This window comes from Paenarthrobacter sp. NPDC057355, assembly GCF_042667405.1.
GTDB lineage: Bacteria > Actinomycetota > Actinomycetes > Actinomycetales > Micrococcaceae > Arthrobacter.
In genome coordinates this window covers 1-56825 of sequence record NZ_JBHVAL010000001.1, presented here as the reverse complement: position 1 = coordinate 56825, position 56825 = coordinate 1, and the positions used below count along the sequence as shown (strand labels likewise).

The 56825-nt window shown below is 63.3% G+C and carries 53 protein-coding genes, 1 tRNA gene and 1 rRNA gene (1 of these 55 running past the window's edge); 18 read left to right on the top strand and 37 right to left on the bottom strand.

The window, feature by feature from the left end:
- The 5 genes from ACFUOZ_RS00275 to dinB form a co-directional block, all read right to left on the bottom strand.
- Positions 1-70: the 5' portion of a hypothetical protein gene (locus ACFUOZ_RS00275; RefSeq protein WP_377543492.1), read on the bottom strand. It extends 584 nt beyond the left edge of the window; only the first 70 of its 654 coding nucleotides appear in the window; its start codon is at positions 68-70; the stop codon falls past the left edge of the window.
- Entirely contained in the window at positions 67-1095 is a 1029-nt protein-coding gene (rsmH, locus tag ACFUOZ_RS00270) for a 16S rRNA (cytosine(1402)-N(4))-methyltransferase RsmH (protein ID WP_377543490.1), read from the bottom strand. The genes ACFUOZ_RS00275 and rsmH overlap by 4 nt, the downstream gene beginning before the upstream one ends.
- A gap of 134 nt (positions 1096-1229) precedes the next feature.
- Positions 1230-1661 carry a division/cell wall cluster transcriptional repressor MraZ gene (gene mraZ / locus ACFUOZ_RS00265; protein ID WP_026542500.1) on the bottom strand — a complete coding sequence of 144 codons (432 nt, stop codon included), beginning with the start codon at positions 1659-1661 and terminating at the stop codon, positions 1230-1232.
- Positions 1662-2154: 493 nt separating this feature from the next.
- Positions 2155-2523, bottom strand: coding sequence for a DUF3040 domain-containing protein (locus ACFUOZ_RS00260; protein ID WP_377543486.1), 369 nt, complete (start codon positions 2521-2523; stop codon positions 2155-2157).
- 239 nt (positions 2524-2762) lie between these two features.
- Positions 2763-4025, bottom strand: a complete 1263-nt coding sequence (gene dinB / locus ACFUOZ_RS00255) for a DNA polymerase IV (RefSeq protein WP_377543484.1) — start codon at positions 4023-4025, stop codon at positions 2763-2765.
- 72 nt (positions 4026-4097) lie between these two features.
- Here dinB and ACFUOZ_RS00250 point away from each other — a divergent pair, with 72 nt between their 5' ends.
- Together ACFUOZ_RS00250 and ACFUOZ_RS00245 are read left to right on the top strand one after the other, a co-directional pair.
- Positions 4098-4688, top strand: a complete 591-nt coding sequence (locus ACFUOZ_RS00250; protein ID WP_377543482.1) for a hypothetical protein — start codon at positions 4098-4100, stop codon at positions 4686-4688.
- On the top strand, positions 4685-5779 hold the full coding sequence (locus ACFUOZ_RS00245; protein WP_377543480.1) for a polyprenyl synthetase family protein: 1095 nt from the start codon (positions 4685-4687) through the stop codon (positions 5777-5779). Before ACFUOZ_RS00250 ends, ACFUOZ_RS00245 begins: the two co-directional genes overlap by 4 nt.
- Before the next feature lie 123 nt (positions 5780-5902).
- Here ACFUOZ_RS00245 and ACFUOZ_RS00240 read toward each other — a convergent pair whose 3' ends face one another.
- Positions 5903-6256, bottom strand: coding sequence for an Rv2175c family DNA-binding protein (locus tag ACFUOZ_RS00240; RefSeq protein WP_377543477.1), 354 nt, complete (start codon positions 6254-6256; stop codon positions 5903-5905).
- 258 nt (positions 6257-6514) lie between these two features.
- Between ACFUOZ_RS00240 and ACFUOZ_RS00235 the strand changes: the two genes are divergently transcribed.
- Positions 6515-7852, top strand: a complete 1338-nt coding sequence (locus ACFUOZ_RS00235) for a LysM peptidoglycan-binding domain-containing protein (RefSeq protein WP_377543475.1) — start codon at positions 6515-6517, stop codon at positions 7850-7852.
- Between the two features lie 89 nt (positions 7853-7941).
- Positions 7942-9981 carry a Stk1 family PASTA domain-containing Ser/Thr kinase gene (gene pknB / locus ACFUOZ_RS00230; protein WP_377544938.1) on the top strand — a complete coding sequence of 680 codons (2040 nt, stop codon included), beginning with the start codon at positions 7942-7944 and terminating at the stop codon, positions 9979-9981.
- Between the two features lie 82 nt (positions 9982-10063).
- Here pknB and ACFUOZ_RS00225 read toward each other — a convergent pair whose 3' ends face one another.
- Positions 10064-11467 (bottom strand): class II 3-deoxy-7-phosphoheptulonate synthase, encoded by a 1404-nt coding sequence (locus tag ACFUOZ_RS00225; protein ID WP_377543472.1) that lies wholly within the window; start codon positions 11465-11467, stop codon positions 10064-10066.
- Between the two features lie 83 nt (positions 11468-11550).
- Positions 11551-12324 carry a lysophospholipid acyltransferase family protein gene (locus tag ACFUOZ_RS00220; RefSeq protein ID WP_377543469.1) on the bottom strand — a complete coding sequence of 258 codons (774 nt, stop codon included), beginning with the start codon at positions 12322-12324 and terminating at the stop codon, positions 11551-11553.
- Positions 12325-12433: 109 nt separating this feature from the next.
- On the opposite strand from ACFUOZ_RS00220, the gene ACFUOZ_RS00215 reads away from it, so the two are divergent.
- The 3 genes from ACFUOZ_RS00215 to ACFUOZ_RS00205 are packed head-to-tail and all read left to right on the top strand — an operon-like array spanning position 12434 to position 14524.
- The gene (locus tag ACFUOZ_RS00215; RefSeq protein ID WP_377543466.1) at positions 12434-13219 is read left to right on the top strand and encodes an alpha/beta hydrolase; all 786 of its coding nucleotides are present in this window, start codon (positions 12434-12436) and stop codon (positions 13217-13219) included.
- Positions 13216-14019, top strand: coding sequence for an alpha/beta hydrolase (locus ACFUOZ_RS00210; protein ID WP_377543464.1), 804 nt, complete (start codon positions 13216-13218; stop codon positions 14017-14019). Before ACFUOZ_RS00215 ends, ACFUOZ_RS00210 begins: the two co-directional genes overlap by 4 nt.
- On the top strand, positions 14006-14524 hold the full coding sequence (locus ACFUOZ_RS00205) for a hypothetical protein (protein WP_377543461.1): 519 nt from the start codon (positions 14006-14008) through the stop codon (positions 14522-14524). Before ACFUOZ_RS00210 ends, ACFUOZ_RS00205 begins: the two co-directional genes overlap by 14 nt.
- Positions 14525-14554: 30 nt before the next feature.
- On the opposite strand, the gene ACFUOZ_RS00200 is transcribed toward ACFUOZ_RS00205, so the two are convergent.
- Positions 14555-15613 (bottom strand): ROK family protein, encoded by a 1059-nt coding sequence (locus ACFUOZ_RS00200; RefSeq protein WP_377543458.1) that lies wholly within the window; start codon positions 15611-15613, stop codon positions 14555-14557.
- A gap of 186 nt (positions 15614-15799) precedes the next feature.
- Between ACFUOZ_RS00200 and ACFUOZ_RS00195 the strand changes: the two genes are divergently transcribed.
- Positions 15800-17614, top strand: a complete 1815-nt coding sequence (locus ACFUOZ_RS00195; RefSeq protein ID WP_377543456.1) for an AMP-dependent synthetase/ligase — start codon at positions 15800-15802, stop codon at positions 17612-17614.
- An 87-nt stretch (positions 17615-17701) separates the two neighbouring features.
- Here ACFUOZ_RS00195 and ACFUOZ_RS00190 read toward each other — a convergent pair whose 3' ends face one another.
- On the bottom strand, positions 17702-21097 hold the full coding sequence (locus tag ACFUOZ_RS00190) for a pyruvate carboxylase (protein WP_377543454.1): 3396 nt from the start codon (positions 21095-21097) through the stop codon (positions 17702-17704).
- 301 nt (positions 21098-21398) lie between these two features.
- Here ACFUOZ_RS00190 and ACFUOZ_RS00185 point away from each other — a divergent pair, with 301 nt between their 5' ends.
- Positions 21399-22208, top strand: a complete 810-nt coding sequence (locus tag ACFUOZ_RS00185) for a ParA family protein (protein ID WP_377543452.1) — start codon at positions 21399-21401, stop codon at positions 22206-22208.
- Positions 22209-22293: 85 nt separating this feature from the next.
- Here ACFUOZ_RS00185 and ACFUOZ_RS00180 read toward each other — a convergent pair whose 3' ends face one another.
- The 5 genes from ACFUOZ_RS00180 to gcvH form a co-directional block, all read right to left on the bottom strand.
- On the bottom strand, positions 22294-22887 hold the full coding sequence (locus ACFUOZ_RS00180) for a MerR family transcriptional regulator (protein WP_011774391.1): 594 nt from the start codon (positions 22885-22887) through the stop codon (positions 22294-22296).
- A 234-nt stretch (positions 22888-23121) separates the two neighbouring features.
- Positions 23122-23625: a bifunctional nuclease family protein gene (locus ACFUOZ_RS00175; RefSeq protein WP_377543448.1), complete on the bottom strand. Its 504-nt coding sequence runs from the start codon at positions 23623-23625 to the stop codon at positions 23122-23124.
- Positions 23625-24341, bottom strand: a complete 717-nt coding sequence (locus ACFUOZ_RS00170; RefSeq protein WP_306844982.1) for a MerR family transcriptional regulator — start codon at positions 24339-24341, stop codon at positions 23625-23627. Before ACFUOZ_RS00170 ends, ACFUOZ_RS00175 begins: the two co-directional genes overlap by 1 nt.
- Positions 24342-24361: 20 nt before the next feature.
- On the bottom strand, positions 24362-24838 hold the full coding sequence (locus ACFUOZ_RS00165; protein WP_144662597.1) for an FHA domain-containing protein: 477 nt from the start codon (positions 24836-24838) through the stop codon (positions 24362-24364).
- A 138-nt stretch (positions 24839-24976) separates the two neighbouring features.
- Positions 24977-25363 carry a glycine cleavage system protein GcvH gene (gene gcvH, locus ACFUOZ_RS00160; RefSeq protein ID WP_144662598.1) on the bottom strand — a complete coding sequence of 129 codons (387 nt, stop codon included), beginning with the start codon at positions 25361-25363 and terminating at the stop codon, positions 24977-24979.
- 117 nt (positions 25364-25480) lie between these two features.
- On the opposite strand from gcvH, the gene ACFUOZ_RS00155 reads away from it, so the two are divergent.
- On the top strand, positions 25481-26062 hold the full coding sequence (locus ACFUOZ_RS00155) for a hypothetical protein (RefSeq protein WP_377543446.1): 582 nt from the start codon (positions 25481-25483) through the stop codon (positions 26060-26062).
- Positions 26063-26123: 61 nt separating this feature from the next.
- Here ACFUOZ_RS00155 and ACFUOZ_RS00150 read toward each other — a convergent pair whose 3' ends face one another.
- Entirely contained in the window at positions 26124-27332 is a 1209-nt protein-coding gene (locus ACFUOZ_RS00150) for an MFS transporter (RefSeq protein ID WP_377543444.1), read from the bottom strand.
- Between the two features lie 171 nt (positions 27333-27503).
- Between ACFUOZ_RS00150 and ACFUOZ_RS00145 the strand changes: the two genes are divergently transcribed.
- On the top strand, positions 27504-27950 hold the full coding sequence (locus ACFUOZ_RS00145; RefSeq protein ID WP_377543442.1) for a MarR family winged helix-turn-helix transcriptional regulator: 447 nt from the start codon (positions 27504-27506) through the stop codon (positions 27948-27950).
- A gap of 117 nt (positions 27951-28067) precedes the next feature.
- On the opposite strand, the gene ACFUOZ_RS00140 is transcribed toward ACFUOZ_RS00145, so the two are convergent.
- From ACFUOZ_RS00140 to ACFUOZ_RS00095, 10 genes are all read right to left on the bottom strand, one after another.
- A tRNA-Pro gene (locus tag ACFUOZ_RS00140) sits at positions 28068-28144 on the bottom strand.
- A 141-nt stretch (positions 28145-28285) separates the two neighbouring features.
- Positions 28286-29836, bottom strand: a complete 1551-nt coding sequence (der, locus tag ACFUOZ_RS00135) for a ribosome biogenesis GTPase Der (protein ID WP_144662600.1) — start codon at positions 29834-29836, stop codon at positions 28286-28288.
- A gap of 10 nt (positions 29837-29846) precedes the next feature.
- On the bottom strand, positions 29847-30581 hold the full coding sequence (locus ACFUOZ_RS00130) for a lysophospholipid acyltransferase family protein (RefSeq protein WP_377543440.1): 735 nt from the start codon (positions 30579-30581) through the stop codon (positions 29847-29849).
- Positions 30571-31284 (bottom strand): (d)CMP kinase, encoded by a 714-nt coding sequence (gene cmk, locus ACFUOZ_RS00125; RefSeq protein WP_144662601.1) that lies wholly within the window; start codon positions 31282-31284, stop codon positions 30571-30573. Before cmk ends, ACFUOZ_RS00130 begins: the two co-directional genes overlap by 11 nt.
- Complete coding sequence (locus tag ACFUOZ_RS00120) at positions 31284-32390, bottom strand: prephenate dehydrogenase (protein WP_377543438.1); 1107 nt, start codon at positions 32388-32390, stop codon at positions 31284-31286. The genes cmk and ACFUOZ_RS00120 overlap by 1 nt, the downstream gene beginning before the upstream one ends.
- Before the next feature lie 3 nt (positions 32391-32393).
- Positions 32394-33599: a pseudouridine synthase gene (locus ACFUOZ_RS00115; protein ID WP_377543437.1), complete on the bottom strand. Its 1206-nt coding sequence runs from the start codon at positions 33597-33599 to the stop codon at positions 32394-32396.
- A 152-nt stretch (positions 33600-33751) separates the two neighbouring features.
- Positions 33752-34408 (bottom strand): SMC-Scp complex subunit ScpB, encoded by a 657-nt coding sequence (locus ACFUOZ_RS00110; RefSeq protein ID WP_377543435.1) that lies wholly within the window; start codon positions 34406-34408, stop codon positions 33752-33754.
- Positions 34401-35285: a segregation and condensation protein A gene (locus ACFUOZ_RS00105; protein ID WP_377543433.1), complete on the bottom strand. Its 885-nt coding sequence runs from the start codon at positions 35283-35285 to the stop codon at positions 34401-34403. Before ACFUOZ_RS00105 ends, ACFUOZ_RS00110 begins: the two co-directional genes overlap by 8 nt.
- A 6-nt stretch (positions 35286-35291) precedes the next feature.
- A complete protein-coding gene (locus ACFUOZ_RS00100; RefSeq protein ID WP_144662635.1) occupies positions 35292-36191 on the bottom strand; it encodes a ParA family protein in 900 nt (299 codons plus the stop codon).
- Between the two features lie 254 nt (positions 36192-36445).
- The gene (locus ACFUOZ_RS00095) at positions 36446-37792 is read right to left on the bottom strand and encodes a cation:dicarboxylate symporter family transporter (RefSeq protein WP_377543431.1); all 1347 of its coding nucleotides are present in this window, start codon (positions 37790-37792) and stop codon (positions 36446-36448) included.
- A 138-nt stretch (positions 37793-37930) separates the two neighbouring features.
- Here ACFUOZ_RS00095 and ACFUOZ_RS00090 point away from each other — a divergent pair, with 138 nt between their 5' ends.
- From ACFUOZ_RS00090 to ACFUOZ_RS00065, 6 genes are all read left to right on the top strand, one after another.
- Complete coding sequence (locus ACFUOZ_RS00090) at positions 37931-39577, top strand: ATP-binding protein (protein ID WP_377544936.1); 1647 nt, start codon at positions 37931-37933, stop codon at positions 39575-39577.
- The gene (locus ACFUOZ_RS00085) at positions 39574-40287 is read left to right on the top strand and encodes a response regulator (protein WP_144662607.1); all 714 of its coding nucleotides are present in this window, start codon (positions 39574-39576) and stop codon (positions 40285-40287) included. The genes ACFUOZ_RS00090 and ACFUOZ_RS00085 overlap by 4 nt, the downstream gene beginning before the upstream one ends.
- A 78-nt stretch (positions 40288-40365) precedes the next feature.
- Entirely contained in the window at positions 40366-41004 is a 639-nt protein-coding gene (locus ACFUOZ_RS00080) for a GntR family transcriptional regulator (protein ID WP_377543429.1), read from the top strand.
- 10 nt (positions 41005-41014) lie between these two features.
- Positions 41015-42535: an MmgE/PrpD family protein gene (locus tag ACFUOZ_RS00075; RefSeq protein ID WP_377543427.1), complete on the top strand. Its 1521-nt coding sequence runs from the start codon at positions 41015-41017 to the stop codon at positions 42533-42535.
- Positions 42536-43441, top strand: coding sequence for a methylisocitrate lyase (gene prpB, locus ACFUOZ_RS00070; RefSeq protein WP_377543425.1), 906 nt, complete (start codon positions 42536-42538; stop codon positions 43439-43441).
- Between the two features lie 77 nt (positions 43442-43518).
- On the top strand, positions 43519-44658 hold the full coding sequence (locus tag ACFUOZ_RS00065) for a bifunctional 2-methylcitrate synthase/citrate synthase (protein ID WP_377543423.1): 1140 nt from the start codon (positions 43519-43521) through the stop codon (positions 44656-44658).
- A gap of 73 nt (positions 44659-44731) precedes the next feature.
- Here ACFUOZ_RS00065 and ACFUOZ_RS00060 read toward each other — a convergent pair whose 3' ends face one another.
- Entirely contained in the window at positions 44732-45229 is a 498-nt protein-coding gene (locus ACFUOZ_RS00060) for an 8-oxo-dGTP diphosphatase (protein WP_377543421.1), read from the bottom strand.
- A 56-nt stretch (positions 45230-45285) separates the two neighbouring features.
- Here ACFUOZ_RS00060 and ACFUOZ_RS00055 point away from each other — a divergent pair, with 56 nt between their 5' ends.
- Complete coding sequence (locus ACFUOZ_RS00055) at positions 45286-45990, top strand: hypothetical protein (protein ID WP_377543418.1); 705 nt, start codon at positions 45286-45288, stop codon at positions 45988-45990.
- A gap of 17 nt (positions 45991-46007) precedes the next feature.
- Here the strand turns inward: ACFUOZ_RS00055 and xerD are convergent, their stop codons facing one another.
- The 10 genes from xerD to rrf form a co-directional block, all read right to left on the bottom strand.
- On the bottom strand, positions 46008-46967 hold the full coding sequence (xerD, locus tag ACFUOZ_RS00050; RefSeq protein ID WP_377544934.1) for a site-specific tyrosine recombinase XerD: 960 nt from the start codon (positions 46965-46967) through the stop codon (positions 46008-46010).
- A gap of 2 nt (positions 46968-46969) precedes the next feature.
- On the bottom strand, positions 46970-47632 hold the full coding sequence (locus ACFUOZ_RS00045) for an NUDIX hydrolase (RefSeq protein ID WP_262278110.1): 663 nt from the start codon (positions 47630-47632) through the stop codon (positions 46970-46972).
- 29 nt (positions 47633-47661) lie between these two features.
- The gene (locus ACFUOZ_RS00040) at positions 47662-49407 is read right to left on the bottom strand and encodes a CTP synthase (RefSeq protein ID WP_377543415.1); all 1746 of its coding nucleotides are present in this window, start codon (positions 49405-49407) and stop codon (positions 47662-47664) included.
- Positions 49408-49551: 144 nt separating this feature from the next.
- Positions 49552-51291 carry a DNA repair protein RecN gene (gene recN / locus ACFUOZ_RS00035; protein ID WP_377543412.1) on the bottom strand — a complete coding sequence of 580 codons (1740 nt, stop codon included), beginning with the start codon at positions 51289-51291 and terminating at the stop codon, positions 49552-49554.
- A gap of 3 nt (positions 51292-51294) precedes the next feature.
- Positions 51295-52326, bottom strand: coding sequence for an NAD kinase (locus ACFUOZ_RS00030; RefSeq protein ID WP_377543410.1), 1032 nt, complete (start codon positions 52324-52326; stop codon positions 51295-51297).
- 13 nt (positions 52327-52339) lie between these two features.
- Positions 52340-53152, bottom strand: coding sequence for a TlyA family RNA methyltransferase (locus ACFUOZ_RS00025; RefSeq protein ID WP_377543408.1), 813 nt, complete (start codon positions 53150-53152; stop codon positions 52340-52342).
- A 3-nt stretch (positions 53153-53155) separates the two neighbouring features.
- Positions 53156-53410 carry a hypothetical protein gene (locus ACFUOZ_RS00020; RefSeq protein WP_377543405.1) on the bottom strand — a complete coding sequence of 85 codons (255 nt, stop codon included), beginning with the start codon at positions 53408-53410 and terminating at the stop codon, positions 53156-53158.
- A gap of 9 nt (positions 53411-53419) precedes the next feature.
- Positions 53420-54406: an HAD-IIA family hydrolase gene (locus ACFUOZ_RS00015; protein ID WP_377543403.1), complete on the bottom strand. Its 987-nt coding sequence runs from the start codon at positions 54404-54406 to the stop codon at positions 53420-53422.
- Entirely contained in the window at positions 54399-56255 is a 1857-nt protein-coding gene (locus ACFUOZ_RS00010; protein ID WP_377543400.1) for a hypothetical protein, read from the bottom strand. Before ACFUOZ_RS00010 ends, ACFUOZ_RS00015 begins: the two co-directional genes overlap by 8 nt.
- Before the next feature lie 276 nt (positions 56256-56531).
- Positions 56532-56648 (bottom strand): 5S ribosomal RNA (gene rrf / locus ACFUOZ_RS00005).
- Positions 56649-56825: the final 177 nt, after the last annotated feature.

The window sequence follows — 56825 nt, the reverse complement described above, 5'->3', positions numbered from 1 at the left end:
GGGACGCCGGGAGGGTACGCGCGGTGTTGCCCACCACGGAGGGCAAAGTCCTCGCTGTGGCGTTGCTCATGCGTCTCTCCTCGGTTTGATGCGTTCGACGGCCCTCAGTCGTGCAGAGGCCGCCCGGGGGTTCTCTGCGATTTCAGCCGCTGTGGGCACTTCCGTGCCTTTGGTAATGGTCTTCAATTCGGGTTTGTGCTCTTCGAGCTCCACGGGGAAGCCCAGTGGAGCTGACGATTTGGAACCCTTTTGGAATACGGATTTCACGATCTTGTCCTCCAGTGAGTGGTAGGACATGACTACGACGCGTCCGCCCACGGCCGTGGAGGCGACCGCAGCCGGAACTGCGCGCTCCAGGACATCGAGTTCTTCGTTGACCTCGATGCGCAGGGCCTGGAACGTACGCTTGGCCGGGTGTCCCCCGCTCTTTGCCGCAGCCGCCGGCACCACTTTGCGGATCTGCTCCACCAGCTCACCGGTTGTCGCAAAGGGCTTCTCAACCCTGGCGTTGACGATCCTGTTGGCGATCCTTCCCGCAAACTTTTCCTCGCCCCACTTGCGGATGATACGGACCAGGTCTTCCTCGCTGTAGTTGTTCACTACGTCGGCGGCGGTCTGGCCACGGCTCGTGTCCATACGCATATCCAGTGGTGCGTCGTAGGAGTAGGCGAAACCGCGTTCGCGTTCGTCCAGCTGCAACGAAGAAACGCCAAGGTCCATCAGGATTCCATGGACTTCCTGGATGCCGAGGTCAGCCAGCACGTCCTCGATTTCGTCGTACACGGCGTGAACCAGGTCCGTGCGCTGGGAAAAGGGCTCCAGACGGGCGCCGGCCAGCGACAACGCTTCCTCATCCCGGTCGATGCCGACCAGGTGAAGATCGGGGAAACGCTGCAGCATCGCTTCGGAGTGCCCACCCATGCCGAGGGTCGCATCAATGGCAACGGGAGTCTCTCCACGACTCCTTGCAGCTTCGAACCCGGGAGCGAGCAGGTTGATGCAGCGGTCTTTCAGGACGGGCACGTGACGCTCAGATGTGGGCTTTGCCGCGTCCTGCTCTTCCACGCTGCCTCCTCTTTCCTCAGTTACGTGCATGGTGATTCTTGAATCGGATCCCCATCCGCGCCTATCGTCCGGCCGGCCTGGCTCAGGGGAAGTTGAGCCAGGAAGACTGTTCGATGGGCGGCTGGAGATCCCATTCAAGAAGCGGTACTGCTTCCTCTGACCGGTTAGATGAACCCGGGCAGATTATCGTCATCCGTTTCCGAGAAGGCTGCTTCCTTCTCGTTGAGGTACTCATTCCAAGCTTCGGCATCCCAGATTTCGGCCCGGGTTCCGGCACCAATCACCGCCAGTTCCCGCCCCAAGCCTGCATATGCGCGGAGCGCCGGCGGAATCGTCACGCGCCCCTGCTTGTCAGGTACTTCATCCGAGGCCCCGGACAGAAAGACCCGGATGTAGTCACGTGCCTGCTTGGAGGACAATGGCGCCTCCCGCATCGACTCGTGGATACGTTCGAATTCCTTCTGGCTGAAGACGTAGATGCAGCGTTCCTGGCCCCTTGTGAGAACCAAGCCCTCTGCCAGCTCCTCCCGGAACTTGGCGGGAAGTATGATCCGGCCCTTTTCATCCAGACGAGGCGAGTGAGTGCCCAGAAACACTGGCCCCACCGCCCCTCAGTCAAGGTGCCCGCACATACCTAACACTGCCACTACCCTCTTATGCGCTCCACTTTACTCCACAACGCCCCACAGTCAACGCAGACATGGGCGTTTCTCCACCACATTGACATTCCGCTGGGCCGGATCGGCGCGGATTTGCAGGGGTGGAGCGAAATGGTGGTCTTCGAGGCCCGGCGGCCGGATCGGCGTCGGGTCTTGGTGCGCAAGGCGCTCCGGGCGCGGCCCTGGGACACAATCGCCCACCTATCGGGGAGGAAAGTGGAGCAGGTGGTGGGAAATGGAGGGACGGGCGGCATGCCCGTTAACAGCAAAAGGACCCGCTGAACGGGTCCTTTAACAGAAACGGGGTCCTTTGATGGAGGAGGTCAGTAGTCAGGTGTTCAGGAGAAACGGGGAAACTCAGGCATGCCAGATTGAGGCTGACAATACACACCGCATCCCGCGGCCCTTTGGTCAGGGACCGTCCCCTCCGTCAATGGTCGTCGCGGCGCCGTTCGTCCCAGCGCTCTTCGAGGCTGCTCATGAAAGTGCTCTTGGGCTTGGACTTCCCAGGTTTTCCCTTGCCGGCTTTTCCGAACGCGGATCCACGCAACGTAGCGAAGTACACACCAGCACCCATGACAACAAAGCCGAGGACACCCACTGGAATCGCCTGCAGCGAAACGCCAACAAGCAGGAGAAGAATGCCGGCAATCGCGCCAAGGACGCCGATGATGACATGGCGGGTTGACCAGCTGCGGATGGGATCCGAACCCATGGTGTTGGCAAACTTCGGATCGTCCTCGTGAAGTTGCTTTTCAAGTTGCTCAAGCAGCTTCTGTTCGTGCTCCGAGAGGGGCATCGCGACCTCCTTTAGTCAGCCAGCGTCTGGACACAACGCGTCCTGTGCGTCTGCTTACCCCAACGATCGGACCAAGAATTTCGTTCCCAAAATGCCCTCTTGGTTCAGCGGGCATCCCAGGGCCGACTGTTCAGGAAACAGTTTGTCCAGACGATCTAAATCTCTGTAATAAACAGGATAGTTTGTCCCGGGCCGTTCTGAAAGACGCCCGGGGCCATGCGGGACCAAGGTCACAGGAATCAAGGACCAGAGGCAGGCTTGCCCGGCTCCAGGAGTCGTGCGGGAAGCAGTGTCCTGGACCCAAAACGCTGCGAAACCCTGTCCAGGGCCTGCTCCGCGGCACGCCAGTTGTCATCACGGCGGTCCAGGCTTAGTTGCATCGATGTCTGACCGGCTGGTTCCAATTGCTCAGCCCTCACACCCACCAGCCTGACACTCATGGCGCGGGGGCCCAAGGACTCCAGGAGTTGCCCGGCCACCTGGTAAATCAGCTGCGCACTGTCGACGGGGGTGTGCAGGGTGCGGCTGCGGGAGACGGTGGAGAAATCGGCGTAGCGGAGCTTCAAGGCAACCGTCCGGGCCAGCATTCCGGAGCTCCGCAGCCTGGTGGCGGTGCGGTGGGACAACCGCAACAACTCCCTGTTCAGCAAGGCATCATCTGCTGTGTCAACAGAAAAAGTCTCTTCAGCGCCAATGCTCTTTTCAAGCCTGGTGGGTGTTACGGGACGGGGGTCGATTCCCAGGGAAAGCCTGTGCACGTGCTCGCCGCTTGCCCCAAGGACCTTCTTCAGGGAGGACAAAGGAGTCGCAGCCACATCGGCGACCGTTCGGATCCCCATGCGTGCCAGAACCTCACCGGTCTTGCCACCCACGCCCCACAGTGCGCTGACCGGAAGGCTGTGCAGGTACGCAAGGGTATCGTCAGCATCGATCTGCAGGATGCCATCGGGCTTGCACCGGGTGGAGGCAATCTTGGCCACGAATTTGCTGCCGGCGATCCCCACCGAAGCCGTGATCCCCAGCTCTGAGTGGACCCGTCTCCGAATTAGATGGCCAATGTCCAAAGGCGCACCCAGCCGACGGATGGCTCCGCCGACATCCAGGAACGCTTCGTCCACGCTCAGTGGCTCCACCAGGTCCGTGATGGAGCCGAAGATCTCCATGAGCTGCGCAGAGACCTCGTAGTACAAAGTGTGCCGGGGATTGATGACCACTGCAGCGGGGCACCGCCTCATCGCAATGGACATCGGCATGGCGGACTTGACCCCGGTGGCACGGGCTTCATAGGAAGCGGAGAGAACCACGGACCGCTCAGCGGGGAACCCCACGATTACGGGCTTGCCGCGCAGCTCCGGCCGGCTCCGGAGTTCCACGGAAACGAAGAACGCGTCCATGTCAACGTGCAATATGCTGGTTCGCCTCAATTCCCGCAGGGCGTCTCCAGCGCTGCGGGCTGGACTTTGGCCTGCGTTTGACTCGCCGCCGGGTGCTTCCTGCCTCACAACGGCAATACTATGCCCGGGCACTGACTAAACTGGAGGCAATGTCCGGCTCAGCCCCAGGAAGGATACCCTGTGAAGCTTTTTGGAACTCCCCAGTCGCGAGGGTTTGCCCTGCTCGCAGTCAGTGTCGCAGTGGCGGCCTCCGCATGCACGCCCTCGCCAAGCGGCTCGGCGGCTCCTTCACCCACCGTCGCTTCCTCGTCGACATCGGCGCCGTCCGGCAGCGTGTCGCCCACCGGCAGTGCGTCGTCGGCCAGCGGCGCGCCCTCCCCCGAGACCACGGCCTTCACAGAGTCCAGCACGCCGGACCCGAATGCCACAGCCACGGTCAACGCACTCGTTCCCGGATTCCCCGAGCAGCTTATTCCCGTCATGCCCAAGACTTCGGTGCGGTCCAGCAGCTTCGACAAGAATGCCTCCCTGGCAACGGTGGCGCTTGTCGGGGCGATCAAAGCGCCCCCGCAGGGAGTCGTGGATTACTACAAATCCTCACTTGAAGCCCAGGGCTTCAAGCTTGTCCCTGGACCCGAGGCGGTCGGGAATGTCACGTCCTTGGACTTTGTCCGCGGCGACGGGGAGACAGTGAATGTCTCCATCACGCAGAAGGAGGGTGTCTCAACCTTCACCATCGGCGCCAATGTGGCGGCCGGGTCCATCAAGTGACGCCTGACTCCCTCGTAGCCTCCGAGCAAGCCCGTTTCATCGGTGGCGTCGCCGCCAAGCTCAACGGCTTCCTTTCGGGGCAGCGGGACATCATGGCGACGGTTTCACCGGATGTCGCCCCCCTCATCGGCTCGATTTCCACGCTTGTCACAGGCGGCAAACGCCTAAGGGCGCTGATGTGCTACTGGGGCTGGAGGGGCGCCGGTGGACTCGCTGACGATCCCGACATCCTGACTGCCGGCTGCGCTTTGGAACTCTTCCAGGCAGCAGCCCTGATCCACGACGACATCATCGACCGCTCCGATACCCGCCGGGGCGGCCCAAGCGTGCATAAGCGGTTCAGCCAACTCCATGAAACCAATGGTTGGGCCCTGGACAGCGAACACTTTGGCGACGCCGCAGCCATCCTGACCGGCGACCTCTGCCTCTCGTTCAGCGAAGAGGCGTTCACTGACATCGGGGTCCGCGCTGCCTCAGGCAGCCCGGCCCGCCGGATCTTCAATTTGATGCGGGCAGAGGTCATGGCCGGTCAATACCTCGACATCCTTGAAGAGGTGGCGGGACCAGTTCGTGACCATGCCGGTTCCGTGGACCGGGCCAGGTCCATCATTCGCTACAAGTCGGCCAAGTACTCCGCTGAGCATCCGCTGGCATTGGGCGGCGCTCTTGCCGGTGCGCCGGCTGGCCTGCTCGAGGGCTACTCCAGTTTTTCGCTGCCGCTCGGGGAGGCGTTCCAGATGCGGGACGACGTCCTCGGCGTCTTCGGGGACCCTGCAACCACCGGAAAGCCTGCAGGCGATGACCTGCGTGAAGGCAAACGCACAGTGCTTGTGGGCTTTGCCCTGAACCAGGCCCCGCCAACGGGCGCCGCTTTTCTTGACCGCATGCTGGGCAACCCGGAGCTCGGAGATGACGACGTCGAGCGGATCCGTCACCTCATGGTCGAGTGCGGCGCCCTGGAGGCCACCGAGGCCCTGATTGCACAACTGAGCGCGGACGCCTTTGCCGCCCTGGAACGCTTGCCCTTGGACGAGGTGCCGCTTCTGGCGTTGGGCCAGCTTGCCGAAGCGGCAGTCAGCCGGGCGGCCTGACACGGAAGCCGGCTTTCGCCGGGCGGCGCCAGTAAGGCGGGGAGATGACGACGACGACGGTTGGGGACCGCCGTCGTCGTCGTCGTTTTATGTCTTTGTTGTTCCGGCGGTACGCGGGCGCAATTACCAGGCCAAAGATTGGGCGCGGCGCCTGATCTCTGTTTTGCGGCCCTCACGCAGGGCGTCAATGGGGCGGCCACGCAGCGATTCATCGGGAGTAAAGAGCCAGATGATCAATTCTTCGTCGCTGTAGCCGGCGTCGCTGAGGACCGCGATGGTGCCCTTCAAGCTGTCCACAACGTGCCCGTCTTGAATAAACAGGGCAGGGATGGAGCGGATATTCCGTTCCCCCTGCCTGATGGCCACGATCGCGCGCTCATCCAACAGTCCGTGGACTTTGGTGATGGATACTTCCAGCAGCTCGGCTACATCCGGAAGCGGCAACCACTCAGAAACAAGGCTTTCTACATTACTCACGGATCAAGGTTGCCACGCCGCCCCGCCCCTCGCCTAGCCGGGAAGCCGAATGCCCGATCCGAACTGGCCAATATCCCCTGATAACCGCCCCCCATAAATATCAGCGGCAATGTTCCTTGACGGGATTTGTTGTGCCCAGTCAATAAGTGTGAGAGATTCACACTGATCACACTTGCACCATTGATAACATCAGTAACATTGGCAACACTGACAACAGCGTTAACAATCAACCCCGCTGTTTGAGATGAGGACTCCTTCATGACGACGACCCGTTCGCCGAAACGAACCATGAGCATGCCCGTTATCGCGGCAACTACGGCCGCGCTTCCCGCTGTGGTTTTGTCTTCGCTTGCGCTGGCGCAACCGTCTGTCGCCGCGCCCGCACCCCAACCCCGAAAACTTCCCGCCACCCTGGTTGCTGCCATGAAGGCCCAGGCCGCCACGACCGGCACGGTCATCCCGGCGCAAGCGGTTCCGGCTACCCTTCCCGCGGCCCTTCGTCCCATGGCCCCTGTGGTACCGGACAACTACACGGTGGTCCGCGGTGACACCATCAGTGCGATCGCCCGACGATTCAACCTTGATACGTCCGCCGTTCTCCAGCTGAACAAGTTGACCCCGACAACGCTCATCTACCCCGGGCAGAGCATCAAGCTCAGCGGGACTGCACCAGCGGCTCCTGCTCCCAGCGCTCCGCCCGCAGCCGGTTCCACCAACACCGCCACCGTCTACACGGTGGTCTCCGGAGATACCCTCGGCGGCATCGCGGCCAAGCACGGCGTGCCCCTGTCGAGCATTTTCAGCTGGAACAACCTCAACGGAAGCTCCATCATCTACCCGGGCCAAAAGATCAAGGTCAGCGGCGGATCTGCGCCGTCAACACCTGCTGCCCCTGCGCCGGCGCCTGCCCCCGCACCTGCTCCCCTGGCCAGCACGGGTACCTACACCATCAAGGCCGGCGACACCCTCAGCTCCATCGCGTCGCGGTTGGGTGTCTCGTTGTCCGCTCTCATGTCGGCCAACAACGTGAACGCAAGCACGGTCATCTACCCGGGCCAGAAACTGAGCATCCCGGGCAGCAGCCTGCAGCCCGCAGGCGAGACCAAGCCGCTGGTCCCCAGCACCTTCCTGGGCTTCACCTACCCCCCGGCCGTAGTCAGCTCCGCCAACGAAAACAAGGCGCTCCTTAACGCTTCCCCTGTTCCCAGCCGCGCCGAAATGAAGGGCATCGTGGCTGATACGGCACGACGGATGGGAGTCAGCCCCTCGCTGGCGCTGGCTTTCGCGGAACAGGAATCCGGATTCGACCAGCGTGCCGTTTCCCCGGCCAACGCCATTGGCACCATGCAGGTCATCCCGTCATCCGGCCAATGGGCGTCCGATCTGGTAGGCCGAAAGCTGAACCTCCTGGATCCGTATGACAATGCCACAGCAGGCGTTGCCATCATCCGCGCACTGTTGGCCACAAGCAAGGATCTGGATACTGCCATTGCGGGCTACTACCAAGGACAGTATTCGGTGAGCAAGTACGGCATGTACGAAGACACCAAGCGTTACGTTGCGTCCATCAAGGCACGTCAACGTACATTCGGCTAGGCCTGTCCGGCACTCAGGAAGGGGCCCGCATCCCATGGGATTCGGGCCCCTTCCGTAGTCTCGATTAGGATCGTAGGGTGCAAGAACCTATGCAGGACCACCTCATCGGGACCACCGTGGACGGGCGCTACGTGGTCCATTCCCGCCTCGCGAAGGGCGGTATGTCCACCGTCTACCTGGCCACGGACAGGCGCCTGGAACGCGACGTAGCCCTCAAGGTCCTGCACCCGCATTTGGCGAATGACCAAACCTTCCTTGAACGGCTCAGCCGCGAAGCGAAAGCCGCAGCGAGCCTGTCCCACCCTCATATCGTAGGTGTCCTCGACCAGGGCGAAGACGGCCACATCGCCTACCTCGTCATGGAGTACGTCAAGGGACACACACTCCGGGATGTCCTTAACCAGCAAGGAGCGCTCCCGCCCCGGCTTGCCCTGGCGTTGATTGATCCTGTGATCGAGGGCCTGGCTGCGGCCCACGCCTCAGGGCTCATACACCGCGACATCAAACCCGAGAACGTGCTTATCGCAGACGACGGCCGGATCAAGGTGGGCGACTTCGGCCTGGCCAGGGCAATCTCGGCCAACACCAGCACCGGCGCGCTGATAGGCACTGTTGCCTACCTGGCTCCCGAACTCGTCCTCGGACAACCGGCGGATGCCCGAAGCGACATCTATTCGGCCGGGATCATGCTCTACGAATTGCTGACAGGCAAGCAACCGTACAGCGGCGATTCCCCCATCCAGGTGGCCTACCAGCACGTGAACTCGGCAGTTGACCGTCCCTCCGAAGCGGTACCTGGGCTTGCCGAAGATCTGGATGAACTCGTTCAATGGTGCACCGCCGTCGACGCCGAAAAGCGGCCCGTTGATGGCTCAGCCTTGCTCACGGAACTGCGTCACATCCGTACGACGCTCACCGACGGGCAACTTGACCACCGGCAGCAGCCAGCCACCACGAACCTCTCCCAGGCACCCACGGCAGCCGTCGTTGCGGCGGGTCCGGACAGCAATGCCACCGAGGCAATCACGACCACCGCTTCACCCACGGAGTTCATTTCCCACCAAAGCAACCCGACCACCATCATGGCCGCCGGTGGGCCGTCCTACCAGGCGCCGGCCGCCGCCCCCGGCGTGGACAACCGTCCCCCCGGCAAAAGAGATCTGAAGCGGCTCGAACGGCAGCAGGCCAAGGACCGGGCCCGGGCGGCGGCAACTCCCGTGCGGCCACTCAGGGAAGGCAACCCCCGTCGTCGTGGACTGATCTGGACCGTAGTGATCGTTATTCTTGCGCTGTTGGCGGCAAGCGCAGGCTGGTTCTTCGGCATGGGGCCCGGAGCCCCCGGGACCGTACCCGACGTCAAGAACAAGACGGTCGCCGAAGCGCAGCAGCTGCTCCGCACCGCCGGCTTCCAGTCCGAGCCCCAGGACGTTTTCGACGACGACATCCTGGCCGGTCTGGCAGTGGGCACCAAACCGGAATCCGGCGCAGAAGTGCGGAAGTTCCAGCCCATCACGCTTTTTGTCTCCAAGGGAGCCCAGTTGTTCCCCCTCCCGGACCTCACCGGGGGCACCCTCGATCAGGCCAAGACTGCCCTGAATGGAGCCCAAATGGCCTTGGGCAACGTCACCCAGGCATTCGATGAGAAGGTGCCTGCAGGCGTCGTCATCGCCCAGGACCCCGCCAAAGGCAAGGAAGTCCGCCACGGTACGCCTGTTGCCCTGGTGGTTTCCAAGGGTCCCCAGCCCATACCGGTGCCCGATGTGCGGGGCCTCGCACAGGACGCGGCCGTCAAGGCCATCCAGGATGCCGGGCTGAAGGCGGTCATCGCTCCGGAGACCGTCAATGACAAGAGCGTCCCCAAGGGCTCGGTGGTCTCACAGGTCCCCGCCAACGGCACGCTCATCAAGGGCGAGACTGTGACGTTGACGGTCTCGAAGGGGCCAAAGATGGTCAAGGTCCCAAGCTTCATCGGCAAACAGGCTGCTGAGGCGGAGAGGGAGCTCAAGAAGCTGGGCTTCAAGGTGGAGACCAACAAGATCCTGGGCGGATTCTTCGGAACAGTCCGGGACCAGAGCCCGGTCAATGTCGAGGTTCCGGAAAATTCGGTAATCACGCTGACGGTGGTGTAAACCGGCCAAAAAAGCACAGCCACCAAAAAGCGCGGCCCGGAGAAATCCGGACCGCGCTTTTCTGCTGTGGCGTTGTGGTGTGCTACCTCTTCGAGAGGGCTCCTGCTACCAGGAAGGCCATCTCCAGCGACTGCATGTGGTTCAGGCGCGGATCGCACACGGACTCGTAGCGGTCCAGGAACGCGTCCTGGTCGATCGGGTCCGCACCGCCCAGGCATTCGGCAACGTCATCGCCGGTCATTTCCACGTGCAGGCCACCAGGGACAGTACCCAAGGAGTGGTGCACTTCGAAGAAGCCACGGACTTCATCAATGACGTCGTCGAAGTTGCGGGTCTTGTAGCCATTGGGAGAGGTCACCGTGTTGCCGTGCATGGGGTCCGTTACCCAGAGGACCTGCGCGCCGGAGGCGGTGACGCGTTCGACGACGGCCGGCAGCTTCTCGCGGATGTTCTTCGCACCCATGCGGGTAATGAAGGTCAGGCGGCCAGGTTCGCGGTTCGGGTCCAGCTTGTCGATGAGGCGCAAGGCATCATCGCCGCTGGTGGTTGGACCCAGCTTCACGCCAATGGGGTTGCGCACTCGGGAGAGAAAGTCCACGTGCGCGTGGTCGAGCTCCCGGGTCCGCTCGCCGATCCACAGGAAGTGGGCCGAGGTGTCGTACGGCAAGCCGGTGCGGGAGTCGATGCGGGTCAGGGCGCGCTCGTAATCCAGCAGCAGCGCTTCATGGCTGGCAAAGAATTCGACGCGCTTGAGAGCCTCAAAGTCGGCGCCACAAGAATCCATGAACTTGATGGCGCGGTCGATGTCCCTGGCCAGCGACTCGTAGCGCGCATGGGCCGGGTTCTCCGTGAAGCCTTTGTTCCACTGGTGGACCAGGCGGAGGTCGGCGAAACCACCCTGGGTGAAGGCGCGGATCAGGTTCAGGGTGGAGGCAGAGGTGTGGTAGGCCTGCAGCATCCGGCCGGCGTCGTGGGCACGGGATTCCGGGGTGAAGTCGTATCCGTTGACGATGTCGCCGCGGTAAGCCGGGAGTGTGACGCCGTTGCGGGTCTCATCATTGGACGAACGCGGCTTGGCGAACTGTCCGGCCATGCGGCCCATCTTGATCACGGGCATTGCTGCTCCGTACGTCAGCACCACTGCCATCTGCAGGATGGTTTTGACACGTGCGCTGATCTTGTCCGCCGTGGCAGCTTCGAATGTTTCTGCGCAGTCACCACCCTGGAGCAGGAACGCCTTGCCTTGCGCTGCAGCAGCCAGACGCTCCCTCAAGACATCCACTTCGCCCGCAAAGACCAACGGCGGAACGATGGAAAGTTCCTTGACGGAGGCCTTGAAAACCTCCGCATCAGACCACGTTGGCTGCTGCGAAATCGGCAGCTCGCGCCATGCGTCGAGTCCGGGGTAGTTCGCTGCTCCGCTCTGGGCGGTGCTGGCGAGTGGATCTGCGGTGGGAAGTGCGGTGTTTGCGGTAAGCTCAGTCACCCTTCAAGAGTAGTGGCCCCGGGCAGGGTTGAGGCACTGGAGGCGTAACTGATGCTGCCGGTTGCGTCACAGTCTCCGTGTGCTCACTGGCCGTCGGCGCGGGGTTCGTCCCGGTCTTCTGCGATGTCGTTCGTGGCCTCTTCCGTACCCTCAAGCTTGTGGAGGGGCTCCGGGCCCTTGCCGGCCAACCTGGCTTTGACCACGGCAGCATATTCATCGACATATTCCTGGCCGGAGAGCCGCATCAGTTCATACATGATTTCGTCCGTAACTGCCCTCTGAATGGCACGGTCCTCTTCCATTCCGTAGTAACGGCTGAAGTCGAGCGGCTGCCCGAAGATGATACCGATGCGGCGGATGTTAGGGAGCCTTTTGCCGATGGGTTGGACTTTTTCGGTTCCGATCATGGCCACCGGAACCACCGGGACACGCGTCTGCAGCGCCAGCCTGGCAACTCCAACCTTGCCCCGGTAGAGCTTGGCATCCGGGCTTCGCGTGCCCTCGGGGTAGATGCCAAGGAGACCGCCGGAGGTAAGCACATCTTTGCCCGCCTGCAGCGAGATTTCGGACGCCGCCCCTCCGGAACGGTCCATGGGGAGCTGGTTGCTCAGCCTGAAGAACAGCGCGGTGAGCCGCCCTTTAAGCCCCTTTCCGGTGAAGTACTCCGACTTGGCAAGAAAGATCACGGGACGACGGACCATCAAGGGAAGGAATATGGAGTCCGAAAAAGACAGATGGTTCGACGCCAGGATTGCTGCCCCATTCTCAGGAACGTTATCCAGGCCTTTGACCCAGGGACGGAACAAGAGCTTGAGGATTGGACCCAGAAAGATCCTCTTCATGACCCAATAGAACACGTTTGTCCTCTCACGGCCGTTGGCTGGCATGCTTCCGGCAACCCGGCCGGCACTCAACTGCAACCCTACTCCAGTGAGAAATTTCCGGAACAGTGACACGATGGGACGCATGACGGAACGCAACCCACCAGCAGCGACCGCTTTCCACTACGCCGGACATGGCCCGAACGCTTCCATAGGCGTGGCGATCTGCCACGGATTCACGGGCAGCCCTCTGAGCATGCTGCCTTGGGCGGAGTACCTTGCCGCGGAGGGTTTTGCCGTTACGGTCCCCCTCCTGCCAGGTCATGGCACCAGCTGGCAGGATCTGGCGACAACCCGCTGGCAGGACTGGTACAAGGCGTTCGAAGAGAGCTACCTGGAACTCGCAGCCACAACTGAAACCTGCTTCGTTGCCGGCCTGTCGATGGGTGGGGCCGTAGTCCTCCGCCTGGCGTCCCTTCACGATGTACCCGGAGTGGTGGTGGTCAATCCCGGCCTGAGCTTTTACGACCGGCGGGTGAAGTACGTCGGCGCTTTGAAATACGTCATGCGCACCACCGATCCCATCGTGGAAGACTCTGCCGCCCCGGAGCTGACCGAGGACGGCGACTACTCCAAGACACCCCTCAAGGCCGTGCATGAACTCAAGAAGCTGTTCCGCTCCGCCACCCGGGGGCTGCCTCAAGTGAAGGCGCCGGCACTGGTCTTCAAATCGACCGTGGATGGCGTTATTCCTCCCAGCTCCCTGGTTACGATCCGCAAGCACATTGACGCGACGCGACTGAAGGTGGTGTCCCTTCCGCACAGCGGACACGTGGCCACCCTGGATGTTGACGCACCCACGATTTTCGAAGAATCCGCCGCATTCTTCCGCCAACATGCCCAGCACAGAGTAGCCTCGGAGTCATCATGAAAATGCTCCCGGATTTCTCACCGTTCCTCAGCGACTGGAGCGGAACTGGACCGCGCGTTGGCGTGGTGATGTCGCATGGATTCACCGGAAGCCCGCACAGTGTGAGGCCTTGGGCTGAGCATCTGGCCGCTGCAGGCTACGCCGTGAGACTTCCCTTGCTGCCTGGACACGGTACTACCTGGCAGGACATGGCCACGCGATCATGGCAGGAATGGCACCGCGCGGTGGACGACGCCTACCTGGAGTTGGCGGCGCAATGCGATTATGTCTTCGCCGCAGGGCTCTCGATGGGCGGCACTTTGGCATTGCGGATAGCCGCTACCCGGCCTGTCGCGGGAACAGTGGTGGTCAATCCCGGGCTGGTTTTGGACGATCCCCGCGCTGTCGTCGTGGCCGCGCTCAAGTACGTGGTGAAAACGACGCCGGCCATCGCGAACGATATCCTCAAACCGGACCAGGACGAAGGTGCCTACACACGAACGCCCGTCGCCGCGGCCCACCAGCTCAAGAAGATGTACAAGAACACCGCGACTATCCTGCCGCGCATCACGGCTCCAGTGCGCGTCTACAAGTCGACAGTGGACAACGTCATTTCGAACGCCAGCTTGGAGTTCCTGCGTTCCCGGGTGCAGGCTCCGGTGGAGGTCAATTACCTCCACAACAGCCATCACGTAGCCACCCTGGACAATGACGCACCGGAAATCTTCTCCGGAACCGTCGACTTCATCCATCAGACCGTAGCGGCCTTGGCCGGACACGCGTCCTCTCCCGGCAAGGATGCAGCCCATGAACAGGCCTGATCCCAATTCAGCTGACCAAAGTGCCAACAAGGACGACGACGCCGTGTGGCAAGATCTGGTAGCACGGTTGGAGGCCACTCAGTCCGCCCCCGACACACTGGAACCTGATGCAGAGTCCGGTCAGCCAAAGACTGGGGCCGGGAAGAGCTTCAGCGACTTTGACCCACTGGGCCTTGCGGCGCCCTCTGCCGCGCCGTCGTCGGATGCCACTGGCGAAGAGCATGCCCGCACGCTTGGCCCACGCGACTTCGAGGTGGACGACGACGAGGACCCTTTCGTCCCGGAGGAGCCGCCGAGCCTGGCCGGTACCGAACCGCTGACGATGCTGGCATGGGTTGGCGCGGTTGGCGGTCCTGTCGCATTGCTGTTCACCGCCATGTTCTGGCGGTCAGCGCCGCTGGCAGCCATCCTCGGAATCGTCGCCGCTTTTGTCGCCTCGGTAGTCTTCCTCATCATGCGGCTTCCCCAGGAAAAGAATGAGGACGACGACGGCGCCCGCCTCTGACTGCCGACGTCCTGGTGGCGATGACTGCCCTTAGCTGTGCGTCCTTCCGCTGACCCGCGACAGGTCCGCGGCCCCGATCATCCCGGCCCGCGGGCCCAGGGCAGCGAGCTCAATCCTCGCCATGGGCCGGAATCCCCGGCCTGTCAGGTTCTTGGCGAACGACTCGCGGGCAGGTCCGGCCAACAGATCCCCGGCATCGCATAAACCGCCGCCGATCACGAACATGCCCGGGTCCAGGGCGGCAGCGAGGTTGGCCAGGCCCAGGCCGAGCCATTCGCCCTGGTCCGCGAGCAGTTCCCTGGAGGTGACATCGCCGGCCAGGGCGAGGGCGGTGACTGCGGCTCCCGTGATGTTGTCCGCGGTTCCTCCGGCACGTTCCAGCAAGGCCCGGCCCTCCGGTGAATTGGTCCTGACCAGTTGCCGGGCCTCACGGCCCAGCGCATTACCGGAAGCATATTGTTCCCAGCATCCGCGGTTCCCGCATTCACAGCGGTGGCCCCCGGGGAAGATGATTTGGTGGCCGAATTCGCCGGCCACACCGTAGCGGCCCCGCTCAACCCTGCCATCCATCACCATGGCCCCGCCAATGCCGGTACCCAGGGTGATGCACACGAGCCGGCTTTCGCCGTGTCCGGCCCCGAAGCGCCATTCCGCCCACGCCGCAGCATCGGCGTCGTTCGTGAGAAGGACCGGACGCCTGAGCAATTTCTGGAGGCTGGCCCTTAGGGGCTCGTTGCGCCAGGCGAGATGCGGACTGAACAGCACCGTACCGCCGTCGAGGTCCATCCAACCGGCGGCGCCGATTCCCACCGAGGCGACCCGGTGACCTGCGCTGAGTTCGTCCACTAGCTCCACAATGGTCTGTTCCACCGCCCGCGGATCGGCGCCGGGAGTGGACCTGCGGGCTTCTGCAAGGACCCTGCCCTCAGCATCAACCACACCGGCTGCCACTTTGGTGCCCCCGATGTCGATTCCGATTGCCAGTCCCCTGCGGCCAAGATGGCTTCGCCGGGCGGCCCATGGAACGTCCTTCCATGCGGCGGCCTGGGGCCTGGTGTTGATGCGGGTACTGGACCGGAATGCAGGCATCCACTCATCCTATTCCGCTGGCCACGGCGCCTCCGCATCAAGGACCCAGGAAGTCCCCGAGTTGCCTGAAATGATCCTGAATCCGTAAAGTTACTGGCGAGTAGGTGAAATAGGACACACATCCGCGAGCGGGCATACTAGAGTGAAAGAAGCCCCTCGTGGCCCGTGGATATCAAAGGAGCTGCCGTGCGTGAAATCAGTGTTCCTCCCCTCGTAAACATCTCCCCTGAAACCAACATCACGGACTTCGTGCTTCGGGAGGCGGGAAAGGCCTCGAACCCTCCGCTGTTTTCGAAGCTGGACGGCAGCGGGCATTGGACGGACATCCGAGCCACGGAGTTCCTCGCCGACGTCAAGGCGCTGGCGAAAGGCCTCATCGCCAGCGGCGTAGGCCAGGGCGACCGCGTGGGAATTATGTCCAGGACACGCTACGAGTGGTCCCTCGTGGACTTCGCGATCTGGTTTGCCGGAGGCGTGTCCGTCCCGATCTACGAAACGTCGTCTCCGTCGCAGGTTGCCTGGAATCTCGGCGACTCGGGCGCCGTAGCTGCGTTCGGCGAGTCAGCGCACCATGAGGACATCATCCGCCAGGCCGTGGTCGCGGAGGACATCACCTCCGTCGCCAACGTATGGCAGCTGGAAGGCGCAGGCCTCGATGCGCTGCGCTCCGCCGGGGCTGGGGTTCCCGACGACGAACTTGAGTCCCGCCGCTCCGCTGCCGGCCTGCGGGATCTTGCCACCATCATCTACACCTCCGGCACCACGGGCAGGCCGAAGGGTTGCGAGCTGACGCACGGCAACTTCGTGGAACTGTCCGAGAATGCCCGCGCCTCCCTGCCGGAGATCATCAACGAGTCCGGCAAGACCATCATGTTCCTGCCGCTGGCCCACGTCTTCGCCCGCTTCATCTCCGTCCTGGCCGTAGCCGGCGGAGTCCAGGTCGCCCATACTCCGGATATCAAAAACCTGCTGGGCGATCTCCAAAGTTTCCAGCCAACGTTCATCCTGGCTGTGCCGCGCGTCTTTGAAAAGGTGTACAACTCCGCACTCACCAAGGCCGAAGACGGTGGCAAGGGCGCCATTTTCCACCGGGCCGTAGACACCGCGATCGCCTACTCCAAGGCGCGCCAGGACGGACGCCTGGGCCTCGGCCTGAAGATCAAGCATGCCGTGTTCGACAAACTGGTGTACGGGAAGCTCCGGGCAGCCATGGGCGGGAATGTCGCCCATGCCGTTTCCGGCGGCGGCCCCCTGGGCGAACGGCTGGGCCACTTCTTCCAGGGCATCGGTCTGCAGATCCTTGAGGGCTATGGACTGACCGAAACCACGGCTCCGATTTCCGTCAACACGCCCTCGATGATCAGGATCGGAACGGTGGGCGCTCCCCTTCCCGGGAACTCAGTCAAAATAGCCGACGACGGCGAAATCCTCGCCAAGGGTGTTTGCGTCATGCGCGGCTACTACAAACGCCCGGACCTTACCGAAGATACGTTCACGGACGATGGCTGGTTCCGCACAGGCGATATCGGGGAACTGGACAGCAACGGCTTCCTGAAGATTACCGGCCGCAAGAAGGAAATCATTGTCACCGCAGGTGGCAAGAATGTGGTCCCTGCACTGCTCGAGGACCAGATCCGCGCCGACGCCTTGGTTTCGCAGGTCCTGGTGGTGGGCGACAACCGGCCCTTCATCGGCGCACTCGTCACCTTGGACGAGGAAGCCTTGCCCGGCTGGCTGGAACGCCATGGCCTGCCCTCCAGCACCACTCTGGAAGAAGCTACGGAGCATGCCGTGGTGAAGGCCGCCGTGCAGGAACTGATCAACAAGGCAAACCAGTCGGTGTCCCAGGCTGAGGCCATCAAGTCGTTCCGTATTGTCGCGGCGGACTTCACTGAAGCCTCCGGCCACCTCACACCGTCCCTGAAAGTCAAGCGCGCGCAGGTCATGAAGGACTTTGATGCGGTGATCGAGGAAATGTATTCGGCTCCCCGCGCCTCCTAGTCTGCAGCGCCGGAACCAAGGCCGCACAGCTAAAGGGACCCCTCCCGGACTGAGTCCGGGAGGGGTCCCTTTTTCGCCGTGGGTCCGTTAGCCGACCACGAGCAACAAGTCGCCGCCCTGGACCTGTTCCACCGCCGAGATGGCCAGGCGCGAAACAGTGCCGGCTACCGGCGTCGTAATGGAAGCTTCCATCTTCATCGCTTCAATGGTGGCCACAGTGTCACCGGCCTTGACGGTATCCCCGGCCTTGACAGTGACAGTCACGGCACCGGCGAACGGTGCTGCGACCTGCCCGGGCTGGGCGGGGTCGGCCTTCTCTGCCGCCTTGACGTTGCTGACCACCGAACGGTCACGGACAACCACCGGGCGGGACTGGCCGTTGAGCGTACACATGACCGTACGCATGCCCTTTTCGTCGGCCTCCGACACGGCCTCGAGCTGGGCAATGAGGCGGACGCCCTTTTCCAGCTCAATGACGTGCTCTTCACCGTGCTGGAAACCGTAGAGGTAGTCGCGGGTGTCCAGGACGGAGATGTTCCCGTAGGTTTCCACGCTCTTCAGGTAGTCCTTGGTGGGACCGGCAAAGAGGAGGCGGTTCAGCGTGTGCTGGCGCGTCTTGGAATCACCCTTGAGGGCTTCGCTGTCCTCGGGGCTGATCTCCACATCGCGGACCTTCACGCTGCGGCCTTGCAGGGCCTTGGTGCGGAAGGGCTCAGGCCAACCACCGGGAGGATCGCCGAGCTCACCGGACAGGAAGCCGATGACAGAGTCCGGGATGTCGTAGTTCTGCGGGTTCTCGTTGAAGTCCGCGGGATCCGCGTTCAGGCCCACAAGGTGCAGGGCAAGATCGCCCACCACCTTGGAGGACGGCGTAACCTTCACGAGGCGGCCGAGGATGCGGTCAGCTGCCGTGTACATGTCCTCGATGGCCTCGAACTGTTCCCCCAGCCCCAGGGCAATGGCCTGCTGGCGGAGGTTCGACAGCTGGCCACCGGGGATCTCGTGCTGGTAGACGCGCCCGGTGGGGCCCGGAAGGCCGGATTCAAACGGTGCATAGACCCGCCGTACGGCTTCCCAGTAAGGCTCCATTGCACCGACGTTTTCCAAGCTGAGGCCCGTGTCGCGCGGTGTGTTTGTGAGGGCAGCCACCAAAGCCGAGGCCGCCGGCTGGCTGGTGGTCCCGGCCAGGGAAGCAGCAGCGACGTCCACCGCGTCGACTCCAGCGTCCACGGCGGCCAAAAGGGTGGCCAGCTGGCCACCGGCGGTGTCGTGGGTGTGGAGGTGCACGGGGAGGTCGAAGCGCTCACGCAGCGCGGTAACCAGTTTTGCCGCCGCCGCCGGACGCAGGAGCCCTGCCATGTCCTTGATGGCGAGGATGTGCGCACCGGCGTCGACGATCTTCTGGGCGAGCTCCAGGTAGTAGTCGAGCGTGTACAAGTCCTCGTTGGGATCAAGGAGGTTGCCGGTGTAGCAGAGGGCCACTTCGGCCACGGCTGTACCCGTTGCACGCACGGCGCGGATGGCCGGGGCCATCTGGTTCACGTCGTTGAGGGCGTCGAAGATCCGGAAGATGTCGATGCCAGTGGCTGCGGCTTCATTAACGAACGCCTCGGTCACTTCTTCCGGGTATGGCGTGTAACCGACTGTGTTGCGGCCGCGCAGGAGCATCTGGATACACGTGTTCGGCAAGGCCTTGCGCAGCGCAGCCAGACGGTCCCAAGGATCTTCACCAAGGAATCGGAGAGCGACGTCGTAGGTGGCACCACCCCAGGCCTCAACGGAAAGCAACTCGGGGAGCAGCGCCGTCACGGCCGGTCCCGCAGCCACGAGGTCGCGGGTGCGGACGCGGGTTGCCAGGAGCGACTGGTGGGCATCGCGGAAGGTGGTGTCAGTGACTGCCAGTGCATTCTGCTCGCGCAGGGCCTTGGCGAAGCCTTCCGGCCCAAGCTCCTGCAGACGCTGGCGCGAACCCGACGTGGGGACGGGTCCCTCTATCACCGGCAGCTTGCTGGCAGGGTCCGTGTGGACGGGCAGTTCGCCGTTGGGCTTGTTCACCGTAACGTCTGCGAGCCAGGTCAGGAGCTTCGTGCCGCGGTCTGCGGAGATGTGGGACTTGAGCAGCTCGGGACGCTTGTCGATGAAGTCCGTGGCCACGTTGCCCGCGTTGAAGTCCGGGTCTGCGAGGACAGCTTGCAGGAAGGGGATGTTGGTGGAGACGCCGCGGATACGGAACTCGGCAAGCCCTCGACGTGCACGGGCAACGGCGGCGGGGTAATCCCGGCCACGGCAGGTCAGCTTCACCAGCATCGAGTCAAAGTGGGGGCTGATCTCGGCACCCGAGTAAACGGTACCGCCGTCGAGCCTTACACCGGCACCGCCGGCAGAACGGTAACCGGTGATCTTGCCAACGTCGGGACGGAAGCCGTTCGCGGGGTCTTCAGTGGTGATGCGGCATTGGAGGGCGGCGCCCTTGATGGACACGGACTCCTGGCTCAATCCCAGATCTGCCAAGGTCTCCCCCGAGGCAATACGCATCTGGGCCTGCACCAAGTCGACGTCGGTGATTTCCTCGGTGACAGTGTGCTCCACCTGGATGCGGGGGTTCATTTCGATGAAGACGTGCTGGCCGGCACGCTCCCCCTCGGTGTCTACCAGGAACTCGACCGTTCCGGCATTGACGTAGTTCAGTGCTTTGGCGAATGCTACGGCGTCGCGGTAGAGAGCCTGGCGGATGTTCTCGTCCAGGTTCGGCGCCGGGGCAATTTCCACCACCTTCTGGTGACGGCGCTGCAGCGAACAGTCACGCTCGAAGAGGTGCATGACGTTGCCTTCGGCATCCGCGAGGATCTGCACTTCGATGTGGCGGGGACGCAGCACGGCCTGCTCAAGGAACATCGTGGGGTCGCCAAAGGCTGCGTCAGCTTCCCGCATGGCTGACTGCAGGGCCTCAGGCAAGGCTTCGCGCGTCTCGACGCGCCGCATGCCGCGGCCGCCACCGCCGGCAACTGCCTTGGCAAAGATGGGGAAGCCGATCTCGTCGGCCGCAGCGATCAGTTCATCAAGGTCCTTGGACGGCTTGCTGGACTTCAGGACGGGAACGCCGGCTTTCCGCGCGGCTTCAAGGGCTGCAACCTTGTTGCCGGCCAGTTCCAGCACTTCCGCGGGCGGGCCAACAAAGGTGATACCTTCTGCCTTTGCGGCGCGGGCGAGGTCCGGGTTTTCGGACAGGAACCCGTAGCCGGGGTAGATGGCGTCTGCTCCGGCTTCCTTGGCGACGCGGACAACCTCCTCGACGTCCAGGTACGCACGGACGGGGTGGCCCACCTCGCCGATCAGGTAAGCTTCGTCGGCTTTCTGCCGGTGGATCGAGTTACGGTCCTCGTGCGGAAAGACGGCCACGGTCTTGGCGCCCAGTTCATAACCAGCGCGAAACGCCCTGATCGCGATTTCTCCGCGATTGGCCACCAGAATTTTCGAAAACATACTTCTCCTGCATCATTGCGGGTGGATCGGTCGGTGGTCACAGTGTGTAGTGCCGCCAGCATCAAACACAAACCTTTGTGGCAACCATCACAATGGAATCGTCATCTGGACGGTATATGCGTGCGCGCGAAGCCACGCCGTGCTATTGCCGCCCCTATTCCCCGGGCCGGGCGCGTAGAAAGCGGGATTCGGCGCCGAAGCACCATATGATGTTGTGGGGGCTTCGGCAAGCCCCGGCTCCAGGGATTCCGGAGCCGAAGGAGCGCGATACGGCAACCGGCGTTAGGTTTTGGGTTTTCAAGTGCAAGTAGTCAGCATCAGCAGCCTCAAAGGTGGCGTAGGAAAGACGTCCGTGACCACCGGTCTGGCGTCCGCGGCCCTCGCAGCCGGCATCCCTACTTTGGTGGTGGACCTCGATCCCCATGCCGACGCCACAACGGCGCTTGGAGTTCAGCCAGGCGGGCAGCAGGACATCGGCCGAATGCTGAAAAGTCCGCGCCGCGCCAAGCTTCAAGACAACGTGGCCGGGAGCAGCTGGGTTTCCAACGGCTCAAGCGACGGAACCTTGGATGTCGCGGTAGGTTCGGCTTTCACCGGGATCTATGACCGGCCCGACCTCGGCCGCCGCGATCTTCGCAGGCTCTCAGCCGTGCTGGCCGGCGCCACCAACTACGACTTGGTGCTGGTGGACTGCCCACCTTCGTTGAATGGACTGACGCGCATGGCTTGGAGCGCCAGTGACCGCGTTGTGCTCGTGGCCGAGCCGGGATTGTTCTCCGTAGCGGGCACCGAACGGACCATGAGGGCCATTCAGCTGTTCCGACAGGAATTCGCCCCCAACCTCGCCCCGGCAGGGATCGTAGCCAACCGCGTTCGTAGCGGATCGGCAGAACACACGTTCCGTTTGGCCGAAATGGAATCCATGTTCGGAGAGCTGTTGCTGGCCCCGCATATCCCGGAGCAAGCCAACTGGCAGCAGATCCAGGGTGCGGCACATTCGGTCCACCACTGGCCGGGCGATTCGGCCAAGAATGCCGCCGAACTGTTCGACGCCCTCCTTGAGAGCCTCCTTGAGGGCCAAGGCTCCGTCAGGGACCGCCGCCAACGCTGAGCGGGACCGGCGTTCGCCCCACACCACCACAAAAGAAAGCCTCGTCCTGGCAAGGACGAGGCTTTCCTGGTGCTGGTGGGGATTCCTAACCGATGCGGCGCGCGACGCGGCGCTTGCTCAGTTCGTCGTCGGGAAAGGACTGCTCAGCGGCGTGCTCACTCGGCAGAGCGGCCAAGCTGCCCTCCACTTCGCGCCATACCCGGCCGACGGCAATGCCGAAGACGCCTTGCCCGCCCTGCACGAGGTCAATGACCTCGTCCGCGGAAGTACATTCGTAAACACTGGCTCCATCGCTCATCAAAGTAATCTGCGCGAGGTCCTCCACTCCACGCTCGCGGAGGTGTTCAACGGCGGTTCGAATCTGTTGGAGGGAGACACCGGTATCAAGGAGGCGCTTTACCACTTTCAGGACCAGAATGTCGCGGAAGCCATAAAGCCGTTGTGAACCGGAGCCAGCCGCGCCACGGACAGCGGGCTCAACGAGACCCGTTCGCGCCCAGTAGTCCAGCTGGCGGTAGGTGATGCCTGCCGCCTTGCACGCGGTGGGGCCTCGGTAGCCCGCGTCCTCGTCCAGCACGGGAAGATCCTCTGTAAAGAGTAGACCCTGGGCGCCGGATGCGGGCGCAGCAATGCCGGCAGAGGACTGCTTCAGCTCGCCTGCTTCGCCTTTCGGACTCACGTGACCTCCTTGTTGTCAGCTCCCTTGGGGACGGTGCACACTCTGATACAACGGCAAAATGCAGCAGTGTAATTCCCGCAAGTCGGCACTTTCCAGTGTGACTTGCGCGGGCAGTGTATGCAACGGGAACTTGATACTTCGACGTTAGGCCCGTGAAGGGCCGAGGTCAAAGACCCCGGCCCCAAAATCCTGTCGTGTCGAAAGTTTCACCCTCAACTTTAGGTTGAGGGTGTCTCAACCTTCAAAATCTTCAGGTTCCACGTCATCGAGGAACTCGCGGAACCGGCGCATCTCACGCTCTTCATCCACCGTGGGGTCGGGCTCGGAGTCTTCACCTTCATCATGTTCTGTGATCCGGACGCCCGCCTCTTCCATTACGGCGTCGGCGCACCAAATACGGCACTTCGCCCGCAAAGCCAAGGCAAGCGCATCCGAAGCCCGCGAGCTGACTACCGTGCCGTCGTCGAACTGGAGCTGACCATAGAAAATGTTGTCCTCTACGGCCACGATGTTCACGCTGATGATGGAGTGGCCAAGGGATTCCACGACATCGATCAGGAGATCGTGCGTCATGGGCCTTGGCGGAACCACGCCCTGCTGGGCAAGAGCAATGGCACTTGCTTCGGGAGTGCCGATCCAGATCGGAACATGCCGCTCACCATTAAGCTCGCGGAGAAGCACCAGGGGTTGGTTCGAGGGAAGTTCAATCCGCACTCCGACGATTTCAACTTCTATCATCAGCTGTCCATCCGCGAGATTCGGTCATGGACCAGGGCCCGGTGCAGGGTAAGGCATAGATCGCTGATCTCGCGCGCGGCCTCGGCAGCCCGGGCCTGCGATGCTGCATCACGCCGGGACGTCAAAGGCGCGACCGCCCTTTCCACCAAGCCGAATTCCCGTTCGGCCGCAGCTTGGAAAGGACGAAGGTGCCGGGGCTCCAAGCCGTGACCTTCCAACTGGACACAAGCCCTTGCCACTTGCAGCGCATGTTCATCAAACTTGCCGCCGACGTGGGAGATCAGTCCAAAACTCAGGAGCGATTCCAGCAGCGGCACACTGGCACCCGATTCCGCACGCAGCTGTTCCTCCGTGAGGGCACGCGCACGCCCCTGCACTTCTGCCGCCATTTCCGCGGAAACCACCCTCGGGGAGACGGTGACACCCGGTGGAAGGTTCTCCGGGCGTTCGCCCCGGTCAATCGCGTCAAGGTAGTCCTTAATCACCTTCAGGGGCAGGTACTGGTCACGCTGGAGGGCGAGCACGAACCGGAGGCGCTCCACGTCGCTGTCCGCGTACTGCCTGTAACCGGCAGGGGTCCTCTTCGGATTGATGAGTCCTTTTTCCTCGAGGAAACGGATTTTGGACGCAGTCATCCCAGGGAAGTCATCACTGAGCTGCGCGAGGACTTCCCCGATGTTCAGGACCTGCGGTCCGCGACGGTCCGGCTGGGCGATAGCCACAGGCAGCTTCCCCGTCAGACTTGGCCTGCTGGGCGGACAGGGCTGATGTAGTAGGTCAACCGGAACTTGCCGATCTGAACCTCGTTGCCGCTCTTGAGTTGTACGCGGTCGACGCGGTCGTGGTTGACGTACGTTCCGTTGAGACTGCCCATGTCCACGAGTTCGAAACCCGAGGCCGTGCGAATGAACTGCACGTGCTTGCGGGAGACCGTGACGTCGTCAAGGAAGATGTCCGCGTCAGGGTGCCGGCCTGCAGTGGTGGTGTCCGCATCGAGCAGGAAGCGGGCTCCGGCGTTGGGTCCGCTGTGCGCAATGAGCAGAGCCGAGTTCGGCGGGAGTGCGTCCACGGATGCACGCTCTTCAGGAGCCAACTTGGGGGCAATGCTTGGCTCGTCCCATGTTGGCGTGATGCTGATCGAGGTGGTCTCCGACGTCGGCTGTTCCTCCGCACCGTTCCCGACATTGGCTTGGTTCTTGTCGCCGCCAACCATGGAATTTCCTCCTCATCCGCCGGCAGTCCCAAACCCTGCCAGCCACTTCCGCATCCCGGTACCGCCGGGCAAATCGGTTGCCGGCCCGCCCGCCCACTTTCCCGGTAATGGGAAAACAGCCTGGCGGGCCAGATAACTTTAGCCTACCTGTTGTTCGTACTCCGATGCACTGAGCAGGGAATCCACAGCGTCAGGTTCTGCAAGCTTTACTTCAATAAGCCAGCCTTCGCCATACGGGTCCGAGTTAATCAGAGCGGGATCGGTATCCAAGGCATCATTGCGATTGATGACCTCGCCGGTAACCGGAGCGTAGATATCACTAACGCTCTTGGTGGATTCGACTTCCCCGACAACCTCATTGCCGGTGACTTTGGTCCCCGGCTCCGGCATCTGCGCGTACACCACATCACCCAACGCGTCCTGCGCGAAATCGGTGATGCCAATCCGCACAACGCCATCGGCATCCGGAGCGGTGACCCACTCGTGCTCTGCGGTGTAGGAAAGTTCTTCTGGAATATTGCTCACGGGTGGCCTTTCATCGGGACAATGACGAACCTCGACGGCGACCTGCTTAGCTGGCCACCGCTGAAAGTATAGGCACATTTCCCCTGCGCCCGAGGGGGTCTCTGCCATGATTGACCCATGACTGAACAAGCACAAGTACCAGCTGGGAAAAAGGGCAATTGGGGCGTCAAAATAATCCTTGGCGGTGTGGCTTTGCTTGTAGCATTGGCCGCCTACTTCATTTTGGCGGCAATTCTTCCCCGCTGGTGGTCCGATGTCATCGCGGGACAAATCCGTCGTGATCTTGGTGCCAGCGTCCTGGTGGGCATGTTTTACGGCTTTGTGTTTACGTTCATTCCATTGCTTGTCGCATGGCAAGCCACCAGGAAGGCACTTCGCTGGCCATGGAGAATTGCCATCGTACTTGTGGCGGTTGCGATCGCCACACCCAACCTCCTCACCGCCGGCATCGTGTTCGGCTCTTCGGAGTCAGCCCATGCCGGCCAGCGGACCCTCAGCGTGGACGCAGGATTCTTCACCACATGGACCGCTGTTTCCGCCATTGCCGCTGCGGTCCTGTTTGTGACAGTCACCGTGCTGTGGGCCCTTTGGAGGCATCGGGGCAAACAGATGAAAGCGCTGAAGCAGGCCGGAAACGCACGAGCCAAGGCCGACCGGGACGCAGAACACGGAGCGCAAAACCCGGCGCCCAACGTATAGGACGCGCAGAAGCCCGCCACGGATAATCCGTGACGGGCTTCTTTCTGTCATCCTTGCCGGATCAGGCGACCGTTGCCCCGTGGGGTTCGCGTTCGACGTCGGAAGTTACCGCGGCTGCAACCGCTCCCCCGCGCTTGGCTGCTGCTGCGGCCGCCAGCATGACCACGAGGGCGGCGACAGTGATGCCGGCGCCGGCCCAGATGGGCGAGGTGTAGCCGAGACCGGCCGAAATGGTCACGCCGCCAAGCCAGGCCCCCAGCGCGTTGCCGAGATTGAACGCTCCGATGTTCGCACCCGATGCCAGCGTGGGCGCCGTTGAAGCAAAATGCATGACCCTCATCTGAAGGCCCGGAACTGTGGCAAAGCCGAAGCCGCCCATCAGCGCCAGGGAGACCAACGTGGCAATGCTGCTGGAGGCCGTCAGGGCGAAGAAGACCAGGACCACCGCAAGTCCGGCAAGAATGAGGATCAGGGACTTATCCAGTGCCTTGTCAGCGGCTTTGCCACCCAGGAAGTTTCCCGCGAAGAGGCCTCCACCGAAGAGCACCAGCAGCCACGGCACCGCACTGGACTCAAATCCGGAGACTTCGGTGAGGGTGAACGCGATGTAGGTGAACGCTCCAAACATGCCGCCAAAGCCAAGGATGGTCACGACGATGGAAAGCCACACCTGACCGGATGCAAAAGCGCCCAGTTCGCTGCGGAGGCCCTTGGTGGGCCCGGTGCTGGCCTTCGGGACCATGAGTGCGATACCGAGCAGTGCCACAACGCCAATTGCTGTAATGGCCCAGAAGGTTGAGCGCCAGCCGAAGTTCTGGCCCAGCAGGGTTCCGAAGGGAACGCCCAGCACATTGGCCGCCGTCAGGCCAGTGAACATGATCGCGATGGCGCCTGCCTTTTTATGCGCAGGCACAAGGCTTGCCGCGACCACAGAGCCAATGCCGAAGAAGGCGCCGTGGCACAGTGCGGCGACGATGCGTCCGATCAGCATGGCCGTGTAGGAGTCGGCTATTGCCGAGAGGAAATTGCCTGCAATGAACAATACGAGCAAGCCCATGAGTACGGGCTTGCGTGGAAGCCGGGTCACGGCGGCGGTCACCAGGAGGGCGCCAACCGTAACGCTGAGGGCGTAGCCGGAGATGAACCAACCGGCCGAAGCCTCGCTGACCTGGAAGTCGGCGGCAACTTCCGGCAAGAGGCCCATGATCACGAATTCGGTCAGTCCGATACCGAATCCGCCGAGGGCAAGGGCAATCAACCCTGCGGGCATATGGAACTCCTTCATAGGGTGGTTCCCCTGGGAAGTGGAAGTGCGCCGCCGGGAACCGTAGAATAATAGTTGCAGACGCTCTATATATAGTTGCACACGCTAGATACTTGCGCAAGCAACTACTTTTGGATGCGCCGCGATCGACTCAATCAAGGCAGGAGCACAACAGACATGGGCATCAAGGATGACGCCGTAGAAGTACGGGCACAGGGCTGGCGTACCCTTGCTGCCCTGCACGGGAGCATCGAGGCAGAACTGGAGAGGGCGCTCCAGTCCTCCAATGAGCTCTCGGTCGTGGAGTACACCGTCCTGGATGCCTTGAGCCGTCAGGATGGTTGGCACATGCGGATGCAGCAATTGGCCCGCGCCACCGCCCTCTCCAGCAGCGCTACCACCCGCCTGGTCAACCGACTGGAAGATCGCGGTTTGCTGACCCGCATTCTGTGCGCCGATGACCGGCGCGGGATCTACACGGAGCTGACGTCCGCCGGGCAAAAGCTCCTGGAGGCCGCCAAGCCCGTCCATGATGAAACCCTGGCCGCAGCCCTGGAGGCTGCCGAGGCCGTCCCCGAACTTGAGCCCTTGGTGAGGGCACTCGGGGCGCTCCAGAAGGTCTAGCCACCCCGCGGGCCTGTTCGCGCAAGTCCCGCCCTGCCCGCGGGGCTCGCCGAACAGGCCCGGGACTTTAACGACCAAAGGCCGGAATCACGTGTTTCCACGTAATTCCGGCCTTTATGGTCGGGCTGACAGGATTTGAACCTGCGACCCCTTGACCCCCAGTCAAGTGCGCTACCAAGCTGCGCTACAGCCCGCTGGTTCCACCGTTCTCCGCCCAGGTTTTCCTCCGAAGAGTCCCACCTAAGCAGTCCGGCCGAACCACCTCCAAAAGCTTACACGAAGTTGGAGGTCGAAGACGCCACCACAGCCAAAGTGGGCTGTGATGCGCGTCTCACTTAGCGCTTCTTGCCCCGCTTCTCGCGTACGCGCATGCTGACTTCGATGGGCGTGCCCTCAAAGCCGAACGTTTCGCGGAGGCGGCGGGTGATGAAGCGACGGTATCCCGGGTCCAGGAATCCGGTGGTGAACAGCACGAACTTCGGCGGACGGCTCGATGCCTGGGTGCCGAAGAGGATGCGCGGCTGCTTTCCACCACGGACGGGGTGCGGGTGGGCTGCCACCAGTTCACCCAGGAACGCGTTGAGACGTCCCGTGGGGATGCGTCGGTCCCAACTTTCCAGGGCAGTGTCCAGGGCAGGGACCAGGCGGTCCTTGTGCCAACCGGTCTTGGCCGAGATGTTCACGCGCGGTGCCCACTCGACGTGGGCCAGGTCCTGCTCGATTTCGCGCTCGAGGTACCGGCGGCGTTCGTCGTCCAGCAGGTCCCACTTGTTGAACGCGAGCACGAGTGCTCGGCCGGACTCAATGGCCAACTGGAGGATGCGGACGTCCTGCTCGCTGAGGACTTCGTCGACGGCAAGAAGGACGACGGCGACCTCCGCCTTTTCGAGCGCGGCTTGCGTACGCAAGGATGCGTAGAAGTCGGCACCCTGTGCCATGTGCTGGCGGCGGCGGATACCGGCGGTGTCCACGAAGCGCCAGGTGCGCCCGCCGAGTTCGATGAACTCGTCTACGGGATCGCGCGTGGTGCCGGCCAGCGGGTCCACGACAACGCGTTCGGATCCGGCGAGCTTGTTCAGCAACGAGGACTTGCCAACGTTCGGTCGTCCGATCAAGGCGATTCTGCGCGGACCGCCTGAGCGCTCCACGCCTTCAACGAGGGAGTACTCGGGAAGGGTGTCCATGACGTGGTCGAGGAGGTCTGCAACGCCACGGCCGTGGAGCGCCGATACCGGGTACGGTTCGCCGAAGCCCAGCCCCCACAACGCAGCGGAATCTGCTTCCTGCGCAAAGTCGTCGACTTTGTTGGCGACCATGATGACCGGCTTCTTGCTCTTGCGGAGCATCTTCATGACGCCTTCGTCAGTGGCAGTAGCACCAACGGCAGAGTCCACCACGAAGAGAACGGCGTCGGCGAGCTCAACGGCCATTTCAGCCTGTTCTGCTACCCGGGCGTGGATGCCCTTGGCGTCGTGTTCCCATCCCCCGGTGTCCACCAGGGTGAAGTTACGGCCGTTCCAGCGGGCCGAGTACATGACGCGGTCGCGGGTAACGCCCGGGGTATCTTCCACGACGGCTTCGCGGCGGCCCAGGATGCGGTTGACCAAGGTGGATTTGCCCACATTCGGGCGCCCGATGATGGCCAGGACGGGATCCAGCTTGAGGGGACCTTCCTCGCCTTCGTCGCCGTACTCACCGCTGAGGAGGGCGGCGTCTTCGTCGTCGAGTTCGTAATCGTCCAGGCCGGCCCGGAGGGTGGCAGCACGCAGCTCCGCCTCGTCGTCGTCCAAGGCAGCCAGGTTTTCAGCCACCTGGTCGGTGCCGGTGGGCGTGTATTCGTCGTCGCCGGCTCCGTGGAGGCCGGATTTTTGAGTCGTATCGCTCATTGCACTTTCCTTAGTGGTGGTCTGCCGGCGTCCCGGCTACTTCTGATGGGCGGTGCTGCCGGGCGGGTGTCGCGGGCACAGGCTCCGCGGGTAGGCCCTGGCCCGTGGCCCGGATGGCGTCCTGGACGTGTCCGGCGAGGGCTTCGCGGATTTCCGCGGCCGCCCTGTCCATTGAAACACGCCCCGGTTCGCCCTTCCGGCGCTTCACCGTGATGGGTTCACCGAAGCTCACATGGAGCTTGCGGCGCAGTTTGGGGATATGGTCGCGGTGCTCGTCACCCTGGCGGGTTCCGAGGATGGCGACCGGAATGACTGTGGCTCCGGAGTTGATGGCGAGCCAGGCAACCCCGTTGCTGATGCTTTCGGCGACACCGCTCCCCCGGGTTCCTTCAGGAAGAATCCCGACGCAACGGCCGTCGTCGAGCAATTGCTTGCCGATGTGCAGTGCGGTGCGGTCACCGGTCCGGTCCACCGGAATCTGTCCCGAGCCCGTGAGGACCTTGCCCAGGAAGCCCGTGAACATCTCCTTCTTGACCAGTATGTGCATGGGCCGCGGCGCGGCGCCGAACATCACCGGCCCGTCCAGGAAACTGATGTGGTTCGCGGCGAAAACAACGGGCCCGGCGGCGGGAACATTGCTCCTGCCCGACACCACGGTCCGGTAGAGGACGTGGTCCAGGATCCACCCCACCGGGCGGCTCCACAGGCGCGTCCATGCGGCCGGCAGCTGGGTTTCAGTCGCCATAGATGACCTTGCTGACAATAGCCAGTGCGGTGTCCACGGTTTCCTCGAAGTCGAGGTCCGAGGAATCGAGCGTCACCACGCCGTCGGCGGCCTGGGTGAAGTTCACCACCGTGGAGTCCTTGGCGTCGCGCTGGATCACCTGGGCAGCAAGCTGTTCCTTGCTCTGCGTGCCGCCCAACTGAATGCCACGACGCCGGAGCCTGGCTTCCTCACTGGCGGTCAGGAGCATGCGGACCTCGGCATTGGGCGCGACGACGGTGGTGATGTCGCGTCCTTCGACCACCATGCGGTGGTGGTGCTGGTCAATCAGCTCGCGCTGGCGGCGGATCAGTTCGGTGCGTGCTCCAAGGGTGGTTGCTACGGCACTGACGGACGACGAAATGAGGGGCTCCCGGATCTCGTCCGTGATGTCCGTTCCGTCCACGGCCACGTATTCCTTGGCGGCGCTGGTGCTTACTTCCAAGGGGATGGTCTTGGAAGCGTGCTCTACGGCGGCACCGTCGTGGAGATCCACTCCCGTCTTGAGGCAGTACCACGTCAGGGCGCGGTACATGGCGCCCGTGTCCAGGTAGGCCAGCTTCAAGCGTCGGGCCACTTCCTTGCTGACACTCGATTTGCCGGAGCCTGAAGGGCCGTCGATCGCGATCACCAGGGGCTTGCCGGGGCGTGCGACGGTCTCGGGGCCAAAGAATTCACGTGTCATTACTGGAGTACCCGCCATCCACGGTCAGTCAAAGCTTCAACAAGGAGGTCATGCTTGCTGGGAAGCACGGAAAGCTCCACCATGCCCACGTTCTGTCCAGACGAATGGTCCAGCCTCAAGTCTTCGAGGTTCACGCCGATCTCGCCGATCTCCGTGAGCAACTGCGCGATCTGCCCGGGCTTGTCATCCACCAGGATGGTCAGCCACGAGTACGCCTGCGGCGGACCGCCGTGTTTGCCCGGGATTCTGGCCTGGCCGGCATTGCCTTCACTGATCAGCTGGGCAAGGTCGAGCCGTGCGCCCGGCGCCGACGGTGCCTCCAAGGTGCCGATCAAACGGTTCAGGTCCTCACGGACACCGTGCAGGATGGACACCACCTTGCTGGCATTGCCACCGAGGATCTGCACCCAAAGGGTCGGATCACTGGCGGCGATACGCGTGGTGTCCCGGAGACCATTGCCTGCCAGCGAAAGAGCGTGCAAGGGCGTACCCTGCAGGCGGCTGGCCAGCAACGATGACATGATCTGCGGCAAGTGCGAAACCAGCGCAACAGCTTCATCGTGTTCGTCGGCTGTGAACTGGGAGACTATCGCTCCGAGATCGCCTGCCAGCGAACGGGCCACCTGGACAGCGGCATCGGAAGTCTCCTCCGAGGGGCAGAGCACCCACGGCATGGAGGTGAAGAGTTCGCCCCTGGCCGCAACCGGCCCGGACTTTTCCCGCCCGGCCATGGGGTGTGTCCCCACGTACCGGGCGAGGTCCACTCCACGCTCACGTAATTGGGCGAGGATCGTCGCCTTGACGCTGGCGATGTCCACCACGACGGCAGCCGGGTAGTCGGACAAAGCCTTTTGCACGACGTCGGCCGTTACGTCAGGAGGGGCAGCAACGACTACCAGCTGGGGTTCTTCGCCCAGCTCCGCCAAAGGCCGGCCCGCCCCGATGTCCACCGCGACCGCCTGGTTGGTGGGCGAGGGATCGAAAAGAAAGACCGGAACCCCGCGGCCGCGCAGGCCGAGGCCAATGCTGGCACCCAGCAGCCCCGTGCCGAGAACGACGACCGGGCCATCAAGGTGGCCCCGGCCGTGCGTACCGAATGCAGACATGCCCTAGAGCCCCACAGATGCCAGGAGGTGTCCGACTTCCTGCCTGCCGAGGTTGCGGATGCTTCCCTGGCGCTGGTCACCCAGGCCAATGGGGCCAACCTTGACGCGGACAAGCCGTTCAACCGGGAACCCGACGGCGTCGAACATACGGCGCACAATACGGTTCTTGCCGGAGTGGAGGACAACCTCGATCAGGACGTGACCGGGGGTGGAATCGACCAGGCGGAAGGAGTCAACGGCTGCCACGCCGTCTTCAAGCTCAACGCCGTTCTTCAGCTTGGTGCCGACGCCTTGGGGGAACGGACCACGGACCTGGACCAGGTACGTCTTGGGTACCTCGTAGGAAGGGTGCGTCAAACGGTTGGCGAGTTCGCCGTCGTTTGTCAGCAGCAGAAGTCCCTCGGTGGCGACATCAAGGCGTCCGACGTGGAACAGGCGTTCGCCCTTGTTTTTGTTGTTCTTGAGGAAGTCGCTGATGCACGGGCGGCCCTCAGGGTCCTCCATGGTGGAGACAACGCCCTTGGGCTTGTTGAACACCATGTAGACGAGGGTCTCGTCCAGCTGGATCCGGATGCCATCAACGTGGATCACGGCAGCAGTGGGGTCAACGCGCATTCCGAGCTCTGTGGTGACAACACCGTCCACCTCAACGCGGCCCTCGAGGATCATTTCCTCGCACACTCGGCGGGAAGCAACGCCGGCCTGTGCCATGACCTTCTGCAGGCGAACGCCGTCGGCGTCGTGAAGTTCCGACTGCGGAACTTCCTGGCGGGGTCCGCGATTGCGTCCCGGCTTCCGAACGGGGCCGAGGTTCTGCCCGAAACGCTCGCTGCCGAAGGCCTTCGACCCGAACTGCTTGGCTTGCTTCGGCTTGGGCTTCAAGGCACCGGGGGTACCCGGGGCCTTGCCGAAGCCTGGCTTGTTGGAGCCGGGCTTGCGGAACGGCTTGGCAGAACGTGCCGCCTGTCCGCGGTTGTAGTCCTCGGCCGTTGTGGGGTTGTCGGCATCGAAGGGCGCGGCTTCGCGAGGCTTCGAAGCTTTGAAGGGGCGGCCCTCCCCCTGGGTGAAGTTGCGCTTGCCGGCGCCGGCGCTGCGGCCGGAAAAGCCGCCGCCGCTGGAGCGGCCTGTACCGCCCTGGCCTGCATTGCGTCCGGAGCTGTTGCGTCCCGAACCGTTACGTGGTGAACTCTGGCGTCCCGCCTGTGTCATGACCCGTCCTTGTGTAGTGATGGCCGGCATTGAGTGCTGCAATCAACACTAGCCAGCCGGGCAGACATCGTCTGCCCCTTGTTGCTGCGCACCTTGCTAAGGTGCCCTGAATCAGTATGAAGTTGTATCGCACAGCCCGCAGGAGCACGCGGCTACATCCGGCTTGCGTCGTAGTACTCGTCAATTCCTTCCAGGCCTGGAAGGTGCGGCGAGAGCTGTGGCAGTTCAGCCACCGATCCAATGCCCATTCGTTCCAGGAAATACGAGGTGGTCCGGTACAAGAGAGCCCCCGATTCGGGATCCGTTCCGGAGTCCTCGATCAAACCCCTCTGGGTGAGGGTCCTGACCACAGAATCGACATTGACGCCGCGAATGGCGGAAACCCGGGCCCTGGAGACCGGCTGCCGGTAGGCAATGACCGCCAGGGTTTCAAGCGCTGCCTGAGTAAGCCTGGTGGTCTGCCCCTCGAGGACGAACCTGCCCACGATGTCGGCAAAATCCGACCGTGAATAGATCCGCCACCCGCCGGCGACGTTCCGCAATTCAAAACCCCGGGGTGCAGTGCTGGAACCGGCAAAGCCGACAGCATCCACGTCCGGGGCTTTAACAGTATAGCCGCTATACTCCCGCTGCAGGTCCTCCAGCAAATCCTCGACGACGGCGACCGTTACGTTAAGGCCTGCGGCCAGCTCTTCGGACGTGGCGGGCTGGTCAATGACCATCAGTACGGCTTCCAAGGCAGCCCGGGCACCGCCGGGCAGCTCTTCCAGCTCCGCCAGCCCGTCTTGGGCTCCTGATTCTTCATTCATTACTGCCGGCCTCATATTCTTCGCTCCAGGTTGAGCTGTCCCACCCGGCATCGTCGCCGGTCCAGCGCACCATCAACTCACCCAACGGTTGGGGCTGTTCGAAGGCCACCACCCTGTCGCGGAACATTTCCAACAGGGCCAGGAACCGCGCCACCACCACCAAAGTGGTCTCCGCATCCCCGATCAGGACTTGGAAAGACAGGGGCGCTCCGAGCTTCAGCCGGTGTCCCATGATGCCGGCCTGCTCCTTGACGCTGACCGGTGGGGCGTGAAGGTGGCCCAGGCCCACTTCGGCAGGAGCCTCGTCCTTGGGCTTGAGCGCTTTGGCCGCCAACTCGCCGAATTGCTCGGGGGTGTGCCGCCATACGAGCTCGGGAAGCATCGCTGCAAAGTGTGCCTCCAGGGCCACCTGCCTGGGGTACCTCCGGCCTTCCTGCTCCAGGGTTTCGCCCATGATTGCGGCGACCTGCTTGAAGGCTTTGTACTGCAGGAGGCGGGCAAACAAGAGATCCCTTGCTTCCAGGAGCGCGATGTCCTCGGCGTCCTCCACCTCTCCCGCGGGCAGGAGACGCGCTGCCTTCAGGTCAAGCAACGTCGCGGCAATCACCAGGAATTCACTGGCCTCATCGAGCGCCCAGTCCTCCCCCAGTTCCTGGAGACGGCGGATGTACTTGATGAACTCATCGGTGACAGTAGCCAACGCCACTTCGGTGATGTCCAGTTTGTGCTTGGAAATCAGGCCCAGCAGGAGGTCGAACGGGCCGGTGAAGTTGGCCAGCCGGACTTCAAAGCCCGCTTTGGGCGCCTCCGAGGATCCGGCGTCGGGCGTTTCCCCATCGGCCGCTGTTTCCGGAGCCGGGGCGAAAGACAGTCCCACTGTCCGTTAGGGCGCGCCGCCGCGCGAGATAAGTTCCTTGGCCAGACGGCGGTAGGCGTCAGCACCGATGTGGTTGCCGGCGTAGCTGGTGATCGGCTCGGCGGCCACCGTGGCGTCCGCGAACTTGATGGAGCGCTTGATGACCGTCTCGAAGACCTTGTCGCCAAAAGCCTCCACCAATCGGGAGATCACTTCACGGCTGTGGAGGGTGCGGGCGTCGTACATGGTGGCCAGGACACCGTCCACCTGCAGGCGCGGGTTCAAGCGGTCCTGGACTTTCTCGATGGTTTCCACCAGGAGGGCCACGGCGCGCAGGGCAAAGAACTCACAGATCAACGGGATGATCACACCGTGGGCTGCCGTGAGCGCATTGACGGTCAACAAGCCCAACGACGGCTGGCAGTCAATGAGGACGACGTCGTAGTCGTCTTCAACGTTCTTGAGTGCGCGATCCAGGACCTGCTCCCGGGCGACCTCATTAACGAGCTGCACTTCCGCGGCGGAGAGGTCGATGTTGGCCGGAAGGAGGTCCACGCCTTCCACCCCGGTCTGCTGGATGGCGTCGCGGATGTTCACCTTGCGGTCCATCAGGACGTTGTAGACGGTGAGGTCAAGTTCATGAGGATTGGCCCCGAGCCCCGCCGACAAAGCACCCTGCGGGTCGAAGTCCACCAGCAGGACACGCCGGCCGTACTCTGCGAGCGCAGCCGCGAGGTTGATGGTGGACGTTGTTTTACCAACCCCACCTTTTTGGTTGACCATTGCGATGACCCGCGCCGGGCCATGGGAGGCAAGCGGGGCAGGTTCCGGGAATTCGCGGTGAGGGCGGCCCGTGGGCCCCATGACGGCGTCTTCCAGATCGAGCCCAGCGCCTTCCAGCGTAGCTGTTCCCCGTTCGATGCTCACGTATCTAACCACTCTTTCGACGACGATCTTCCCTGCCGCTGCGCCCCCTGGCCACAGCATTACTACTCCTTCAGGCTACAGCCCCCGACACGGTTATTCGGGGAACTTGACTTTGTCCCATGTTTGAGCCTTGACCCTCTAGTTGAGGTCGAAGGTTCGGTGAAAGTTTCCATCTCCGGGAAAGGAAACGACGAAGGCCGGCACATGGGGAGTGCCGGCCTTCGTCGTCCGTGAGCGCCTTGGGGCAGGGACCGCTAAACGGTCGCCTTCGCGCGGGTTTCGGGCTCGGTGTCGGCCTCCGCGTCACCGCCGTGGGCGATCATCGTCTGCTCGTCGAACGGCTCGCTTCCGGACAGGACACGCTCGATCTGGCCGTTGTCGATCTCCTTGACCCAGGTACCGATGAGCACCGTGGCAACCGCGTTGCCGGTGAAGTTGGTCAGGGCCCGGGCTTCAGACATGAAGCGGTCGATTCCCACGATCATGCCTACCCCACCAAGGAGTTCGGGCTTGTGTGCCTGGAGCCCGGCGGCGAGGGTGGCCAGTCCGGCACCCGTGACGCCTGCGGCGCCCTTGGACGCGATGATCATGAACACCAGCAGGGAGATCTGCGCGCCGAGGTCAAGCGGAGTGCCCATGGCGTTGGCGACGAACAGTGAAGCCATGGTCAGGTAAATGGCGGTGCCGTCCAGGTTGAAGGAGTAGCCCGTGGGAACGGTGACGCCTACGACCGGCTTGGAGACGCCCAGGTGTTCCATCTTGGCGATCAGGCGCGGAAGTGCTGCCTCAGAGGAGGAAGTGGAGAAGATCAGCAGGTATTCGCGCGCCAGGTACTTCATGAGGCGGAAGATGTTGACGCCGGCGACTGCACGGAGCAGGGTCCCCAGGATCACCACGATGAACAGCGCACAGGTGATGTAGAAGGCCACCATCAAGGTGAACATGCTCAGGATTGCCTGGGCGCCGGTTGCACCCACGACGGCTGCAATGGCACCAAAGGCGCCGACCGGGGCCAGCCACATGATCATGATCAGAATACGGAAGACCAGGCGCTGGCCGTGGCCGATGGCGTTCAGGATGGGCTGGCCCTGCTTGCCCATCTTCTGGAGGGCGAATCCGACCAGGATGGCTGCGAGCAGCGTGGGCAGGACGGGGATGTCACCGGGGATGATGCCGAGGAGGAAGTCCACGGTGCTGTCCGTGGCCGCCTTCTTGTTGGGATCGTACGGGGTCAGCTTCAGGCCTTCACCGGGGTGGATGAGGTTACCGACCACCAGGCCGATGGCGAGCGCGAAGGTGGACATGGCCACGAAGTAACCCAGCGCCAGGCCTCCGACCTTGCCGACCGTTGCGGCCTTCGCGATGGAACCGATGCCCAGCACGATAGTGCAGAAGATCACCGGGGCGATCATCATCTTGATCAGTTTGATGAAACCGTCCCCCAACGGCTTGAGTGACTTTCCGACCTCCGGGAACACGAGTCCAACGACAGCGCCGAGCACTACGGCCAGGATGACCGCGATGTACAGGTAATGCGACTTGTCGAGTCCCTTGCGTCCACTTTTGGCAGCTACTGCCGACTCTCCTCGTTGAGAGGTCATGGGATTCTCCTTCTGGATACTGTGTAAGGCGCTGCGGTCCTGCACTGATGTCCAATCCGCTGCCCTTGTGTGATATCCATCATTGAGCCGTGGGTGACATACATCACCGTTGCGGTCATATTGGTCATGGAGGTCCTTGTGTTTCACAACTGGAGCATTGCCCGCCGATTGTTTGTGGCAAACCTGCTGTTCGTCCTGGTGATGACGGCGGTCTTTGGGACCTTTTCCGTGGTGGAGGCCAGGGACAGGGCCTACGACAATGCCGGCGGCCGGATGCTGGCTCTTGCCACGTCCATCGCCAACAACCCGCTGGTGCTCGACGCTGCCGCAACTGCCAACCCCTCGGAAGTCCTGCAGCCCTACGCTCTGAAGGTCATGCACGACGCTGACGCAGACTTCATTACGATCATGGCCCCGGACCGCACCCGGTGGACCCACCCCAAGACCGAGGAACTGGGCAAGCCATACATCGGCACCATCGACCCTGCGCTGCGGGGAGAAACCTTCACTGAAGTCACTGCCGGAACATTGGGCCCCTCGGTCCGCACTATTGCACCTGTCAGGGCTCCGGATGGTTCCATCAAAGCTTTGGTCGCCGCCGGAGTCACGGTGCGTACGGTGGACACCGATGTGGCTGACCGCCTGGGCGTCATTGGCAGCATTGCCCTGGTGGTGTTGGCTTTTGGGTCTTTCGCAGCATGGCTGCTGGGACGCTACCTGCGTTCAGTCACCCGCGGCTGGGGGCCGGAGCAGTTGGCGCAATTGTTCGCCTACTACGAATCAGTCCTGCACTCGGTGCGCGAAGGCGTGATACTCGTCGATACACGCGGCAAAGCCGTGATGTACAACGACCAAGCGGCGGAGTTGCTGGGTTTGGAACCCTCCGACGCCGACCGCTCACCTGAGGCCGCCCCCAAGCTGACGGAGCTTCCTTTCGACGGGAGCTTGCGGACACTTTTTGAATCCGGCCGGCCCGCCCACGACGAGATCCACCTCACCGGCTCCCGTATTTTGGTGGTCAACCAGGCCCCGGCCATCGGTCCGGTGCCCGCGCGCAGCCGGCAGAAACCGGCGGTCTACGGCACGGTGGCGACCATCAGGGACCGCACGGAAATCGAGTCGCTGGGCACCGAACTGCAGACTATGAAAACGCTCTCGGATGCCCTGCGCGCCCAGACCCATGAACATGCCAACCGGCTGCACATGATTGTTTCCTTGCTGGAACTCGGCCGCACCCCGCAGGCCCTCGACTTTGCCACCAAGGACCTGGAGTTGAGCCAACAACTCACCGATGACATGGTGGCGTCGGTGGACGAACCCGTGATGAGCGCGTTGGTGATGGGCAAGGCAGCCGAGGCGCACGAGCGTGGCGTGGAACTGGTGGTCCGAACCTCGGGCAGCGGCGGCGTCCGGGGGCTGGAGATCCAGGATCTCGTCACCATCCTGGGAAACCTGCTGGACAATGCGATCGACGCCGCGGCTGCCGGCGATTTCCCGAGGCAGGTTGAGTTGGAGGTCGACGCCGGTGCTTCCGCCGTCGAATTCACGGTCCGCGATTCGGGCGGAGGCATCGATCCGTCGTCGATCGACGACGTACTGCAGTATGGATTCAGCACAAAGTCCCCCGATGGCACCTCCGGCAGCGCCCATGGCCGGGGCGTGGGCCTGGCCTTGGTGCGGCAAGCCGTCCAGCGTCTCAACGGTACGATGACCATCAGCAATCCCGGCGGCGCGCAGTTCCATGTTGTGCTGCCCGCGCCCGCTCCCGAGGAAGAGAAAGCATGACAGAGATCCGCGTCCTGGTTGTCGAGGACGAGCCCATAGCATCGGATGCACATTCGGTCTACGTGGGCCGTTTGGACGGGTTCACCCTGGTGGGAACAGCGCCGGATGGACAATCGGCGCTGCGAATCCTCGGCGAGTTCGCGGCCTCGGGCTCCCCTGTTGACCTGGTCCTGCTGGACATGAACCTTCCAGACTTGCACGGCCTTGATGTCGCACGCCGGATGCGCTCTGCGGGCGTCTTTGCCGACATCATCGCCATCACCGCTGTGCGCGAACTGAACATCGTCCGCAGCGCCGTCTCCATCGGCGTCGTGCAGTACCTCATCAAGCCCTTCACGTACGCAACGTTTGCCGACAAGCTCCGCAGCTACAGGACCTTCCGGGAACAGCTGGCAGGTTCACTGTCCGGGATCTCCAAGGCAGGCGCGTCGCAAAGCGATGTGGACCAGGCGTTCGCCAGCCTCCGCGCTCCGACGGAACTGCCGCTGCCCAAAGGCCTTTCCGGCTCGACGTTGGAAGCAGTGAAGGACCTGGTGCGGGCGCGGCAGGATGCTGTCTCCGCCAGCGAAGTCATGGACGCACTGGGCATGTCCAGGGTCACGGCCCGAAGGTACCTGGAGTACCTTGCCGACGCCGGGACAGTAACCAGGGCGCCCCGCTACGGCACTCCCGGCCGGCCGGAGAACGAGTACGGCTGGAACCGGAACTAAATGCGGCGAATGTATACATAACCCCGCGGAAATTGAAAAACACTGGCCTCAAGCAGGCTGCATGTATACACTGGAGGCATGCGCGCCAGTGATCGGGCTTACACGGCCCTTCGTGATGACATCCTTGAATGGCGCCTGCCGCCGGGTACGGTCCTCGCCGAAGTGGAACAATCCGAACGGCTTGGCGTCTCTCGAACCCCGGTCCGGGAGGCACTGGGCCGACTCACCGCTGAAGGCTTGACGGTGGCGGGCGGCCGGGGCGTCGTCGTCACCGATATCTCCCTCGACAGCATCGACGAATTGTTCGAACTGCGGGAAACCCTGGAAGTCAGGGCCGCTGCCCTCGCGGCACAGCGTGGCGAACCGGGCATCTTTGCCCGCTTGCAGGCGCAACTGCTGCAGGCCCCCGGACTGATCAGCGACGACGATCCCGCCCGCCATGAGTACTACGACCTCGTGGGGCGGCTGGACGAGGCCATCGACGCCGCCGTCTCCAATTCCTACCTCGCCAACGCCATGCGTGGCCTGCGGGTCCACTTGGTCCGCGTCCGCCGTATGGCCGCCGACGATTCAGCCAGGCTCCACGCTGCCGCCGCTGAGCATGCGGCCATCGCCGAGGCCATCGCCGCGGGCAATCCGCGATTGGCCGAAGCGGCCACGATGGTTCACCTGCACCGCAGCCTCACCCACCTCAAAGCCACCCACACCCCTGCCTAGAAGGAGCATCATGGTCAAGAACAACCACGTCCGCGTCTACAAGAGCGAAGAGAACCTCCCCCGCGAGGAACAGTTGGCCCACAAGATCGCCGAGGTCGCTGCCGACCCCGTAGCAGTGACGGCCGAGGTCACGGACATGGTGATCAACCGGATCATCGACAACGCCTCCGTGGCCATCGCCTCGTTGAACCGGGCACCGATCGTTGCGGCCCGGGCCCAGGCCCTCACCCACGCACCTAGCGCCAACGGCAAGGGCGCCTCGGTGTTCGGTATCAGCGAGCAGGTCTCCCCGGAATGGGCTGCCTGGGCAAACGGTGTGGCGGTGCGTGAACTGGATTACCACGACACCTTCCTGGCTGCGGACTACTCCCACCCCGGGGATAACATCCCGCCGATCCTGGCCGTCGCTCAGCACGTCGGTTCCAACGGTGCCGACCTCGTCCGGGCCATCGCTACCGGCTACGAGATCCAGGTCAACCTGGTCAAGGCCATCTGCCTGCACAAGCACAAAATCGACCACGTGGCCCACCTTGGCCCCTCCGCCGCTGCCGGCATCGGCACGCTCCTTGGCCTGGACGTGGAGACGATCTTCCAGTCCGTCGGACAGGCCCTGCACACCACCACCGCCACCCGGCAGTCCCGTAAGGGCGAGATCTCCACCTGGAAAGCCCACGCCCCGGCGTTCGCAGGCAAGATGGCCGTCGAAGCCGTGGACCGTGCCATGCGCGGACAGACCTCCCCCGTGCCGATCTACGAAGGCGAAGACGGTGTCATCGCCTGGATGCTGGACGGTCCCGAGGCTTCCTACGAGGTACCGCTGCCGCTTCCCGGTGAGGCCAAGCGCGCCATCCTGGACACCTACACCAAGGAACACTCCGCCGAATACCAGGCGCAGGCGTGGATCGACCTCGCCCGCAAACTGCACCGCGAACACCCCGAAACCACGGACCCGGCCAACGTGGCCTCGGTGCTGATCAAGACCAGCCACCACACCCACTACGTCATCGGCTCCGGCGCCAACGATCCCCAGAAGTACTCCCCCACAGCCTCGCGTGAAACCCTGGACCACTCCATCCCCTACATCTTCACCGTCGCACTGCAGGATGGCGCCTGGCACCACGTTCACTCCTACGCCCCCGAACGCGCTGCCCGCCCGGACACCGTGGAACTCTGGCACAAGGTCACCACGGTCGAGGACCCGGAGTGGACCCGCCGCTACCACTCACTGGACATCGCGGAGAAGGCCTTCGGCGGTTCCGTGGAGATCACCCTCACGGACGGCACGGTCATCACCGATGAGATCGCCGTAGCCGACGCTCACCCCCTCGGTGCCCGGCCTTTCGCCCGCGAGCAATACATCAACAAGTTCCGCACCCTCGCCGCCGGTGTGGTTGAGGAGGCCGAAATCGAAAGGTTCCTCGCCGCCGTCGAACGCGTCACTGAACTTGGAGCCGGTGAACTGGACCAGCTCAACATCACCGCCGCCCCCGGCGTGATCGACCTTCAGGCAGCTCCGAAGGGACTGTTCTAAATGCTGTACTCCGCAACCACGCCCGAGCAGAAAAGGCTGCGCCTGAGGGAGCTGCTCGGCTCCGGAACCGTGCAGCAGTTTCCCGGTGCGTTCAACCCGCTCTCGGCCCGGCTCATTGAGGAGAAGGGCTTCGCCGGTGTCTACATCTCCGGCGCAGTCCTGGCCAACGATCTCGGCCTGCCCGACATCGGCCTGACCACCCTCACCGAAGTCGCCACAAGGGCCGGACAGATCGCCCGCATGACCGAGCTGCCCTCAATCGTGGACGCCGACACCGGATTCGGCGAGCCAATGAACGTGGCACGCACCATCCAAGAACTTGAAAACGCGGGCCTGGCCGGCTGCCATATCGAGGACCAGTTCAACCCCAAACGCTGCGGGCACCTGGACGGCAAGAACGTCGTCGACGTCGACACCGCCGCCAAGCGCATCCGCGCAGCAGCCGACGCGCGGCGGGACCCGAACTTCCTCATCATGGCCCGCACCGACATCCGCGCCGTCGATGGCCTGCAGGCCGCCCAGGAGCGCGCGAAAGCACTCGTGGACGCCGGCGCGGACGCGATCTTCCCCGAAGCCATGCGTGACTTGAGCGAGTTCCAAGCCATCCGCGACGCCGTCGACGTACCGATCCTGGCCAACATGACCGAGTTCGGCAAAAGCGAACTCTTCACAGTGGACCAACTCCAGAGTGTGGGCGTGAACATGGTCATCTACCCTGTCACGCTCCTCCGCATTGCCATGGGCGCTGCAGAGCGTACTCTGGAATCGATCAAGGCTGAGGGGACCCAGGAAGCGCACGTGGCCAAGATGCTAACGCGTGCGCGCCTCTACGAACTCGTCGACTACGAGGCATACAACCAATTCGATACCGGCGTTTTCAACTTCCAGGTTCCTGGCGTCCGCTAGGTTCCGGATTCATCAAGGGGAACGCGGGTCCGCCGAAATTTCCAGGCGCACCCGCACTACGAACGAAGGAGTTCAACATGGCAGATGTTGACATCAAAAAGGGCCTTGCCGGAGTCGTGGTGGACTACACCGCCGTCTCGAAGGTCAATCCGGAGACCAACTCCCTGCTGTACCGCGGGTACCCGGTCCAGGAACTGGCCGCCAAATGCAGTTTCGAAGAGGTGGCCTACCTGCTGTGGAACGGGGAGCTGCCGGACGGGAAGCAGCTGGAAGAATTCACTGCCCGCGAGCGCGCGGGCCGCGCCCTGGATCCGGTGGTGAAGCAAGTGGTTGACGCCCTGCCCACTACCGCCCACCCCATGGATGTTTGCCGGACCGCCGCTTCCGTGCTCGGTGCCCGGCATGAATTGGCAGAGGACTCCTCTCCTGAGGCCAACATGAAGAAGGCCATCGACCTCTGGGCGGCCATGCCCGCCGTGGTGGCGTACGATCAGCGCCGCCGTCGTGGACAGGAGCCTGTGGAACCCCGCGATGACCTTGGGTACTCGGCCAACTTCCTCTGGATGACCTTCGGCGAAGAGCCCGTGGACGAGGTCGTGGAGGCTTTCAACGTCTCGATGATCCTCTACGCCGAGCACTCGTTCAATGCCTCGACGTTCACCGCCCGTGTTGTCACCTCCACCCTGGCGGACCTGCATTCAGCCGTTACCGCCGCCATCGGAGCGCTGAAGGGTCCCTTGCACGGTGGTGCCAACGAGGCCGTCATGCACACGTTTGACGAGATCGGCATCCGCACCGAGGAATCACTTGAGGAAGCGGCTTCCCGGGCCAGGACGTGGATGGAAGATGCCCTGGCCCACAAGAAGAAGGTCATGGGCTTCGGGCACCGCGTCTATAAGCACGGTGATTCGCGCGTCCCCACCATGAAGGCTGCCCTGGACAAGATGATCGCCCACTACGGGCGGCCGGAACTCCTGGGCCTCTACAACGGTTTGGAGCAGGCCATGGACGAGGCCAAGGCCATCAAGCCGAACCTCGACTACCCGGCAGGGCCCACCTACCACCTCATGGGCTTCGACACGCAGACGTTCACCCCGCTGTTCGTCGCCAGCCGCATCACCGGCTGGACAGCCCACGTCATGGAGCAGCTCGCCTCGAACTCGCTGATCCGCCCGCTGAGCGAATACAACGGTCCGGAAGAGCGGCACGTTCCCTAACGCTTCCGGACACAACGCGGAAAGAACGACGGCGGGCTGGTCACCGACAGGCGACCAGCCCGCCGTCGTTGTTTCAGCGCCCGGGTTCCACCCACTCCACGGTGTGCACGTCGGCCACGTTCTCGTTATCCGCGGCCAGGTCCACCCGCACGGCAATACGCCGGCCGGAGATCATGGCCGGCAACCAATGCTCGGCATCTGCCCACATCCGTTCCACCGGCAGCTGGAGGACGGGGAACCACGCGGGTGCGATCTCCTCACTTTCAGACGGTTCCCCGACCCACGAACGCGTCAGGAACACCGTGGTGGCCATGTTCCATTCGGGTCTGGCCGGAAACACGAAGTCGACTGTCCCCGCGGGCACCAGGTCGGCTTCCTCCACCACGACGTTGATTTCCTCCATGACCTCCCGGCATGCCGCCTCGGAGGCGGTCTCCCCTACCTCCACATGTCCACCGACGCCCACCACTTTGCCCCGACCGAACCCGGTCTTCTTGGTTCCGAGAAGGACATGCTCGCCGTCGGATCCGGTCCGGAGCAGGAAGCACAAGGTCACATGGGCTGCTGTCATGCTGCCTACCTTAACCTGATCTCCCTTGCCGCAGCGGCCATTGCTACAGTGACCCCATGAGTGAAGCTGGGGGTGACGCGGGCGCCAGTGTGGCAACTCCCGCCAAGAGCACGACGGATGCGGACAGTTGGCTGCCACGATGGCTGGTTGCGCATCCGCTCTACGCGGGATGGGCGTGGACCCTGCTGTGGGCCGGGCTCATTGTCCTGGACGAAGTGCTCGATGTGGCCGGCTGGACCTGGTACCTGCTGGTTTTATTGGCGGCACTGCCAACCTTGGTTTCGACCCTGGTGGTGTTGCATGCGACGCCTCGAAGCCACCTCCGTGCGGTGGACGCGACGGTACTGGGCCACTTCTTCGTGCGGTTCCTGGCGCTGGTGGCCGCCTTCATGGTGTGGGCGGTTTCGGTGGTGATGAGCGCTTCCATCTCCACCACGGTCCAGTCGGTGGTGGGCGACTCGGAAAAGGAAGTCACCGCCCTGGGCTTCAACCTCATGGTGGCGGTGGTTCCCCTGGTGCTCTCGGTTTTGTGGATGGCCTTCATTGTGCGCTGTGCCTGGTTCCTTCGCCGCTTGAGGGGCTGGCGCCAAGTCCCGGTCAAGACGCGTGTTCCCAAGAAGTTCCTGCGTGGACGCCCCCGGCTGAAGCGCGTGGTAGTCGGGCTGGCGCATCCTGGGCTGCTGCTGGTGGCGGGTCTGGGAACGTCGCTGCTGGCCATTTCCGTGGACGCGGTTGAGCTCACGCTGAACGTTCTGGAATAGCTCTCAAGAGGTGGGGACTAGCCCAAGGCCCGGGGGTGGGCGGCCGCATAGACCTCACGCAGGGTATCGGCGGTAACCAGCGTGTACACCTGGGTGGTGGTCACAGAGGCGTGACCGAGCAGTTCCTGCACCACCCTGACGTCCGCTCCACCTTCGAGCAAGTGCGTGGCGAAGGAGTGCCTGAGCGTGTGTGGCGATACATCCTTGCTGATGTTCGCCCGCTCCGCGGCCGTCTTCAGGATGGTCCACGCGCTCTGCCTGCTGATACGGCCGCCCCTGGCATTGAGGAACAGCGCCGGCGTTCCCTTTCCCTTGGAGGCCAACAGCGGACGGCCCCGCACAACATAGGCCCCGACGGCGCGCGCACCGTAGGAGCCCAGCGGCACCAAACGCTCCTTGGAACCTTTTCCAAACAGCCTGACGATGGCCGGCCCGGCTCCCGGGTCCGCCAAAGAGACGTCGTCCACGTCCAAGCCCACGGCCTCGCTGATGCGGGCACCGGTGGAGTAGAGGAATTCCAGAAGGGCCCGGTCGCGCAGCCCCGTGGCCGTGTCCGAGCCCGCAGCTTCCAGGATGCGTGTCACTTCACCGACGCTGATGGCTTTGGGAAGCCGCTTGCCCGGCATGGGCGGGTGGACATCGCTGGCGGGGTCCGCCGTCGTGGTCCCTTCCAGAGCCCAGAACTTGTGGAGGCCGCGGACGGCGACCACAGTGCGTGCCGCCGAACGGACGCCCAGGGCCGCTCCGCCGTCGGATCCGTCCGACAAGGCCTGGACAAAGGCTGTCACGTGGTGCCGTGTGATGTCCCCCGGCCGCTCCGCACCCTGGGCGGCCAGGAAGTTGGCATAGCGTGCCAGGTCGCGGCGGTACGCGGCCAAGGTGTTTGCCGCGAGGCCCCGCTCCACCCCGACGTGCTGCAGGTAGTCCGTGACTGCACGGTCAATCCCGTTGAGCGGCCGGGTCGCCGCCTCTGCCATGCTCAGCGCTGGCTCGGATGTGCCGGCCACGGCGCATTGGCAGGACGGAGGCTGGTGAATCCATCGGCCTTCGCAGCTGCGGCCGCCAGGATGCCCAGGACGGCCGAGGGGTTGTGCAGACGGCCTTCAAGAACTGCCTTGACTGCTTCTTCGAGCGGGACCCAGTGAAGTTCGATCTCCGCCTCTTCGTCCGTGCGGACATGGCGGTCAGCTTCCGGAACATCCTTAAGCCCGCGGGCAAGGTAAATGCGGACAGCCTCGCTGGAGGAGCCGGGCGAATTGAAGAAGTCGACCAGGACGTTCCACGTTGCCGCCGTGAGGTCGGCTTCCTCCGCGAGTTCCCGGGCCGCACCGACGACGAAATCCTCGCCCTCGACGTCCAACAGACCAGCGGGAATTTCCCACAGGTCCATGCCCACGGGGTGACGGTACTGCTTCAGCAGCAGGATTTCCCCGTCAACGTTCATGGGCAGCACGGCAACCGCGCCGGGGTGGTCGATGTAGTCACGCACCAGCGTGTCCGTGCCTTCGCTGAGCTGGAACGAGTCACTGACAACGTCCCAGATCCGGCCTTCGTACACCTTGCTGGTAGACAAAAGACGGCGCGGGCTCGGCATGTCCGAAACCTGCCTTGATGTGCGGGGGGTTTCAGAAATACCGGGCATCGCGCCGTCCTTCGTTAGTGCTTGCGTAGTTACTTCGCTGCTACCGTGCGGGCGCCGGTCTTGGTAGCCACGGGGCTGCCTTCACGACGTTCCAGGGCAGCCTTGACCAAACCTGCGAACAGCGGGTGCGGCCGCGTGGGGCGGGAGCTGAGCTCCGGGTGCGCCTGCGTTGCCACGTAGTACGGGTGGACTTCACGGGGAAGCTCCACGTACTCCACCAGCTTGCCGTCAGGAGAGGTACCGGAAAAGACCAGGCCCTCTGCGGCGATCTGCTCGCGGTACTTGTTGTTGACCTCATAGCGGTGGCGGTGACGCTCGCTGACCGTGGTGGTGCCATAGGTTTCGGCAATGACCGAGCCTTCGTCGAGCTTGGCTTCGTAGAGGCCCAGGCGCATGGTGCCGCCCAGGTCTCCCTTGCCCTCAACGATGTCCAGCTGCTCTTCCATGGTGGCGATGACCGGGTACTTGGAGTCGGGCTCGAACTCGCTGGAGGAAGCTCCTTCAAGGCCAACTACGTTGCGGGCGTACTCGATCACCATGCACTGCAGGCCAAGGCACAGGCCAAGGACGGGGAGCTTGGATTCACGGGCAAACTTCAAAGCACCCAGCTTGCCTTCGAGGCCGCGGATACCGAAGCCACCGGGAACACAGATTGCGTCGACGTCGGCCAGGGCCTTGGTGGCACCGGCCAGGGTCTCGCACTCATCCGAGGGAACCCAGCGGATCTTGACCTTGGCTTCGTTGGCGAAGCCACCGGCACGAAGGGCCTCAGTCACGGAGAGGTACGCGTCCGGAAGGTCGATGTACTTACCAACCAGGGCGATCTCAACGTGGTGCTTCGGGTTGTGGACGGCTTCGAGCAGCTTGTCCCACTTGGTCCAGTCGACATCCTTGAACGGCAGGTCCAGTGCCCGCACGATGTAGGAGTCCAGGCCCTGGGAATGCAGGGTCTTGGGAATGTCGTAGATGCTCGGGGCGTCGGCAGCGTTGACCACGGCGTCGATGTCGACGTCGCACATGCGGCCGATCTTCTCGCGCATGGCATCAGGGACTTCGCGGTCCGAACGGATCACGATGGCCTCGGGCTGGATACCGATCGAGCGCAGTGCAGCAACGGAGTGCTGGGTTGGCTTGGTCTTCAGTTCCTGGGAAGGACCGATGTACGGAACCAGGGAAACGTGCAGGAAGAAGACGTTGTTGCGGCCGACGTCCTGTCGGACCTGGCGTGCCGACTCAAGGAACGGCTGGGATTCGATGTCACCTACGGTGCCGCCGATTTCCGTGATGATGACGTCCGGGGCGTTCTTGCCTTCTGCGGGCAGACGCATGCGGCGCTTGATTTCATCGGTGATGTGCGGGATGACCTGGACGGTGTCTCCGAGGTATTCGCCGCGGCGTTCCTTGGCGATCACGGTGGAGTACACCTGGCCCGTTGTCACGTTGGCCGAACCTTCGAGGTTCTCATCGAGGAATCGCTCGTAGTGTCCGATGTCGAGGTCGGTTTCGGCGCCGTCATCGGTGACGAATACTTCGCCGTGCTGGAAGGGGTTCATCGTGCCCGGATCCACGTTCAGATATGGATCGAGCTTCTGCATTGTTACAGACAAACCGCGTGCCCGCAGGAGGTGGCCGAGGCTGGAAGCCGTCAGACCCTTACCGAGCGAGGACGCCACACCACCGGTGACGAAGATGTGTTTGGTCGTCTTGGACGAGCCCGGGAACCGGGAATTTACACGGGAATTTGATCGCTGCACCACGGAATTCGAGCTTATCATCAATTACGCCTTCCAAGCGTCCGGTTCGGATTCCCCAAATGGTCAATAGTTGCCCAGGACCGCGATCCAATCAAGACCAGGGGGGCCAAAAAGTGTTGATGTGATGGTGCTCGCACTTTCAATTCCGCTCCACTGCTCCAGCGGTCAAGCGCGCTGCGGAAGGAGCTTGGCGTCGTCCAACAACTCCTGCGCGTGGGCCTGTGCCGACTCCGAGTCCTCCTGACCGGCCAGCATGCGTGCCAGTTCCTTGACGCGTTCGTCTTCGCTGAGCAGCTGCACATCGCTGGAGGTGAACCCTGTGGCCGTCTTCCCGTCCGAACCACGCACCGATGTTTTGGTGACACGGATGTGCTGATCGGCGAAGGCAGCAACCTGTGGCAGGTGGGTTACCACCAGCACCTGGACGTGACGGGCCAGCATGGCCAGGCGGCGCCCGATTTCGACGGCGGCACGGCCACCCACGCCTGCATCCACCTCATCGAAGACAAACGTTGGAACGGGATCCACAGCCGCGAGGACAACTTCGATGGCGAGCATGACGCGGGAAAGTTCACCTCCCGAGGCTCCCTTGCCCAGGGGGCGTGCGGGAGCGCCGGAGTGCGGCTGGAGGAGGAAGGCGATCTCGTCGGTCCCCCAGGGCCCCAGGAGATCGCTGCTTTCGACCTCGATCACCAGGGTTGCGTCCGCCATGGCCAGTGCCTTCAGCTCGGCACTGACGCGCCCGGACAGATCCTTGGCCGCCCTCGAACGCGCCTTGCTGATGGACGCGGCGAGTTTGCGGAGCGTCGCCTCCGTGGAAGCTACCTCGGCGTCCAGGGACTCGATCCGGCTGGAATCGTCCTGCAGTTCATCCAGCCTTTTCCTTGCAGCGGCAGCCCACTCCAGCACCTCATCGATGCTGGGGGCGTACTTGCGGATCAGCTTGGCCAGGGCGGCCCGGCGCTCTTCGATTTCGGAGAGCCGTTCCGGACCGTCTGTGTCCAGGGCGGCTTGGTAACTGGAAAGCTCAGCAGCAATGTCATTGAGGAGGAAGCCGACTTCGGCCAACCTGGCCGCGGCGGCTCCAAGGGTTTCGTCGTGCTCGGCCACATGCTCAAGCGTCCGCTTTGCCGCATCCACCATGGAGGTGGCATCTCCGGATTCACCGAATTCCTCGGCGATGAGAGACTCGTGCGCCGAAGCAGCGGCAATACGCAGTTCCTCGACATTGGCGAGTTTGACCGCCTCCGCCTTGAGGGTCTCGTCCTCGCCGGGTTGAGGGTCTATCTCATCGATCTCCGTCAGGGCAGCGTCCAGCGACTCTGCCTCCCGCAGCCGCTCGCGGGCCTCATTCCGCAGGGTCTCCAGTTCGGTTTGGATCGCCTTCCAGTGCCGGTAGAGGTCCTGGTACTCCCCCAGGGGCTTCGCCAAAGAGGCGCCCGCGAAGCGATCCAACGCGTGACGCTGTGCAGCGGCGCCTTTCAAGCGGATCTGGTCCGTTTGTCCGTGCACCACCACCAGGCTCTCGCCCAGTTCGGCAAGGACGCCTACTGGTGCGGTCCTGCCACCAACGTAAGCACGGCTGCGGCCATCCGCGCCGACGGTGCGGGCCAGCAGGAGCTCGGCCACGCCGTCGTACTCTTCCGCGTCGCCGCCCGCTTCGCGGGTGCGTTCCACGGCGCTGTGGGCGGGATCGAGCTTCAAGACCGCCTCGGCTGAGGCGGACTTGGCGCCGTTGCGCACGGCGCCGGCATCCGAACGGGCACCCAGGAGAAGCCCGACGGCGGTGACCACCATGGTCTTGCCGGCGCCGGTTTCGCCAGTGACAACGCTCAGCCCCGGCCCCAGAGGCAGGGCGGCGTCGGTGATGACGCCGAGGTCACGGATTCGGAGTTCTTCAAGCATGCTTCACTTCGCATTCGTGGGTTCGGAGGGGTCACCGTCCCGGGGAGCATTGACATCCCGCGGGCTCGGCAAAGGCGCCGGTGACAGGGTTCTGATGACCGGGATGGGACCCGTGTGGACTTCGCCGCTACGTGGGGCCGGGCCTCGCCATCCGTGGATGGGAAGTTCAAACTTCCGGACCAACCTGGCCGAGAACGGGGTCTTGTGGGTCCGTGCGAGCCGAACCGGCGTTGCGGAGCGGGTTACCTCCACCCGTGCCCCGGGAGGCAGGTCCACTGACCGCCGCCCGTCGCACCAAAGAACGCCCTGGGCATCGGTCCGGTTCATGATTTCGACCGCGAGCTTGGATCGCGGGGAAACCACCAAAGGCTTGGCGAAGAGCGCATGCGCACTGATGGGGACGATCACCAACGCCTCAACCTCAGGCCACACCACAGGTCCGCCCGAGGAAAAAGCGTAGGCCGTGGACCCCGTCGGGGTAGCCATCACCACGCCGTCGCAGCCGAAGGAGGTCAACGGACGTTCATCGACTTCGGTGACGAGTTCAAGCATCCGCTCACGGTTGGCCTTTTCGATGGCGGCCTCGTTCAACGCCCATGTGTGCCAGATCTTCTGGCCCTTGATCCAGACCTGGACGTCGATGGTCATGCGTTCTTCCACCGTGTACTGGCGGCTCGCGATCCACTCCACCGTCTGGGCGAGGTCGGCCCGCTCGCTCTCGGCCAGGAAGCCCACGTGGCCCAGATTGACGCCGAGCAGCGGGACATCAACCTCTCGGACCAGTTCAGCAGCACGCAGGATGGTGCCGTCACCACCGAGGACCATGACCAGTTCCACGTCCTCGAGGCTGACGTGGTCGTTCAAAATCTCAATGGGTGTGTCCAAAGCGCCGAAAAAGCGTTCGATATCGGCAAGTTCAGACTTCTGCAGCACAGGAACCAAACCTGACGAGTGCAATTGCGTACAGGCATCCCATGCAGCGCGGAGCGATTCCTCCCGCCCAGTGTGGGCAAGGACAAGTACACGCCTGCTCATCGGGTTCTGCTTTCTAGTGGTTCGGCCAGAGGTTCTTCAACAAGGCAGCTACGTGCTGGTCCCGCTCTTCGATCTTAGGCAACGCGGCCGACATCCTGCGCGTCATCCACAGGAAGTATTCAACATTTCCGTCCTGGCCCGGCAATGGGCTGGCCGCCAGGCCCCGGAGATCCAGCCCCGATTCAACCGCAGCGTGGGCCACCTGGGCAACCGCCCGGCGTCGTTCATTCTCGGAGGAAACCACGCCGGTGCGGCTCAGCCGCTCCTTGCCGACCTCGAACTGTGGCTTGACCATCAGCAGCAGATCCCCGCCGGGTTCCGTGCAGGCCGCCAAGGGTGCAAGCACTAAAGTCAGGGAGATAAAGGACAAGTCCGCCACCGTGAGCCGGGCCGGGCCGCCGATCTGCTCCGGAGTCATATACCGGACGTTGAGTCCTTCATGGACGTCAACCCTGGGATCCTCACGCAGTTGTGGAACCAGCTGGCCGTGGCCAACATCCACCGCCACTACGCTCGACGCGCCCTGCCGAAGCAGCACGTCCGTAAACCCACCCGTGGAGGCACCGGCGTCGAGGCACCGCTTCCCGGGAACCACGACGGCGGGAAAGGCCTTGAGCGCGCCAGCCAGCTTATGACCTGCGCGGCTGACGTAAATGTCCTCCAAGTGCGCTTGGACGGTCAGCTCAGTGCCGGCATCGACCTGGAGCGCTGATTTTGCCAGGACCGATCCGCCGGAGGAAACCTTGCCGTCGCTGATCAATTTCGCGGCATGGGTCCGGGACCTCGCCAACCCTCGGGTGACCAGTTCCTGATCGAGTCGTGCCATGGATCAGTTGTTGCCTTCCGGAGGTTGGGGGCTGGCTTGGATTGTCGGGAGGCCCGGTTCGGAATCCAAGGCCTCCAACAACGAATCGTGGATCCGGGTGTAAAGCTCCCCGTGCTCTTCCAAGGGAACATCGGGAACACTGTCCAGGACGCCGAGTGCCTTGTCCACCAGGGCATCACCTGTAGCGTTTGCCGGCTCAGGCCATTGCACCTTGCTGTCGTCCGGCTCCGGTGTGGAGAATTCGTTGGGCTCGGTCATCACACCAGTCTAGTGAGTACGCCATTCCACCTGCGGCGCTGTCGCTTCCGCGGCGTCGGGAACGGCCGCCCACCAGGCAGCGCAGGCCGCGCGCCAAGCGTCAAGGTCGTCCTCGTGCCCGATCACAGTCACCGTGCCGTCCACGGCGGAAGCCGAAGCAGCACCACAACGGAATTTGCCGCCGTCGTCCGTGATGACCGGGTACGGGGCGTACAGGCCTTCCAGGTCCGCGAGCAGGTAGTCAGGGCGTTCATCGGTCCGCGCCGCCAGGATGGTACTGGTGGTATCAACGCCGGTTAGCACGGCCGCCGTCGCGAATCCCGCGCGGTTGCCTCCGAGGATGTCCGTGTCGAGGCGGTCACCGACCACCAGCGGACGTTCGGAGTTAAGCCGCTTGGCTGCTGCATGGAACAGGGGCGCCTCCGGCTTCCCGGCGACGAGGGGGGTCTTGCCGGTTGCCGCTGCCACGGCTGCCACGAGCGTCCCATTGCCCGGCGCAATGCCGCGTGCTTGCGGGATCGACATGTCCGTGTTGGTGGCGAACCACTTGGCACCACCGGCCACAACATACGAGGCTTCCGCAAGATCCTTCCAGCCGATCTCAGGATTGAATCCCTGGACGACTGCAACAGGCGCCTCGGCCGCGCTGTGGACGGGCTTGAGTCCCACAAGTTCGATCTCGTGGGCCAACGCCGCGCTGCCAGTAATCAAAACCGGCGCTCCCGCAGGCAGCATGGAAGCAAGGAGCTCCCCTGCCGCCTGCGATGAACTCACCACTTGATGGTCCTCCGCCGGGGCACCCAACTCGCGCAGGTGCGCCGCGACCTGGGCCGGGGTCCTGGAGGCATTGTTGGTCACGTACCCGAGGCCCACCCCCACCGAGTCCAGCCGTTGCAAGGCTTCGACAGCGCCGGGGATGGCGTGCGGTCCCGCGTAGACCACGCCATCCAGATCGGAGAGGACAGCATCAAAGGATGAGATCAGTGAATCAGCCATGCCGGGTGTCAGTGCCCTCGTTGTCTGCTTCTTCTGCTTCTTCGTCGTCTTCGGCAGAGTCAATGTCCGACTCGGCGTCATCGGACTCAAAGTAGTCCGACTCGGCGTCATCGAGTTCAACGTCATCGTGGGCTACGTCTGCCGCGGCAGCTTCCGCGATGACCGTTTCGGCTTCAGGCTGCACGACGTCGGACTCCGGGGCCGGCTTCTGGAAGCGCGGCTTACGCGCGGCTTCTTCTTCCTGCTCGTCCCAACCAAGGTCAAGAATTTCAGGCTCGGCAAATTCTCCGACGCCCAAAGCGTTCTCGGCGACCACGGCCTGGCGGGCCCACTTGTCCGCCTCCTCCGTACGGCCCACAGCGTTCAAAGCTTCAGCGTAAGCGCGGAAGAGCCGGGGGCTGTAGGAGAAAGCCCGGTTGATATCCAGCTGCGGGATCTCGAGCTCGCTGACAGCTGCTTCAAGCTGGTTAAGGTCGGCCCGGGCACCGGAAGCCACAATCGCCAACTCCACCTTGCCCGGGGCATCCAGATCCTGGGCTTCAGGAGAACGCACCATATCCAAGGCACGGTCAGGACGGCCAAGGCCACGCTCACAATCAGCCATCACCGGCAGGTGGACGTTGGATCCACTGATGCGGCGGTAGGTCCGGAATTCGCGCAGGGCCTCGCCGTAGTGTCCGGCAGCGTAGGCGGTGAGACCTACTGCCTCACGGACTGCGGAGAGACGGCCTCCACGACGGCTGGCAGCGAGGGCGTGTTGGAAGGCCAGCTCCGGTTCTATGTCGATCAAGCGGCCGGCCATGACCAGGTGCTTGGCGACCCAGCCGGCACTCTGCTCTTCGAGGGTCTTGATCTGGTGGCCTGTGGCACGGTCCAGTTCCTTACCCGTGACATCCTCGTCGATCTCGGGAGAACGTTCGCGGTCGGGACGGTTCGAGCTGCGGATGTCCTTGGCGTTGGGAACACGGGCGGGGCGTTCTTCCCAGGAGTTGCCGCGGTCATTGCCGAAGGAACGGCGGTCGCCGTCACGGGCCGGACGATCTGCGCGGTCACCTCGCTCACCGAAGGGTTTACGGTCGTTATTGAAGGGCCTGCGGTCATTGCTGTCGCGGCGGGGACCATCGAAGTTCCGCGGACCACGCTCGGGACGGTCACCGAACGGCTTGCGGTCACCGCGGTCGTTACGGTCACCGCCGTACGAACGGCGCTCACCATCACGGGCCGGACGATCCGCGCGGTCACCGAAAGGCTTGCGGTCGTTGTTGAAGGGCCTGCGGTCGTTGTTATCGCGGCGGGGACCATCGAAGTTCCGCGGACCACGCTCGGGACGGTCACCAAACGACTTACGGTCACCGAATGGCTTACGGTCACCGCGATCGCTGCCGAACGAACGCCGGTCACCGTCACGGGCCGGACGATCTGCGCGGTCGCCGCGATCACCGAAGGGCTTGCGGTCGTTGCTGAAAGGCCTGCGGTCACCACGATCGTTGCGGTCGCCGCGGTCACTGCCAAACGATCGGCGCTCACCGTCACGGGCCGGACGATCTGCGCGGTCGCCGCGATCACCGAAGGGCTTGCGGTCGTTGCTGTCGCGGCGGGGACCATCGAAGTTCCGGGCACCTCGCTCGGGACGGTCGCCGAACGGCTTGCGATCGCCACGGTCATTACCGAACGACCGGCGCTCACCGTCACGGGAAGGACGATCATTGCCATCCCGGTTTTCCCTGGAACGGAAGCCCCTGGGGTCCCCTCCGGAATTGTTGTTGGCGCGGAAAGACCCGCGGCCGTCCCTGTTACCGCCGAAGTTTCCGCGATTGCCGCCGCGATTGCCGCCGTTGTGCTCAGCCATGGTGGATTCCTCCTGTTGCGAGCCGACCACTGGCGCGTGCGTAGTCGCTCATAACCCTTATTTCGTTGTCACGCCGCCGGCGGCTCTGAACCGCCGACTCGTATGTCTTATGCAATTCTATTCGACGCCGCCACAGCCACGAACCTCAGAGAGCCCTTTGGGGGCGCCCCGTGGCAAGTCTCACAAGGGCTTGGGCTCCTTGCCTGGCCGCTTCCAGAACTGGTTGTTAAAGTCGAAAGGCCCCAACCGTCGTGGTTGGGGCCTTTCTGAATGTGTGTCCGGCGGTGTCCTACTCTCCCACACCCTCCCGGGTGCAGTACCATCGGCGCTGTGGGTCTTAGCTTCCGGGTTCGGAATGGGACCGGGCGTTTCCCCCACGCTATGACCGCCGTAACCTTGTTACCCGTCCCCCGCCGTTGGTGGTGGGGGTGGGAAGACTTGTGTGGTTACAACATTGTGGTGTTGTTATTTAGTTGTTGGTTCCTGTGACAACTGGTGGGTTGTTGGTTGGGAACCACATAGTGGACGCGTGCAGTGTGTTGTGTGTGGTGTAAGTTGTTGGCCTATTAG

Coding starts and splice junctions, on each gene's coding strand:
- rsmH (WP_377543490.1), bottom strand. CDS start 1,095: ATGCACGTAACTGAGGAAAGAGGAGGCAGCGTGGAAGAGCAGGACGCG.
- ACFUOZ_RS00260 (WP_377543486.1), bottom strand. CDS start 2,523: ATGCCCCTCTCGGAGCACGAACAGAAGCTGCTTGAGCAACTTGAAAAG.
- ACFUOZ_RS00235 (WP_377543475.1), top strand. CDS start 6,515: ATGACGACGACCCGTTCGCCGAAACGAACCATGAGCATGCCCGTTATC.
- pknB (WP_377544938.1), top strand. CDS start 7,942: ATGCAGGACCACCTCATCGGGACCACCGTGGACGGGCGCTACGTGGTC.
- ACFUOZ_RS00215 (WP_377543466.1), top strand. CDS start 12,434: ATGACGGAACGCAACCCACCAGCAGCGACCGCTTTCCACTACGCCGGA.
- ACFUOZ_RS00210 (WP_377543464.1), top strand. CDS start 13,216: ATGAAAATGCTCCCGGATTTCTCACCGTTCCTCAGCGACTGGAGCGGA.
- ACFUOZ_RS00205 (WP_377543461.1), top strand. CDS start 14,006: ATGAACAGGCCTGATCCCAATTCAGCTGACCAAAGTGCCAACAAGGAC.
- ACFUOZ_RS00200 (WP_377543458.1), bottom strand. CDS start 15,613: ATGCCTGCATTCCGGTCCAGTACCCGCATCAACACCAGGCCCCAGGCC.
- ACFUOZ_RS00190 (WP_377543454.1), bottom strand. CDS start 21,097: ATGTTTTCGAAAATTCTGGTGGCCAATCGCGGAGAAATCGCGATCAGG.
- ACFUOZ_RS00175 (WP_377543448.1), bottom strand. CDS start 23,625: ATGATAGAAGTTGAAATCGTCGGAGTGCGGATTGAACTTCCCTCGAAC.
- ACFUOZ_RS00165 (WP_144662597.1), bottom strand. CDS start 24,838: ATGGTTGGCGGCGACAAGAACCAAGCCAATGTCGGGAACGGTGCGGAG.
- ACFUOZ_RS00155 (WP_377543446.1), top strand. CDS start 25,481: ATGACTGAACAAGCACAAGTACCAGCTGGGAAAAAGGGCAATTGGGGC.
- ACFUOZ_RS00150 (WP_377543444.1), bottom strand. CDS start 27,332: ATGCCCGCAGGGTTGATTGCCCTTGCCCTCGGCGGATTCGGTATCGGA.
- ACFUOZ_RS00145 (WP_377543442.1), top strand. CDS start 27,504: ATGGGCATCAAGGATGACGCCGTAGAAGTACGGGCACAGGGCTGGCGT.
- der (WP_144662600.1), bottom strand. CDS start 29,836: ATGAGCGATACGACTCAAAAATCCGGCCTCCACGGAGCCGGCGACGAC.
- ACFUOZ_RS00130 (WP_377543440.1), bottom strand. CDS start 30,581: ATGGCGACTGAAACCCAGCTGCCGGCCGCATGGACGCGCCTGTGGAGC.
- cmk (WP_144662601.1), bottom strand. CDS start 31,284: ATGACACGTGAATTCTTTGGCCCCGAGACCGTCGCACGCCCCGGCAAG.
- ACFUOZ_RS00120 (WP_377543438.1), bottom strand. CDS start 32,390: ATGTCTGCATTCGGTACGCACGGCCGGGGCCACCTTGATGGCCCGGTC.
- ACFUOZ_RS00115 (WP_377543437.1), bottom strand. CDS start 33,599: ATGACACAGGCGGGACGCCAGAGTTCACCACGTAACGGTTCGGGACGC.
- ACFUOZ_RS00110 (WP_377543435.1), bottom strand. CDS start 34,408: ATGAATGAAGAATCAGGAGCCCAAGACGGGCTGGCGGAGCTGGAAGAG.
- ACFUOZ_RS00095 (WP_377543431.1), bottom strand. CDS start 37,792: ATGACCTCTCAACGAGGAGAGTCGGCAGTAGCTGCCAAAAGTGGACGC.
- ACFUOZ_RS00085 (WP_144662607.1), top strand. CDS start 39,574: ATGACAGAGATCCGCGTCCTGGTTGTCGAGGACGAGCCCATAGCATCG.
- ACFUOZ_RS00080 (WP_377543429.1), top strand. CDS start 40,366: ATGCGCGCCAGTGATCGGGCTTACACGGCCCTTCGTGATGACATCCTT.
- ACFUOZ_RS00075 (WP_377543427.1), top strand. CDS start 41,015: ATGGTCAAGAACAACCACGTCCGCGTCTACAAGAGCGAAGAGAACCTC.
- prpB (WP_377543425.1), top strand. CDS start 42,536: ATGCTGTACTCCGCAACCACGCCCGAGCAGAAAAGGCTGCGCCTGAGG.
- ACFUOZ_RS00065 (WP_377543423.1), top strand. CDS start 43,519: ATGGCAGATGTTGACATCAAAAAGGGCCTTGCCGGAGTCGTGGTGGAC.
- ACFUOZ_RS00060 (WP_377543421.1), bottom strand. CDS start 45,229: ATGACAGCAGCCCATGTGACCTTGTGCTTCCTGCTCCGGACCGGATCC.
- ACFUOZ_RS00055 (WP_377543418.1), top strand. CDS start 45,286: ATGAGTGAAGCTGGGGGTGACGCGGGCGCCAGTGTGGCAACTCCCGCC.
- xerD (WP_377544934.1), bottom strand. CDS start 46,967: ATGGCAGAGGCGGCGACCCGGCCGCTCAACGGGATTGACCGTGCAGTC.
- ACFUOZ_RS00045 (WP_262278110.1), bottom strand. CDS start 47,632: ATGCCCGGTATTTCTGAAACCCCCCGCACATCAAGGCAGGTTTCGGAC.
- ACFUOZ_RS00040 (WP_377543415.1), bottom strand. CDS start 49,407: ATGATAAGCTCGAATTCCGTGGTGCAGCGATCAAATTCCCGTGTAAAT.
- recN (WP_377543412.1), bottom strand. CDS start 51,291: ATGCTTGAAGAACTCCGAATCCGTGACCTCGGCGTCATCACCGACGCC.
- ACFUOZ_RS00030 (WP_377543410.1), bottom strand. CDS start 52,326: ATGAGCAGGCGTGTACTTGTCCTTGCCCACACTGGGCGGGAGGAATCG.
- ACFUOZ_RS00025 (WP_377543408.1), bottom strand. CDS start 53,152: ATGGCACGACTCGATCAGGAACTGGTCACCCGAGGGTTGGCGAGGTCC.
- ACFUOZ_RS00020 (WP_377543405.1), bottom strand. CDS start 53,410: ATGACCGAGCCCAACGAATTCTCCACACCGGAGCCGGACGACAGCAAG.
- ACFUOZ_RS00015 (WP_377543403.1), bottom strand. CDS start 54,406: ATGGCTGATTCACTGATCTCATCCTTTGATGCTGTCCTCTCCGATCTG.
- ACFUOZ_RS00010 (WP_377543400.1), bottom strand. CDS start 56,255: ATGGCTGAGCACAACGGCGGCAATCGCGGCGGCAATCGCGGAAACTTC.